Source organism: Pararhizobium sp. P1_E7 (assembly GCF_056405855.1).
Window position 1 is genome coordinate 1 of record NZ_JBFUBH010000004.1, and the last position, 55307, is coordinate 55307.

At 61.2% G+C, this 55307-nt stretch carries 62 protein-coding genes (1 of these 62 running past the window's edge); 28 read left to right on the forward strand and 34 right to left on the reverse strand.

The window, feature by feature from the left end:
* The 3 genes from AC1D17_RS05975 to AC1D17_RS05985 all read right to left on the reverse strand — a co-directional run.
* On the reverse strand, positions 1-437 hold a 437-nt coding region (locus AC1D17_RS05975; RefSeq protein WP_477564506.1), incomplete at its 3' end, for an LLM class flavin-dependent oxidoreductase.
* A 124-nt stretch (positions 438-561) separates the two neighbouring features.
* Entirely contained in the window at positions 562-1017 is a 456-nt protein-coding gene (locus tag AC1D17_RS05980; protein WP_477564507.1) for a cyclic nucleotide-binding domain-containing protein, read from the reverse strand.
* 51 nt (positions 1018-1068) lie between these two features.
* On the reverse strand, positions 1069-1752 hold the full coding sequence (locus AC1D17_RS05985) for a response regulator transcription factor (RefSeq protein ID WP_264219740.1): 684 nt from the start codon (positions 1750-1752) through the stop codon (positions 1069-1071).
* Positions 1753-1998: 246 nt separating this feature from the next.
* On the opposite strand from AC1D17_RS05985, the gene AC1D17_RS05990 reads away from it, so the two are divergent.
* Positions 1999-2550, forward strand: a complete 552-nt coding sequence (locus AC1D17_RS05990) for a L,D-transpeptidase family protein (RefSeq protein WP_477564508.1) — start codon at positions 1999-2001, stop codon at positions 2548-2550.
* A gap of 12 nt (positions 2551-2562) precedes the next feature.
* On the opposite strand, the gene AC1D17_RS05995 is transcribed toward AC1D17_RS05990, so the two are convergent.
* The 5 genes from AC1D17_RS05995 to AC1D17_RS06015 form a co-directional block, all read right to left on the reverse strand.
* A complete protein-coding gene (locus AC1D17_RS05995) occupies positions 2563-3075 on the reverse strand; it encodes a SixA phosphatase family protein (RefSeq protein ID WP_477564509.1) in 513 nt (170 codons plus the stop codon).
* A 110-nt stretch (positions 3076-3185) separates the two neighbouring features.
* Positions 3186-3998 carry a class I SAM-dependent methyltransferase gene (locus AC1D17_RS06000; RefSeq protein ID WP_477564510.1) on the reverse strand — a complete coding sequence of 271 codons (813 nt, stop codon included), beginning with the start codon at positions 3996-3998 and terminating at the stop codon, positions 3186-3188.
* 140 nt (positions 3999-4138) lie between these two features.
* Complete coding sequence (gene leuC / locus AC1D17_RS06005; protein ID WP_264219743.1) at positions 4139-5548, reverse strand: 3-isopropylmalate dehydratase large subunit; 1410 nt, start codon at positions 5546-5548, stop codon at positions 4139-4141.
* Positions 5549-5866: 318 nt separating this feature from the next.
* Positions 5867-6688, reverse strand: a complete 822-nt coding sequence (locus AC1D17_RS06010) for an amino acid ABC transporter permease (protein WP_477564511.1) — start codon at positions 6686-6688, stop codon at positions 5867-5869.
* 10 nt (positions 6689-6698) lie between these two features.
* Positions 6699-7496: a transporter substrate-binding domain-containing protein gene (locus AC1D17_RS06015; RefSeq protein WP_477564512.1), complete on the reverse strand. Its 798-nt coding sequence runs from the start codon at positions 7494-7496 to the stop codon at positions 6699-6701.
* 219 nt (positions 7497-7715) lie between these two features.
* On the opposite strand from AC1D17_RS06015, the gene AC1D17_RS06020 reads away from it, so the two are divergent.
* Positions 7716-8300 (forward strand): hypothetical protein, encoded by a 585-nt coding sequence (locus AC1D17_RS06020; protein WP_477564513.1) that lies wholly within the window; start codon positions 7716-7718, stop codon positions 8298-8300.
* On the opposite strand, the gene AC1D17_RS06025 is transcribed toward AC1D17_RS06020, so the two are convergent.
* Together AC1D17_RS06025 and rplS are read right to left on the reverse strand one after the other, a co-directional pair.
* Positions 8301-9125, reverse strand: coding sequence for a class I SAM-dependent methyltransferase (locus tag AC1D17_RS06025; RefSeq protein ID WP_477564514.1), 825 nt, complete (start codon positions 9123-9125; stop codon positions 8301-8303).
* Positions 9126-9216: 91 nt separating this feature from the next.
* Positions 9217-9759, reverse strand: coding sequence for a 50S ribosomal protein L19 (gene rplS / locus AC1D17_RS06030; RefSeq protein WP_264219747.1), 543 nt, complete (start codon positions 9757-9759; stop codon positions 9217-9219).
* Positions 9760-10166: 407 nt separating this feature from the next.
* Between rplS and AC1D17_RS06035 the strand changes: the two genes are divergently transcribed.
* Complete coding sequence (locus AC1D17_RS06035) at positions 10167-10913, forward strand: sulfite exporter TauE/SafE family protein (protein WP_477564515.1); 747 nt, start codon at positions 10167-10169, stop codon at positions 10911-10913.
* 104 nt (positions 10914-11017) lie between these two features.
* Here AC1D17_RS06035 and AC1D17_RS06040 read toward each other — a convergent pair whose 3' ends face one another.
* On the reverse strand, positions 11018-11467 hold the full coding sequence (locus tag AC1D17_RS06040; protein ID WP_477564516.1) for a MarR family winged helix-turn-helix transcriptional regulator: 450 nt from the start codon (positions 11465-11467) through the stop codon (positions 11018-11020).
* 153 nt (positions 11468-11620) lie between these two features.
* Here AC1D17_RS06040 and AC1D17_RS06045 point away from each other — a divergent pair, with 153 nt between their 5' ends.
* Positions 11621-12385, forward strand: a complete 765-nt coding sequence (locus tag AC1D17_RS06045; RefSeq protein WP_477564517.1) for an alpha/beta fold hydrolase — start codon at positions 11621-11623, stop codon at positions 12383-12385.
* Between the two features lie 202 nt (positions 12386-12587).
* Here the strand turns inward: AC1D17_RS06045 and AC1D17_RS06050 are convergent, their stop codons facing one another.
* The 7 genes from AC1D17_RS06050 to AC1D17_RS06080 all read right to left on the reverse strand — a co-directional run bounded on the left by AC1D17_RS06050 (position 12588) and on the right by AC1D17_RS06080 (position 18853).
* A complete protein-coding gene (locus AC1D17_RS06050) occupies positions 12588-14360 on the reverse strand; it encodes an adenylate/guanylate cyclase domain-containing protein (RefSeq protein ID WP_477564518.1) in 1773 nt (590 codons plus the stop codon).
* 124 nt (positions 14361-14484) lie between these two features.
* Positions 14485-15165: a tRNA (guanosine(37)-N1)-methyltransferase TrmD gene (gene trmD, locus AC1D17_RS06055; RefSeq protein WP_477564519.1), complete on the reverse strand. Its 681-nt coding sequence runs from the start codon at positions 15163-15165 to the stop codon at positions 14485-14487.
* 3 nt (positions 15166-15168) lie between these two features.
* The gene (gene rimM / locus AC1D17_RS06060; RefSeq protein ID WP_477564520.1) at positions 15169-15732 is read right to left on the reverse strand and encodes a ribosome maturation factor RimM; all 564 of its coding nucleotides are present in this window, start codon (positions 15730-15732) and stop codon (positions 15169-15171) included.
* Between the two features lie 151 nt (positions 15733-15883).
* Positions 15884-16246 (reverse strand): 30S ribosomal protein S16, encoded by a 363-nt coding sequence (gene rpsP, locus AC1D17_RS06065; protein ID WP_477564521.1) that lies wholly within the window; start codon positions 16244-16246, stop codon positions 15884-15886.
* Positions 16247-16309: 63 nt separating this feature from the next.
* Positions 16310-16612 (reverse strand): chorismate mutase, encoded by a 303-nt coding sequence (locus AC1D17_RS06070; RefSeq protein WP_264219755.1) that lies wholly within the window; start codon positions 16610-16612, stop codon positions 16310-16312.
* A 13-nt stretch (positions 16613-16625) separates the two neighbouring features.
* Positions 16626-18203: a signal recognition particle protein gene (ffh, locus tag AC1D17_RS06075; protein WP_477564522.1), complete on the reverse strand. Its 1578-nt coding sequence runs from the start codon at positions 18201-18203 to the stop codon at positions 16626-16628.
* Between the two features lie 320 nt (positions 18204-18523).
* A complete protein-coding gene (locus tag AC1D17_RS06080; protein WP_477564523.1) occupies positions 18524-18853 on the reverse strand; it encodes a nuclear transport factor 2 family protein in 330 nt (109 codons plus the stop codon).
* A 159-nt stretch (positions 18854-19012) separates the two neighbouring features.
* Between AC1D17_RS06080 and AC1D17_RS06085 the strand changes: the two genes are divergently transcribed.
* Positions 19013-20014, forward strand: coding sequence for an MBL fold metallo-hydrolase (locus AC1D17_RS06085; RefSeq protein ID WP_477564524.1), 1002 nt, complete (start codon positions 19013-19015; stop codon positions 20012-20014).
* A gap of 19 nt (positions 20015-20033) precedes the next feature.
* Here AC1D17_RS06085 and AC1D17_RS06090 read toward each other — a convergent pair whose 3' ends face one another.
* Positions 20034-20477, reverse strand: coding sequence for a hypothetical protein (locus AC1D17_RS06090; RefSeq protein WP_477564525.1), 444 nt, complete (start codon positions 20475-20477; stop codon positions 20034-20036).
* A gap of 79 nt (positions 20478-20556) precedes the next feature.
* Complete coding sequence (locus AC1D17_RS06095) at positions 20557-20973, reverse strand: GFA family protein (protein WP_477564526.1); 417 nt, start codon at positions 20971-20973, stop codon at positions 20557-20559.
* Positions 20974-21612: 639 nt separating this feature from the next.
* On the opposite strand from AC1D17_RS06095, the gene dapF reads away from it, so the two are divergent.
* The 5 genes from dapF (at position 21613) to AC1D17_RS06120 (ending at position 26887) form a co-directional block, all read left to right on the forward strand.
* Positions 21613-22524, forward strand: coding sequence for a diaminopimelate epimerase (gene dapF, locus AC1D17_RS06100; RefSeq protein WP_477564527.1), 912 nt, complete (start codon positions 21613-21615; stop codon positions 22522-22524).
* Complete coding sequence (mtaB, locus tag AC1D17_RS06105; RefSeq protein ID WP_477564528.1) at positions 22521-23786, forward strand: tRNA (N(6)-L-threonylcarbamoyladenosine(37)-C(2))-methylthiotransferase MtaB; 1266 nt, start codon at positions 22521-22523, stop codon at positions 23784-23786. Before dapF ends, mtaB begins: the two co-directional genes overlap by 4 nt.
* Positions 23787-23810: 24 nt before the next feature.
* Positions 23811-25454 (forward strand): signal recognition particle-docking protein FtsY, encoded by a 1644-nt coding sequence (gene ftsY / locus AC1D17_RS06110; protein ID WP_477564529.1) that lies wholly within the window; start codon positions 23811-23813, stop codon positions 25452-25454.
* Positions 25455-25664: 210 nt separating this feature from the next.
* The gene (locus AC1D17_RS06115) at positions 25665-26297 is read left to right on the forward strand and encodes a septation protein A (protein WP_477564530.1); all 633 of its coding nucleotides are present in this window, start codon (positions 25665-25667) and stop codon (positions 26295-26297) included.
* Positions 26294-26887, forward strand: a complete 594-nt coding sequence (locus AC1D17_RS06120) for a DUF2585 domain-containing protein (protein WP_477564531.1) — start codon at positions 26294-26296, stop codon at positions 26885-26887. Before AC1D17_RS06115 ends, AC1D17_RS06120 begins: the two co-directional genes overlap by 4 nt.
* Before the next feature lie 171 nt (positions 26888-27058).
* Here the strand turns inward: AC1D17_RS06120 and AC1D17_RS06125 are convergent, their stop codons facing one another.
* From AC1D17_RS06125 to ccmA, 5 genes are all read right to left on the reverse strand, one after another.
* Positions 27059-27670, reverse strand: coding sequence for a DsbE family thiol:disulfide interchange protein (locus tag AC1D17_RS06125; RefSeq protein ID WP_477564532.1), 612 nt, complete (start codon positions 27668-27670; stop codon positions 27059-27061).
* Positions 27667-27837 carry a heme exporter protein CcmD gene (gene ccmD, locus AC1D17_RS06130; protein WP_477564533.1) on the reverse strand — a complete coding sequence of 57 codons (171 nt, stop codon included), beginning with the start codon at positions 27835-27837 and terminating at the stop codon, positions 27667-27669. Before ccmD ends, AC1D17_RS06125 begins: the two co-directional genes overlap by 4 nt.
* Before the next feature lie 4 nt (positions 27838-27841).
* Positions 27842-28603 carry a heme ABC transporter permease gene (locus AC1D17_RS06135; RefSeq protein WP_477564534.1) on the reverse strand — a complete coding sequence of 254 codons (762 nt, stop codon included), beginning with the start codon at positions 28601-28603 and terminating at the stop codon, positions 27842-27844.
* Between the two features lie 161 nt (positions 28604-28764).
* Positions 28765-29424, reverse strand: coding sequence for a heme exporter protein CcmB (ccmB, locus tag AC1D17_RS06140; protein ID WP_477564535.1), 660 nt, complete (start codon positions 29422-29424; stop codon positions 28765-28767).
* A 217-nt stretch (positions 29425-29641) separates the two neighbouring features.
* Positions 29642-30283 carry a heme ABC exporter ATP-binding protein CcmA gene (gene ccmA, locus AC1D17_RS06145; protein WP_477564536.1) on the reverse strand — a complete coding sequence of 214 codons (642 nt, stop codon included), beginning with the start codon at positions 30281-30283 and terminating at the stop codon, positions 29642-29644.
* Positions 30284-30545: 262 nt separating this feature from the next.
* Between ccmA and acnA the strand changes: the two genes are divergently transcribed.
* The 3 genes from acnA to AC1D17_RS06160 all read left to right on the forward strand — a co-directional run bounded on the left by acnA (position 30546) and on the right by AC1D17_RS06160 (position 34980).
* Entirely contained in the window at positions 30546-33236 is a 2691-nt protein-coding gene (gene acnA, locus AC1D17_RS06150; protein ID WP_477564537.1) for an aconitate hydratase AcnA, read from the forward strand.
* A 246-nt stretch (positions 33237-33482) separates the two neighbouring features.
* Entirely contained in the window at positions 33483-34187 is a 705-nt protein-coding gene (locus AC1D17_RS06155) for a DUF1223 domain-containing protein (RefSeq protein ID WP_477564734.1), read from the forward strand.
* A 385-nt stretch (positions 34188-34572) separates the two neighbouring features.
* Entirely contained in the window at positions 34573-34980 is a 408-nt protein-coding gene (locus tag AC1D17_RS06160) for a DUF2794 domain-containing protein (RefSeq protein WP_477564538.1), read from the forward strand.
* A gap of 1 nt (position 34981) precedes the next feature.
* Here the strand turns inward: AC1D17_RS06160 and AC1D17_RS06165 are convergent, their stop codons facing one another.
* From AC1D17_RS06165 to AC1D17_RS06180, 4 genes are all read right to left on the reverse strand, one after another.
* Positions 34982-35539, reverse strand: coding sequence for an N-acetyltransferase family protein (locus tag AC1D17_RS06165; protein ID WP_477564539.1), 558 nt, complete (start codon positions 35537-35539; stop codon positions 34982-34984).
* Between the two features lie 136 nt (positions 35540-35675).
* Positions 35676-36419 carry a Bax inhibitor-1/YccA family protein gene (locus AC1D17_RS06170; RefSeq protein WP_477564540.1) on the reverse strand — a complete coding sequence of 248 codons (744 nt, stop codon included), beginning with the start codon at positions 36417-36419 and terminating at the stop codon, positions 35676-35678.
* A gap of 224 nt (positions 36420-36643) precedes the next feature.
* Positions 36644-39196: an ABC transporter permease gene (locus AC1D17_RS06175; RefSeq protein WP_477564541.1), complete on the reverse strand. Its 2553-nt coding sequence runs from the start codon at positions 39194-39196 to the stop codon at positions 36644-36646.
* Positions 39193-39918 carry an ABC transporter ATP-binding protein gene (locus AC1D17_RS06180; RefSeq protein WP_477564542.1) on the reverse strand — a complete coding sequence of 242 codons (726 nt, stop codon included), beginning with the start codon at positions 39916-39918 and terminating at the stop codon, positions 39193-39195. The genes AC1D17_RS06175 and AC1D17_RS06180 overlap by 4 nt, the downstream gene beginning before the upstream one ends.
* 72 nt (positions 39919-39990) lie before the next feature.
* Between AC1D17_RS06180 and AC1D17_RS06185 the strand changes: the two genes are divergently transcribed.
* A complete protein-coding gene (locus AC1D17_RS06185) occupies positions 39991-40632 on the forward strand; it encodes an arylesterase (RefSeq protein WP_477564543.1) in 642 nt (213 codons plus the stop codon).
* Between the two features lie 140 nt (positions 40633-40772).
* Complete coding sequence (thpR, locus tag AC1D17_RS06190) at positions 40773-41360, forward strand: RNA 2',3'-cyclic phosphodiesterase (protein ID WP_477564544.1); 588 nt, start codon at positions 40773-40775, stop codon at positions 41358-41360.
* Here the strand turns inward: thpR and AC1D17_RS06195 are convergent.
* Positions 41300-41761 (reverse strand): low molecular weight protein-tyrosine-phosphatase, encoded by a 462-nt coding sequence (locus tag AC1D17_RS06195; protein WP_477564545.1) that lies wholly within the window; start codon positions 41759-41761, stop codon positions 41300-41302. The two genes, thpR and AC1D17_RS06195, sit on opposite strands and share 61 nt — an antisense overlap.
* 136 nt (positions 41762-41897) lie before the next feature.
* Between AC1D17_RS06195 and AC1D17_RS06200 the strand changes: the two genes are divergently transcribed.
* Together AC1D17_RS06200 and AC1D17_RS06205 are read left to right on the forward strand one after the other, a co-directional pair.
* The gene (locus AC1D17_RS06200) at positions 41898-42215 is read left to right on the forward strand and encodes a 4a-hydroxytetrahydrobiopterin dehydratase (RefSeq protein ID WP_264219779.1); all 318 of its coding nucleotides are present in this window, start codon (positions 41898-41900) and stop codon (positions 42213-42215) included.
* 62 nt (positions 42216-42277) lie between these two features.
* Positions 42278-42655 (forward strand): YkvA family protein, encoded by a 378-nt coding sequence (locus AC1D17_RS06205; RefSeq protein ID WP_477564735.1) that lies wholly within the window; start codon positions 42278-42280, stop codon positions 42653-42655.
* Positions 42656-42661: 6 nt separating this feature from the next.
* Here AC1D17_RS06205 and AC1D17_RS06210 read toward each other — a convergent pair whose 3' ends face one another.
* Positions 42662-43234, reverse strand: a complete 573-nt coding sequence (locus AC1D17_RS06210; protein ID WP_477564546.1) for a sigma-70 family RNA polymerase sigma factor — start codon at positions 43232-43234, stop codon at positions 42662-42664.
* Between the two features lie 441 nt (positions 43235-43675).
* On the opposite strand from AC1D17_RS06210, the gene AC1D17_RS06215 reads away from it, so the two are divergent.
* The 5 genes from AC1D17_RS06215 (at position 43676) to AC1D17_RS06235 (ending at position 48545) form a co-directional block, all read left to right on the forward strand.
* Positions 43676-44179 carry an invasion associated locus B family protein gene (locus AC1D17_RS06215; protein ID WP_477564547.1) on the forward strand — a complete coding sequence of 168 codons (504 nt, stop codon included), beginning with the start codon at positions 43676-43678 and terminating at the stop codon, positions 44177-44179.
* Positions 44180-44509: 330 nt separating this feature from the next.
* Positions 44510-45682, forward strand: a complete 1173-nt coding sequence (gene rlmN / locus AC1D17_RS06220; RefSeq protein WP_477564736.1) for a dual-specificity RNA methyltransferase RlmN — start codon at positions 44510-44512, stop codon at positions 45680-45682.
* A 93-nt stretch (positions 45683-45775) separates the two neighbouring features.
* Positions 45776-46729, forward strand: coding sequence for an ABC transporter substrate-binding protein (locus AC1D17_RS06225; RefSeq protein WP_477564548.1), 954 nt, complete (start codon positions 45776-45778; stop codon positions 46727-46729).
* 146 nt (positions 46730-46875) lie between these two features.
* Positions 46876-47754 (forward strand): ABC transporter permease, encoded by an 879-nt coding sequence (locus AC1D17_RS06230; RefSeq protein WP_477564549.1) that lies wholly within the window; start codon positions 46876-46878, stop codon positions 47752-47754.
* A complete protein-coding gene (locus AC1D17_RS06235) occupies positions 47751-48545 on the forward strand; it encodes an ABC transporter ATP-binding protein (RefSeq protein WP_477564550.1) in 795 nt (264 codons plus the stop codon). Before AC1D17_RS06230 ends, AC1D17_RS06235 begins: the two co-directional genes overlap by 4 nt.
* A 7-nt stretch (positions 48546-48552) precedes the next feature.
* Here the strand turns inward: AC1D17_RS06235 and AC1D17_RS06240 are convergent, their stop codons facing one another.
* The gene (locus AC1D17_RS06240) at positions 48553-49194 is read right to left on the reverse strand and encodes a LysE family translocator (RefSeq protein WP_477564551.1); all 642 of its coding nucleotides are present in this window, start codon (positions 49192-49194) and stop codon (positions 48553-48555) included.
* A gap of 85 nt (positions 49195-49279) precedes the next feature.
* On the opposite strand from AC1D17_RS06240, the gene AC1D17_RS06245 reads away from it, so the two are divergent.
* From AC1D17_RS06245 to AC1D17_RS06255, 3 genes are all read left to right on the forward strand, one after another.
* Positions 49280-49528 carry a type II toxin-antitoxin system ParD family antitoxin gene (locus tag AC1D17_RS06245; protein WP_477564552.1) on the forward strand — a complete coding sequence of 83 codons (249 nt, stop codon included), beginning with the start codon at positions 49280-49282 and terminating at the stop codon, positions 49526-49528.
* Positions 49515-49814: a type II toxin-antitoxin system RelE/ParE family toxin gene (locus AC1D17_RS06250; protein ID WP_477564553.1), complete on the forward strand. Its 300-nt coding sequence runs from the start codon at positions 49515-49517 to the stop codon at positions 49812-49814. The genes AC1D17_RS06245 and AC1D17_RS06250 overlap by 14 nt, the downstream gene beginning before the upstream one ends.
* 144 nt (positions 49815-49958) lie before the next feature.
* Complete coding sequence (locus AC1D17_RS06255) at positions 49959-51176, forward strand: argininosuccinate synthase (protein WP_477564554.1); 1218 nt, start codon at positions 49959-49961, stop codon at positions 51174-51176.
* Between the two features lie 56 nt (positions 51177-51232).
* Here AC1D17_RS06255 and AC1D17_RS06260 read toward each other — a convergent pair whose 3' ends face one another.
* Both AC1D17_RS06260 and AC1D17_RS06265 read right to left on the reverse strand, forming a co-directional pair.
* On the reverse strand, positions 51233-52438 hold the full coding sequence (locus tag AC1D17_RS06260; protein ID WP_477564555.1) for a multidrug effflux MFS transporter: 1206 nt from the start codon (positions 52436-52438) through the stop codon (positions 51233-51235).
* An 8-nt stretch (positions 52439-52446) separates the two neighbouring features.
* Entirely contained in the window at positions 52447-52926 is a 480-nt protein-coding gene (locus AC1D17_RS06265) for a MarR family winged helix-turn-helix transcriptional regulator (RefSeq protein ID WP_477564556.1), read from the reverse strand.
* A 231-nt stretch (positions 52927-53157) separates the two neighbouring features.
* Here AC1D17_RS06265 and AC1D17_RS06270 point away from each other — a divergent pair, with 231 nt between their 5' ends.
* The 3 genes from AC1D17_RS06270 to AC1D17_RS06280 form a co-directional block, all read left to right on the forward strand.
* Positions 53158-53421: a hypothetical protein gene (locus AC1D17_RS06270; protein ID WP_477564557.1), complete on the forward strand. Its 264-nt coding sequence runs from the start codon at positions 53158-53160 to the stop codon at positions 53419-53421.
* A gap of 118 nt (positions 53422-53539) precedes the next feature.
* The gene (locus tag AC1D17_RS06275) at positions 53540-54181 is read left to right on the forward strand and encodes a LysE family translocator (protein ID WP_477564558.1); all 642 of its coding nucleotides are present in this window, start codon (positions 53540-53542) and stop codon (positions 54179-54181) included.
* 211 nt (positions 54182-54392) lie between these two features.
* On the forward strand, positions 54393-55307 hold the start of the coding sequence (locus AC1D17_RS06280; RefSeq protein WP_477564559.1) for a M3 family metallopeptidase. The gene runs 1146 nt beyond the window's last position; the window shows 915 of its 2061 coding nt (coding positions 1-915); its start codon is at positions 54393-54395; its stop codon lies off the right edge, out of view.

Consider the following 55307-nt stretch of genomic DNA (forward strand, 5'->3'; position numbering starts at 1 on the left):
TTACGGCCCATATCCGCATTACGGCCCATATCCGCATCGCTCAAGCCCTCCTGCGGCGCATATCCGAAATGGCGCCAGCCATCGATCACCTGTTCGGGCGAGCCGCGGCTGATGCCGAGCTGCAGGCGGCCGTTCGATATCAGGTCGGCGCTGCCGGCATCCTCGGCCATGTAGAGCGGGTTCTCGTAGCGCATGTCGATCACCGCCGTACCGATCTCGATCCTTTTGGTCCTGGCGCCGACGGCGGCCAGGAGAGGGAAAGGCGAGGCGAGCTGCCGGGCAAAATGATGGACGCGGAAATAGGCACCGTCGGCGCCGAGCTCCTCGGCGGCCACCGCCAGATCGATCGACTGCAGCAGCGTGTCTCCCGCCGAGCGGGTCTGCGATTGCGGCGAAGGGGTCCAATGCCCGAAGGAAAGGAAGCCGATTTTCTTCATGATGTTGCTACCCTGCTGATGACGATCTGTTGCTGCATAGATGGGAACGGAACGCAACGCAGGGAAGAGCGCGGACCGGCCGCAGAGCCCGCAACATCGAAACACATTGTCTCTTGGAAGGAAACTATCCGAATTTCGGCGCCAGCCTCTGCATGGCGCTGATCATCGCCTGCAGGTTTGCCTTGATCCGGCCTTCAACGACGACGGCGACTTCCGGATACTCCTCCAGCATGCGGCGGAAGAGCGGCCGGTTGATCCGGATGACTTCGCTGTCTTCCTCGGCCGTCGCGGTAAACTTGCGTTCGACGAAGGAGATCATCGCCAGTTCCGAGAGAAGCGTCCCGCGCCCGACGGTATCCACCACCTCGACGCTGCCGTCGACAAGGCCACGGGTCAGGCTGAACGAGCCGCTGGCAATGGCAAACGCGCAATCGGCCGGCGCGCCCTCTCGAAACAGCTGCTGGCCCCTGTTGAGCCGCCGCCGCTCGGCCCCGAATGCGATCAGCCGCAGCTTGTCGTCATCGATATCCGCAAACAGCGGCACGAGGGACAGAAGGGCGATATCGTCAGTCAGCGACAAAGGGATACCTCAAAGCGGGCATGACGCCGGATGGCATCGCGCCCCATGTCGTTAGGGAACTATCTTGTAGCCACCATTCTCTGTCACCAAAATCTCCGCATTGGAAGGGTCGCGTTCGATTTTCTGGCGCAGCCGGTAGACATGGGTCTCGAGCGTGTGGGTGGTCACACCGGAATTGTAACCCCAGACCTCTTCCAGAAGCACGTCGCGGGTGACCACCTTCTGGTCGGCGCGATAGAGATAGCGGATGATGGCGGCTTCCTTTTCGGTGAGCCGGATTTTCTGGCCGTTTTCCAGCGTCAAAAGCTTCTGGCCCGGCTTGAAGGTATAGGGACCGACGGTGAAGGTGGCGTCCTCGCTCTGTTCATGCTGGCGCAGCTGCGCCCGGATGCGGGCGAGAAGCACCGCGAAACGGAACGGCTTGGTGACATAGTCGTTGGCGCCGGCCTCAAGACCGAGGATCGTATCCGAATCGGTATCGTGGCCGGTCAGCATGATGATCGGCGGCTTGAAGCCGCCCTTGCGCAACAGCTTGACCGCCTCGCGGCCATCCATGTCGGGCAGGCCCACATCCATCACCAGAAGGGCGATCTGCTGGTTGCGGGCGGTATGGATGCCCTTGGCAGCCGTCGCTTCCTGAAGAATGGTGAATTCCTCATAGAGGGCAAGCTGTTCCACCAGCGTTTCACGCAGGTCGTTATCATCATCGACGAGAAGAATGGTGCGGGCCGACATGGTGTTCCCTCCTTGCTTCCGGTTTGAAACCACAGCGCCGCGCGTCATTCATGACGCGCAAAGGTCGCTGTAGCACTTTAAATCTGCTGCATAATTTTTCCTTAAACCGGAACCGATTTAAGGAATTATGCCGTGGCTCGGTCAATGCTTTTGGCAAGCAACGGAAGCCTTCACCCGTTTGTTACATATTGTGTAGTGCTATGGTTATGTTTCAGATCACGGACAACGCAAAAAACTGTGAGTAAAATGCGACTGACCCCCCGCAAATCCGCAAATCCGGCCAACATCATCACCGTCAGGCCGAAGCCCGGACACCGCACCAAAGCGCTCGTCACGTTTGCAGGACGCACCGAAGAGGCCGCCATCGGCCGTGGCGGCACCACCGCGCGCAAACGCGAGGGCGACGGCGCCACCCCGATTGCAGCCATGCGCCTGATCGGCGGCTACATCCGCCACGACCGCGTCACCCAGCCGCCAACGGCGCTGCCGCTCCGCTTCACCCCGAAAGATCTGCTGTGGTGCGACGAACCGCGCCACGCCCTCTACAATCGCCCCGTCCGCTCCCCGTTCACACCGAGCCACGAAAAGATGCGCCGCGACGACGGCCTCTACGACATCTGCCTGGTCATGGACTGGAACCTGCGCAGCCGGAAGCGGTATGGCGGCTCGGCGATCTTTTTTCACCTCGCCAAGCCCGGCTACACACCGACAGAGGGCTGCGTGGCAGTCAGCCTGCCGGCAATGAAAAGACTGCTGCGGTTCATGCGGCGGGGGACTGTGGTGAGGGTGATGCGATGAGGGCGGAGGGAATCAAGCCGGTCTGGGCGTGACGAACCGTTCGAGGTAGCCGCTTTTCGGCTCGATATCGGCCCAGGTCGCGACCGCCAAATCGATGACGGCGAGCCCTGCGGTCGGAAATTTGGCGCTGAGCCGCGCCATGGCGTCTGCCTCCCCATCGCCGCAGAGCAGCCCTGCCGTTTCCTCCATTTCCGGATTGTGGCCGACGAGAACGATTGTTTTCGCTTCGCCCCCCGCAGCGCGGATCGCGTCCAACAGCCGGCCGGGCGTGCTGTCGTAGAGGGACGCGACCTCACGCTCGGGGATAGCTGAGGAAAAGGCCCCGCGCGCCCGCGCCCAGGTTTCGCGCGTGCGCTTGGCCGGAGAAACAAGCGCGAGATCGGGAATGAGGCCCTCGCGCGCCATCAAAGCGCCCATGAACAGCGCGTCCTTGCGGCCACGCTCCGCAAGCGGCCGGTCGCGATCGGCGACGCCCTCAGGACGGGCGGACTTCGCGTGGCGAAGCAGCAGCAGGCGGCAGGTCATGTGGGCAATTTCCTTCCTGCAGTGGTTGCAGCAGCGCTTGGCGTCACTTTCGTTGTGGCGAACCGGATTGTAGAGCCCTTTTGTCCGGCGCCCGCAAAGTCCCTCACCAATTAGGGCAGTGCCGTCAGGATATGAGCGCGGATAGAGCCTTCGATGGCTCCGTCACCGAACCGCCGCCTCAAGGCTTGGGCGACAGTTTCGGTCACCTCCCGCAATTTTCCGGGAGCCCTCGCCTCGATCTCGGCTGCGAGCGGGTTGCCCTGACAATAGGCCGTCGCCGCATCAAGTGCGGACCCGGCACGGCTGACGCGCTCAATCGTCTCGGTCTGCACCGACGAGAAACCGGCCGCCCGCACATCCGCCGTGATCGCCGAAAGGTCGTGATATCCGTGCGGCGTCCGCTCCATGAAGCGTGGCGGATCGTCCGGAAACATATCCGCCAGCGCTCGCGTGACAGTCGTGACGAACGCGTTGTTCTCGATGGCATCCCAGACATTGAACAAATAGCGCCCGGTGGGCTTCAGAACGCGCCGGGCTTCGCGGTAGCCGGTGATCTTGTCGGGAAAAAACATCACGCCGAACTGACAACAGACGACGTCGAAAACGTGGTTTGCGAAAGGCAGCGCCAGCCCGTCCGCCTGCTTCCAGGTGACACGGTCGTCCGCACTTTGTTTGGCTATCGCCATGTCGAGCATCGGCTGGTTGAGATCCGTTGCGGTGATCCGCGCTTCGGCGCCGAGCCGGGACGCCATGGCGCGGGTCAACACGCCCGTGCCGGCGGCGATCTCGAGCACGGCGCGCGGCGCAGACATCGCAATGCGCTCCACCATCTCCCGCGCATAGGGTTCAAAGAGCATCGGCACGAAAAGTTTCTCGTAGATCGCCGGCATGCCGCCGACAAAGATCTTGTCCGTACCGGTCATGTGAAACTCCCAAATCGCGAGGCCGCGAGTTGAATATACACGCCCAAACAAAAAGGCGGAAGCACCGCTTCCGCCTTAGCTGGATCTGAGATCCGGTCGAAGGACACCCCGAGCCTAAGCCACGAGGTGCAGCTTAAAGTCTACTTCCAATCGCGGATATCGACGAAATGGCCCGATACCGCTGCTGCAGCTGCCATGGCTGGCGAGACCAGATGGGTGCGGCCCTTGAAGCCCTGGCGGCCTTCGAAGTTGCGGTTGGAGGTCGAGGCGCAACGTTCACCCGGCTTCAGGCGGTCGTCGTTCATCGCCAGGCACATCGAGCAGCCCGGCTCGCGCCAGTCGAAGCCCGCCGCCTTGAAGATCACGTCGAGGCCTTCGGCTTCGGCCTGTTCCTTGACGAGGCCGGAGCCCGGAACGATCATTGCCGAAACCGTCGGGGCAACCGTCTTGCCTTCGACGACCTTGGCGACTTCACGCAGGTCCTCGATGCGGCCGTTGGTGCAGGAGCCGATGAAGACCCGGTCGATATTGATATCGGTGATCTTCGTGCCCGGCTTCAGGCCCATATAGTCGAGCGCGCGCCACTTGGAGCTGCGCTTATTCTCGTCCTGGATTTCGTCCGGATTGGGAACGATGCCCTGAACGGAAATGACGTCTTCGGGCGACGAACCCCAGGATACGATTGGCGGCAGGTCGGCGGCGTTGAGGACGACGACGCGGTCATAATGCGCGCCTTCGTCGGTCTGCAGCGTCTTCCAGTAGGCGATTGCCTGTTCCAGCTCTTCGCCCTTCGGCGCGCGCGGCTTGCCCTTGATATATTCGAAGGTCTTTTCATCCGGCGCGATCAGGCCGGCGCGGGCGCCGCCTTCGATCGTCATGTTGCAGACGGTCATGCGGCCTTCCATCGACAGCGCGCGGATGGCTTCGCCGGCAAACTCGATAACATGGCCGGTGCCGCCGGCCGTGCCGATTTCGCCGATGATGGCAAGGATGATGTCCTTGGCAGTGACGTGATCGGGCAGAACGCCGTCGACCCGCACCAGCATGTTCTTGGCCTTCTTCTGGATCAGCGTCTGGGTGGCGAGCACATGCTCGACCTCGGACGTGCCGATACCGTGCGCAAGCGCGCCGAAAGCACCGTGCGTCGAGGTGTGGCTGTCGCCGCAGACGATGGTCATGCCCGGCAGGGTAAAGCCCTGCTCAGGACCGACGATATGGACGATGCCCTGGCGCTTGTCGCTGGCCGAATAATATTCGACACCGAAATCGGCAGCGTTCTGGGCCAGCGCTTCCACCTGGATACGGCTTTCCTCGTTCTTGATGCCGAGATGGCGATCGGGCGAAGTCGGCACGTTGTGATCGACGACGGCAAGGGTCTTTTGCGGAGCCCGGACCTGACGGTTCGTCATGCGAAGGCCTTCGAACGCCTGCGGGCTCGTCACTTCGTGAACGAGATGGCGGTCGATGTAGAGAAGACAGGTTCCGTCGTCCTGCTGATCGACCAGATGGTCGTCCCAGATTTTATCGTAGAGAGTACGCGGTGCGCTCATGGCTGTGCATCCATTGTAGAGAAGAAGGTCAGGAAAAAGTCCGGCAAAAAGGCGCCAGTGGCCCGGTCGGGATCAGCTCCCGACGATCAGATAAGTCGGCTGCTGAGGGCGCCGGAAACGCACGCAAAAAACCGTGCCGGCAGACGCTTGTGGTCCTGCAGCACGACGATTTTCTGCTCGAAACATCCGAATTTGGATTCCATGGGCGGGGATATATCAATTTTTTGACGGTTCGGCAATTGTCGAGATCGAGCAGGTGGAATGGTGGCGTTCCGCGACCTCCCCCTTCTCCCCGGCGTTGAGGAGAGGAACAAGCATTCAGTTCGTTTCCCTCTGCCCCCGCCGCAGTCTCTGCTCGAGCCGCCTCAAGCCCAGAGACAGCCCGACGGTCAGGATCAGATAGATATACGCCACGATCGAATAGGTCTCGAAAAACCGGAACGAGCCGGAGGCGTAAATCTTGCCCGCCTGGGTGATATCGGCGACGCCGAGCACCGAGACCAGGGAACTATCCTTCACCATCGCCACGAAATCGTTGCCGAGCGGCGGCAGGATGACGCGGATCGCCTGCGGAAAGACGACGAGCCGGAAGCGCTGGGCGCGCGACAGGCCGAGCGCCTTGGCCGCCTCGATCTGCCCCTTGTCGACGGAAAGGATGCCGGCGCGAAACACCTCGGCGATGAAGGCGGAATAGCCGATCGAGAGCGCAATGATCGCCCGCCACATCAAGGACAGGTCGCGCACCACCATCGGCTCCATAACGTCAGCCGAAATCAGCGGCGACAGGAGGAAATTGATCAGCACCACCAGCCCCGGGGCGCCGGCAAAGGCGATGTAGAACAACAGAACCAGGATCGGAATGCCTCGGATCACCTCGGTGTAGAACCGGGCGATCTGGCGCAGCGCTACGCGATCCGACAGCGCCATCAGCGCAATGCCAAGCCCCAGGGCGGTGGCGAAGAAAAAGCCGGTCAGCGTGACGAAAATGGTGATGCCGATACCGGCCGAAACGATGGTGAAGACCTGGCGGTAAACACCGTTGGAGATGATCACCGCAGCCAGCGCCACGGCGGTCACGGCAAGGGCGACCAGCCACCAGGGATAGTCGCCCTTCTGGGAATTGTCGTGCGCAGGCGTCATCGGCTGGCGATCATTCGCCCATCTTGTAATCGACGAACCATTTCTGGTTCAGCTTGTCGAGCGTGCCATCCGCCTTCAGCACGGCAATGGCAGCATTGACCGGGGCGACCAGATCCGAGCCCTTCTTGAAGATGAAGCCGAAATCCTCGGTGCCGAGCGGCCCGCCGACCACCTTCAGGCCACCGGCCGACGCATCGACATACCCCTTCGCGGCAACGCTGTCGGTCAGGACGACGTCGACATCGCCAGCCTTGAGCGCCTGTACCGTCGCACCGAATGTCTCGAACAGTTTTACACGCGGGTTCTGCTCGTTGCCGTCGAGCATTTCGTAGACGGCGGTGTAGAACGGCGAAGTTCCTGGCTGGGCGCCGACCAGCCCGTCGGCAAAGGCACCAAACGTCTTGGCGTCGGTGAAGCGGCTCTCGTCGCTGCGCACCAGCATGAACTGCTGAGAGCGCATGTAGGGGTCGGAGAAATCCACCTTGGCCTTGCGCTCGTCCTTGATGGTGATGCCGGTCATGCCGATATCGTACTGGCCGTCGGAAACGGACTGGATCATCGCATCCCAGGATGTGTTCTGGATTTCCAGCTTGAGGTTCAGCCGCTTGGCGATTTCCTCCATCGCGTCATATTCCCAGCCGATCGCCTTGCCGCTCTTCGGATCGACGAACTGCAGCGGCGGATAGGCATTCTCGGTGACGACCACGACCGTGCGTCCGGCCAGATTCGGCAGATCGGCGGCGGCAGCGCTGAAAGGGGCAAGAACAAGGGCGGTCAGGCCGGCGAGAATGGTGCGGCGGGAAAACATCGGTGGCTCCTGAATTGTGGCGACCGGAACCTGTCACAGAAGCGAAGGCGCTGGCAAGGGCGACCACGGCCGCTGCGGCGCAAATTCAGGAAAGACGACACTTTGCAGGAGGTTTTTCAGCAAAATAGTTTCAGCTTCCATCTCCGTTTAAATCTGGAGTAATTTCATACGGTGATGAAACGACAAAAATGACATATGAGTCGCACGCGGGAAGTGTAAATGCAGGTCTACGTCTTCTTGATCAACCGCCTCTATCTCCCTTTTTTTCTTATCGCGATAACGCCCTTAGCATCCTATATGCTGGGCTTCGTGTTTCCTGTTTCCGCGATACCGTCCTCGGTGAGAGCCCTTCTGTTCGCAAGGCTCGATTGCGATATAGCATTCATCGAAACGCATCTGGCTATTGAACCAATGCTTTATGCGACGGCGTATTTTTCGGGAATGGTAGCGCTGCTCCTTTCAATCCCCTTGACCTTCGCCTTGCTATTTGTTCCCTGGAGCGCGTTTTCCGGAACGAAAGTTCATGACCAACCGGTGCCCTCCCATGCAAACCTGAGGATCTTGCTCCTCCTCGTCATAGCAATCGCAATTTTCGTGTCCTTATCGATATTGCCAGAAAGCTCGGCAACGGCACCGAATTGTTCATGGTTCAAGGAGCTTGCGACCGCAAAGCAAGCGGAACGACAGTTTTTTAAAACGCTGGGACTGATCGGTTTCTTGCAGGCTTCACTTTATATGTGGTTTTGGATGGGTATCATGTTGTGCAGAAAAATAGGCGCCGATCGCGTTGCGGGACATAGCTGATCACCCCGCCTTCGTCGCCCCGATCGAAAACGACAGCGGAATGCGCGGCAGGCCCGGCGCCTGCTCGAACTGGTCCTCGCCGGTTTCGATCATGCCCGGATAATGGCGCCAGGTCAGGATTTCGTGCTCGTTGAGGAAATCGAGCCTCATCCCGGCCTTCACCAGCGCGTTGACGGTATGGCTGAGCGGGTGCAGCCATTCGTACATGCGCTGGTGGGTCAGCGGCCGTTGGTCACCGGTATAGGTATGGGTTTCCTCAAACAAGAGCGGCACATCGACGGGCGTGCGCCAGCCATGGGTGAGCGACAGGCGGCCGTCCCCGGCGCCTTCGTATTGATACATCTGCGGATGCCCGTCGAGCAGGTAGAGCCGGCCGCCGGGACGCAGCAGGCTGGCAACGACCCCGGCCCACTTAAAAATATCCGGCAGCCAGTGAATGGCGCCCCAGGTGACGAAGACGATGTCATAGGTGCGATGATTGAGAGCAACTGCCGCATCATAGACCGAGGCCTCGACAAAGGCCGCCTCGGTTCCGGCTCTGGCCGCGAAATCCCGTGCTGCGGCGATGGCGACAGGCGAGAAATCGAGCCCGGTCACCGAGCGCGCACCCAGATGCTTGAGGCTCAGCGTATCCAACCCGATATGGCATTGCAGGTGGACGATATCCTTGTCTGCGATATCGCCGATTTCGCCGGCCTCCAGCGCATGCAGCGACGAGCCGCCGGCAAGCACGCGACCGATCCGGTAGCTGCCTGTCGTGTCGGTAGCGTGCAGCGCCGCCCGGTCGTCCCAGTTCAACCGGTTGGTCTTGAGATAGTCGTCCATTCCTGCCTCCCCCCGAAGAATTCTTGCCCCAAAGAAAAAGGCGGCCCGAAGACCGCCTTGCTCACGTTCAATAATCCCGAAGGATTGAAACTTATTCTGCTGCCGGCTCGGCTGCTGCTGCAGCGGCTGCTTCTTCAGCGGCCTTGGCTGCTGCGGCTTCGGCTGCTGCCTTTTCGGCGGCCAGAGCCTGTGCTGCTGCGACCTTTTCAGCTTCCAGACGTGCCTTTTCTTCGGCAACGGCGGCGCGCTCGGCGTCGTTCAGCTTGCGGGCGCGAACGCCGGTGTCTTCAACGATACGAGCCGACTTGCCGCGACGATCGCGCAGGTAGTAGAGCTTGGCGCGACGGACCTTACCGCGGCGAACGATCTCGACGCCTTCGACCATCGGCGAATAGACCGGGAATACGCGCTCGACGCCTTCGCCGTAGGAAATCTTGCGGACCGTGAAGCTTTCGTTGATGCCACCGCCGGAACGGGCAATGCAAACGCCTTCATAGGCCTGGATACGGGTACGGGTGCCTTCCGTGACGCGAACGTTGACGCGGACGGTGTCGCCTGCCGAAAATTCCGGAAGCGTGCGCTTGGCGGCAATCTTGGCGGCCTGTTCGGCTTCCAGCTGCTGGATAATGTTCATGGGTCTAACCTTCTCAAGTTCTTCTGCAACAGCCAGAGCGCTCGATGGAACCTGTTGGACCTGGCCTCGGATGAGGCGCCTCAAGGTTTTGCTTCTCGGAAAGAAACAGGAGCGAATTCACCATTCTTTGTTTTCGGCTGACGGGATTTTTCCCGAACCGGTCGGGCGAATACATCAAAGCGCAGCGTTTGTCATCCCCAGAGGGCAAAAATTCTCCCTGCCGCAAGCCTGCACAGGTTGATTTCCGCGTCTTGCAGCCGGTTGACCTGCAGGCTACTGCATAATTCCTTCAATCGGAATCGATTCAAGGAAGAATTATGCAGCAGATTTAAAGTGCTACAGCGAGCCTTTGCGCGTCCTCAATGACGCCAGCGCTGTGGACCGGATTCTACCGCTGGAGGAGCGTCATGTCCATATCCACTGCCATCATGCTGTTTGTCGCAGGTTTCCTGTCGGGCGCCGTCAATGCGGTCGCCGGGGGCGGGACCTTCCTGACCTTCGGCGCCATGACGCTGGCCGGCCTGCCGCCGATCGTCGCCAACGCCACCTCCTCCATCGTCCAGTTCCCGGGCTACGTCACCTCGGCACTTGCCTATCGCAGAGAAATCCGGGCGGATCGCCGCGAGGCGGCGATGCTCGCCATCCTCTCCATCGTCGGTGGACTGGCCGGCGCGTTGATCCTTCTCTCCTTGTCGAACCCTTCCTTCCGCGCGATGGTTCCCTGGCTGCTGATCGCCGCCACCGCGATCTTCGCGCTCGGACCGCTGTTTCGTCCAAACCCGTCGGAGAGCGGTACGCCCGTCGGTCCGCTCGGGCTCATCGGCCAGTTCGTTACCGCCGTCTATGGCGGTTTCTTCGGCGCCGGCATGGGCATCATGATGCTTGCGGTGCTCGGCCTTTCCACCGGCGGCGACTATCACCGCGTCAATGCGCTGAAGAATTTCCTCGCCATGGTCATCGCCGCCGTCGCCATCGTCGTCTTTGCCGGCGGCAATGTCGTCGGCTGGCTCCATGCCGCCTTCATGATCCCCGGCGGCGCACTCGGCGGCTATGCCGGCGTCTGGCTTGCCCGTCGCGTACCGCAGGCGCTGATCCGCAGCCTGGTCGTCGCGGTCGGCCTGTTGCTGGCGGTCTATTATTTCGTCACGGGCTAGAGAGAAGGCAGGCCCGATCAGGCCGGTTTCACCCTCAACCCTTTGATCAAGCTGCCAAACCCCTGCACCGGCTCACTGCCGTATGAAAGCCCTCCACCGGAAGATCAGCGCTCATTGCCCGTGCGGACCAGACCGTCCCTCAGCGATTGAACCTTCTCGTTCAGATCGATCATCTGGGGGATGGTAAATCCGGAGCGGCGCAGCAGCGCATCGGTGAGACATCCGGTCTTGGGCTGCAGCTCGCTACCCTTCGGGGTCAGGAACACCTCGACAAGACGCTCGTCCGCCGTGCTTCGCCGCCGCGACAGGAAGCCGGCGGCCTCGAGCCGCTTCACCGCCGGCGTAATCGTGCTCGGTTCGAGCCCGAGCCGGTCGGCAATGGCGGATATGCTCAAACCATCGCGTTCCCAAAGGGCGCTGAGCGCGAGGTACTGGGTATAGGTCACACCGAGATCGTCGAGCATCGGCTTGTAGGCGCGGTTGATCGCAATCGCGGCGGAATAGATCGAAAAGCACAATTGGCTGTCAAGCGGCAGGGTCGGGGCGTCRGTCACATCTGGTCTCCAAAATTTTCTGTAAGCGTTTTCAGCACATTATCACAAAAATCATTATTGCGATAATTAAAATATGGACAAACAGAAAGCGAAGTCGTACAAGATAATTATCGCGATAATCATTATCGCGATATAAACAAAGGAGTTACGCACATGCTCAAGAATGCCCTGCTTGCCGCCGCCGCCTCCGTCGTTCTGGCCGCCACCGGCACCACCATCGCCTCGGCACAGGATAACGCTGCCGTCAAGAACATCGTCCTCGTCCACGGCGGCTTCGTCGATGGCGCCGGCTGGAAGGGCGTCTACGATATCCTGAAGAAGGACGGCTACAATGTCAGCATCGTCCAGAACCCCACCACCTCGCTTGCCGATGACGTTGCCGTCACCAGGCGCGCCATCGACCAGCTGGACGGCCCGGTGGTGCTCGTCGGTCATTCCTATGGTGGCGTTGTCATCAGTGAAGCCGGCACCAATGAGAAGGTCAAGTCGGTCGTCTATATCGCCGCTTTTGCGCCCGACAAGGGCGAGTCGGTCTCCTCGCTGATCGCCAATCCGCCGGAAGGTGCATCGGTTCCGCCGATCCTGCCCCCGGTCGATGGTTTCCTGTTCCTCGACAAGACGAAATTCGCCGCAGCCTTCGCCGCTGACGTCGAACCCGAAACTGCCGCCTTCATGGCCGACTCCCAGGTTCCGTGGGGCGTGGAAGCCCTGACCGGTGCCGTGACCGAACCGGCCTGGAAGGTAAAACCGAGCTTCTACCTGGTCGCGTCTGACGACCACATGATCCCTCCGGCCGCACAGCGGCTGATGGCAAAGCGCGCCGGCGCCACCGTGACGGAAGTCCAAGGCAGCCACGCGATCTATGTATCAAACCCGAAGGCTGTCGCCGACCTGATCGAGCAGGCAGCAACACACTGAGCGGCGCATTCCAAATTTTCGTAGAGGACAATGGCTGGGGGATGGCCCGTCCCCCAGCCAAAATGCTTGACATGCCGAGTGCCGAAAACCGGCCGCAGTCACGGTTGGTGCGCTATAAAACAACGAAATCGGTCATCGCGCCCGCTTGAAGCATTCTGGCATTTCAGCGAAAGGCGTCATCGATCGCTTCGAGCCGAAGACGTCAGAATGTCAGTCCCGCCTTGCGGAGTCCTTCAACGCGGCGTTCAAAGTCCTCGGGGTTCCGGAAAGGGAGGACGCGGCGGCGGCGTTCGACGGAGAAGTCGGGATTTATTTCAAGCGCGCGCTTCCAGGCCTGTTCGCTCTCCTTCGGCTGGCCGAGGTGGCCATAACACGACGCAAGCAGTGCATAGGCAGTCTCCGATTGAGGGTTTCGTGCGAGCCGCTGCTCAATTGCGGCGATCGTTTGGGCGTACTCGCCAAGGGAAAAGCGCGCATCGGCGAGAAATTGCAGCAGGACCTCTGGGTAGAGCGGGTCCAGCCGCATCGAAACATCAAGCGTCTCAAGGGCGGCTGCCGGATCTCCGGAGAATATCTGAACGTGCGCCTTGGCCATCAGCAGTTCCACGGAGTTGGGCGATAGCGCGAGGCCACGTTGAACTTCCGTCCACGCACGGTCGAGCGCTCGCGCCCACATGCAGGCCACGCCGAGCGCGAAATGACCGTTGGGATGGTTTTCATCCATTCTCACCGCCTGCTCTGCGAGTTCCAGCCCCATCTGCAGCGAATGCTCAGGATCAGCACTCCAGGCGTTGACGTAGTCGAGCACATGGGTGAAGGCGACGAGTGCGTGGGCCGCGACATATCCCGGATCGAGAGCGATGGCGGCGGTTGCGAGCTTGCGCCCCTCGGCATTTCCGATCCGGGTGTGCACATAGGCGCGCTCCCGGCCCCGCAGCAACAATTCATACGCCTCGACATTGACCGCGCGTGCCCGCGCCAACTGCTCCTGGTCGCCGATCGTAAGCTTGAGCTTGAGCGCGGCAACGATCTCTTGTGTGAGTTCGTCCTGAACCGCGAAAATGTCGGTGAGGTCGCGATCGAAACGACTGGCCCACACGTGCCCGCCGCTGCTTGCGTCGATCAGTTGCGCGGTCACCCGGACCCGGTTGCCCGCCTTGCGTACACTTCCCTCAAGCACATAGCGAACGCCAAGCGCTCTGGCCACCTCAGGCACGGACACCGCCCCCTTCTTGTAGACAAAGGACGAGTTGCGAGCGATTACGTGCAGTTCGGACAGCCTTGAGAGATCCGTAATGATGTCTTCGCTTATGCCGTCGGAGAAATATTCCTGTTCCGCATCTCCGCTCATGTTGTTGAACGCAAGCACGGCGATGGAGGGCTTGTCAGGAACGGCAAGCGGCGGCGAAGCGCGTGCCTCTGCCGGCATTGCCGGGGTCGCCCGTGGATCGAGGCCGACCTGAAGCGAATAGACCCGGATCGGCTCTGCAATGTTCTTCAGCTGAGTTGCGCCCAGATCTGTCGATGGGAAATCAAGCCTTGCTTTTACCTGCCGGTAGGCGTCTTCCGAAATACAGATCGAACCCGGCTTGGCGATACCTTCCAGTCGCGCGGCGATGTTGACGCCATCTCCCATGAGGTCGCCGTCGCTCTCCTCGACAACGTCACCCAGATGAATACCGATGCGGAACTCTATGCGGCGATCCTCCGGGACGCCGGCATTGCGTTCGATCATCGCGCTCTGAACCTCGATCGCGCACCGAACGGCATCAACGACGCTGCGGAACTCGATGAGGCTTCCATCGCCGGTGCGCTTGACGACACGGCCATTGTACACGGCGATCGTCGGGTCGATCAGATCACTGCGCAAGGCCCGCAATCGCGCCAGGATGCGATCCTCGTCGCAACCAGCGAGGCGGCTGTAGCCAACCACATCCGCAACCAGGATCGCCGCAATTTTCCTTGTCTCGTTCATGCGCCAGCTMCTCGTCGCTCAAATTAGCACAGAGTGGCTGTCAACGCTTCCCAATCTCGATTTGGTGGTAGCTGTTCCCGAGAAGCGCGCAAACATGAGCGGCTTTGGGATAACCGGCAGGGGCCTATTTCCGCAGCAGATCCGGGCGCCGTTCCGCCGTCAGCCGGCGCGCCTCCGCCTCGCGCCACTTGGCGATATCGCCGTGATGGCCGGACGTCAGCACTGCAGGAATCTCCTGCCCTTCGAATACTTGCGGCCGCGTATAGTGCGGATGCTCCAGAAGCCCGCCTTCGAAACTTTCATGCACACCGGAGAGATCGTTGCCCATCACGCCGGGCAGGATGCGCACGATGGCGTCGAGCAGGATCAGCGCCGCCGGTTCGCCGCCCGACAGGATGTAGTCGCCGATCGAAACCTCTTCGAGATTGCGCCCGTCGATCACCCTCTGGTCGACCCCTTCGAACCGCCCGCAGACGATGATGGCGCCGGGACCGCTGGCGAGTTCCCGCACCCGTTCCTGCGTCAACGGTTTGCCGCGCGGGCTCATCAAAAGCCGGGGCCGGTCGTCGCCATCCGAGGCGTGATCGATGGCTTTTGCCAGAATATCGGCCCGAAGCACCATGCCCGCGCCGCCACCGGCCGGCGTGTCGTCGACGGTGCGGTGTTTGTCTTCGGCAAAGTCACGGATCTGAAGGGTATCAAGTGACCACTGGCCACGCTCCAGCGCCTTGCCGGACAAGGAATGACCGAGATGCCCCGGAAACATGTCCGGGTAGAGCGTCAGGATGGTGGCGCGGAAGGGCAAGATTTACTTCGCCTTCGGCTTGAATTGCTTGGTTGGATCCTCGTCCTTGTCGTCGGTGAGACCGGCTGCGAGCGCATCGACCAGCATGGTCCCGGCTTCAAGGTCGATTTCCAGGACCGACCATTCGGTAAAGGGGATCAGGACCGGCCGCTTGCCGGGGCCCTTCAGCTCCAGAAGATCGCCCGCGCCAAAATCGAACACGCCGGTGACTGTGCCATAGCTCTTACCGTCGGCATCCAGCGCTTCGAGGCCCTCGAGATCGGCATAGAAGAACTCGTCCTCGTCGAGATCGTCATCCGGCAGGTTGTCGCGCTCGACATAGAGTTCCAACCCGTTCAGCGCTTCGGCAGCGTTGCGATCGTTGACGCCGCGAAACCGCACGACGACGACATTCTTCGCCTCGCGCACTTCCAGCACCTCGAACGAACGGCCGTCCTCGGAATGAAGGTGGCCATAATCGCCGATCGCGGTCGGCTCCTCGGCAAACGACTTGACGCGCACTTCGCCGCGCAAGCCCTGAGCGCCGCCGATCGTTCCCATCAGCACAGGATTTTTGAGTTTGCTCATTGCCGGGTCACTCTCCAGATTATGCCACTCGCATAAACGAAAACGGGCGGCATGAAAACGCCGCCCGCTTCAAAAATAGGCTATCGCCAGGCTTATACCAAGGATCGCCGATAGGGACCCATAGGATGGTTCCTACCGGCGATCCTTGGTATTATTCGGCAGCAGCGGCAGCTGCGTCTTCAGCCTTCTGCTTGGCTTCGGCGATGCGCTCGACAGCCTTCTTGCCCGGCAGGCCCTTGGTCGGGTTGTTGCGGGTTTCGCGGGTTGCAACGCCGGCTTCGTTGAGGAAGCGCAGAACGCGGTCGGTCGGCAGCGCGCCGTTCGACAGCCAATGCTGGATGCGCTCGATGTTCAGCTCAACGCGCTTTGCGTCGTCCTTCTTGAGCATCGGGTTCCACGAACCGACCTTTTCCAGGAAACGGCCGTCGCGCGGCGAACGCACGTCAGCGATAACGATCTGGTAGAACGGGCGCTTCTTGGAACCACCGCGGGCGAGACGAATTTTCAGTGCCATGTCATGTACTCCTTGAGATATTCAACCGCCTGCGGCGGCCTTTTTGTGTATTTTTAAAGCTGTTCAATCCTTGAGATCGGCAGCGATTGCTTCATGATGCCGGATGACTTCGTGGATGATGAAGTTCAGGAACTTCTCCGCGAAATCCGGATCCAGATTGGCATCCCGCGCCAGGTGGCGAAGGCGTTCGATCTGGTATTCCTCGCGCGCCGGGTCCGCCGGCGGCAAATTGTATTTGGCCTTCAGCACGCCCACTGCCTTGGTGCAGCGAAACCGTTCGGCCAGCATGTGCACGAGCGCCGCGTCGATATTGTCGATCGATTGGCGATAGCTCGAGAGTTCCTGTTTGACTGCCGGATCAATCATACCTGTCCAGTCCTCACTTCTTCTTGGGCAAGCCGGGAAGCCCCGGGAAACCGCCACCAAGACCGGGCAGCTTCAAGCCGCTACCGCCCAAACCGGGCAGGCCGCCTCCGCCCATGCCGGGCATGCCGCCCTTGCCGAGGCCCGCGGCCTCCGCCTGCTTCTGCAGGGCTTCGAGCTGCTTGGGGTCCATCTTCGACAGGTCGGGCATGCCGCCCATACCGCCGCCCATGCCGCCAAGGCCCATCTTGCCGGCCAGGCCGCCCATCATCTGCTTCATCATGCCGCCCTTGCCCTTGCCGCCCATCATTTTCATCATGTCGGCCATGGAACGGTGCATTTTCAGAAGCTTGTTGATTTCGGCCGCATCCGTGCCGGAACCGGCAGCGATGCGCTTCTTGCGGGAGTGCTTGAGCAGATCCGGATTGGCGCGCTCCGCCTTGGTCATCGAGGAGATGATGGCGAGCTGGCGGCCGAACATTTTGTCATCGAGACCGGCGGCGGCCATCTTGTCCTTCATGCCGGACATGCCGGGCATAAGCCCCATGATGCCGCCCATGCCGCCCATCTTCTGCATCTGGCCGAGCTGGTCGGCGAGATCGTTGAGATCGAACTTGCCGGTCTTCATCTTGGCGGCCATCGCCGCTGCCTTCTCGGCATCGATGTTTTCGGCAGCCTTCTCGACCAGCGAGACGATGTCGCCCATGCCGAGGATACGGTCGGCGACACGGCGCGGGTGGAACTCTTCCAGCTCCGACATCTTTTCGCCGACGCCGATCAGCTTGATCGGCTTGCCGGTGACCGCACGCATCGAAAGGGCTGCACCGCCGCGGCCATCGCCGTCCATGCGGGTCAGAACAAGGCCGGTGATGCCGACGCGCTCGTCGAAATTGCGGGCGAGATTGACGGCATCCTGACCGGTCAGCGCATCGGCGACCAGAAGGATTTCGTGCGGGTTCGAGCGGCGCTTGATTTCGGCCATCTCGAGCATCAGCGGCTCGTCGATATGGGTACGGCCTGCGGTGTCGAGGATGACGATGTCATGGCCGCCGAGCTTGGCAGCCTGCACGGCGCGCGCGGCGATATCGGTCGGCGACTGGCCGGCAATGATCGGCAGCGTATCGACGCTCGTCTGGGCGCCGAGCTGGCGCAACTGCTCCTGCGCTGCCGGACGGCGCGTGTCGAGCGACGCCATCAGGACCTTCTTCTTGTCCCTCGACTTCAAACGAAGGGCGATCTTGCCCGTCGTCGTCGTCTTGCCCGAACCCTGCAGACCGACCATCATGATGACGACTGGTGCCGGCGCGTTGAGATCGATCGGCACGCCTTCCGAACCCAGCATGTTGATAAGTTCGTCATGGACGATCTTGACGACCATCTGGCCGGGCTTGATCGACTTCAGGATTTCGGCGCCGACGGCCTTTTCGCGCACCTTGTCGGTAAACGACCGCACGACTTCGAGCGCGACGTCGGCTTCCAGGAGCGCACGGCGAACCTCGCGCAGGGCAGCCGCTACATCGGCTTCCGACAGCGCGCCACGGCCGGTCAATCCATTCAGGATTGACCCAAGGCGGTCCTGGAGACTTTCAAACATCGCTTCATCCTTGTCGTTTCGAGCGCTTGTTTGCGCATGGACCTTTCTTTCTTGGCTTCGCCTCGAAAGGGACATGCGCGGACGTCCGAAACGTTGTGCTTTTCCTTGACGAAAACAAGACGCAAAGCCAAAAAGCACCCGAGGGCGCAACGCGCTGTCGGGTGTTGACCTCCGGGATCGCTTTATACCTTTGACGGGTCCCGGTCGGTGGCTACAAGTCTTCGTTCTTGTCGCAGATTGCGGGCGGTAAACACGATATGGGCGGGAAAGTCAAGGCGAGGCGGCAATTTCACCGCTCCGCCCGCCCATCCGCAGGCCTTTCAGGCATCGCGGCCGAAATAGACGTCCACGGAAGCGATGCGGTCGCCATGGAACCGGATGACCTCGACGTTGCGAAATGCGCTGCCGTCCTGCTTATCGGCCCGGTAGCGCACCAGCGCTTCATTGTCTTCCAGCGAAATGCGTTCGATGTGAATGGCACGGAAGACAGGCGGCTGCGGCCAGCAACGCTCGAAATAGGCCGCCTTGTCGATATGATCGTCGCGAGGACTGGAAAAGGTGAAATCCTCCGTGAGCATGTCGGAGACCTCGTCCTTGCGGTTGGCCAGATAGGCTGCGAAGAGCCCGCGAACGCTTGCTTCCCTGTCCATGTCACCCTCCCATAGCTGACTGTATTTCGGAATTTAGTTATAGCCCAAACACCGTTCCGGCGCCAGAAATCGGCGAGCGATCGCCGGATTGAAGGGGTGAACGCAGACCCCCATGTTAAGGATGCCCATGTTAAGGAGCCAAACAATGAAAGAACCGCAGTGAGCCAGACCAGAAACCCCTATTATACCGGGCCTATCTCCGACCATTTCGACGGCACCGTCTTCTTTAATCCCGAAGGCGAAGCACCGCTCGGCTTTCGCGAGCTGATGCGCTGGCAGTTCGCCGGCGGCCGTGCCCGTTGGCCAAAAGCTGCGGCAAGCCCTTTCCCGCAGGCTTTGCCCGATGATCACGTCGATGGTGACGGCCTGCGCGTCACCATGGTCGGCCATGCCACGCTGCTGATCCAGGTCGCCGGCCTCAATATCCTCACCGACCCTGTCTGGTCGCCGCGCACCAGCCCGTTCTCCTTCGCCGGGCCGAAGCGCGTGGTGGCGCCCGGCATTGCCTTTCACGACCTGCCGCCGATCGATGTCGTGCTCGTCACTCACAATCACTACGACCATCTTGATCTCGCCACCCTGAAGCGGCTGCATGAGGAACACGGCCCCCACATCATCACCCCGCTCGGCAATGATACGATCATCCACCGCGTCCTTCCCGACGCAAAAATTTCCGATATGGACTGGGGCGAGCAGGCCTCCTTCTGGGACGGCGTCACCATCGACTGCGAGCCCTGCCACCACTGGTCGGCGCGCAGCGCCCGCGACCGCCGCATGGCGCTGTGGGCCGCCTTCGTGATCTCGACACCGGCCGGAAAGATCTACCATATCGGCGACACCGGATTTCATGACGGCATCAACTACAAGGCCGCAGCAGAAAAACACGGCGCCTTCCGCCTCGCCAACCTGCCGATCGGCGCCTACGAGCCGCGCTGGTTCATGAAGGCCCAGCACCAGAACCCGCAGGAAGCCGTCGAGGGCATGCAGCTCTGCAACGCTTCCTATGCCGCAGGCCATCATTTCGGCACGGTGCAGCTGACAGACGAGGGGATGGAGGAGCCGGTTCGGACGCTGGAGGTTGCCTTGAAGGATAGGAAAGTGCCGCCGGAGCGATTTCGGGCTTTGCGGGCAGGCGAAGTGTTTGACGTGCCCTTAGCGTAGGACGTACGCGGCTTGCGACCTATTCCCGAGAAGCAAGACACGGATCAAGGACCGCATGCTTCTTGTCTTGAACCTCCAGCGCACCGGCCAAAACCACGTGGTCGCCAACCTTCATGCCATTGTCCGAATAGGTGACGCACATGACGCGAATGCCGGTGTCCGGACAGACCGCGAGATACCAGAGAACGGTGTCGGTGTGGACGAGGGACAATGGTCCGGAAATCCAGAGGTCCACGCGATCGCGCGATGGCTGGAAACCATCCAGTGTCCGTCTGATCGTGTCGCAGGTCGCGACGTCTCGCGGCGTGCCTTCCGGACCAGCAAGGCCCGGCCGCCCCGGATAAGGCTCGTCCTGCGAATAGGCAACGCCACCCGACAGGCTGAGAGCCGCAACAAAGGCAGCGGCCGCTCGCCACCTCCCGGCCGTTCGCCTCTGCACCGGCCGCCATTGTAGATACCCCATCACTGATTCTCCTCCCGGACATCGCCGCACGCGCGTGTCTTAAGAAAGCAAAATGGCGAGATTATTCCGGTCTGAAGACTCACCCCTCAGGAAATTCCCGATACTGCGGCAGATCGTCGGTGATCTCGTGCCACGGCGCCTTTGAGCCGACGAAGATATGCGCCGCCGGCCGGATCGACGGCGCATCCACCAGCGTCCCCATGGGGACATGCGCATAGGCGCCGTCCCGCACCACCGAATAGACCAGCGACCCGCAGGTGCCGCAATGCACGTCATGTGTCTCATCGGGATTGCCGTAGATCAACCTCGCTTCCGCGCCCTTGACGAGCTGAAACCGCTCGCGCCTGATCCCGGCAATCGGCTTGAAGGCCGATCCCGTGGTGCGCCGGCAGTTGGAACAATGGCAGTTCATCGCGTATTCGAAAGTATCCTCGACGGCATATTCGACAGTGCCGCACAGGCACTTACCGATCAGGCGGAGCGGGGTTTCAGGCATCTCAAGTCTCCGAAACGTCATTGGCGACAGTCAAAATGACCGGTGCCCGCCAAGACTGCAACGCCTCGAACCTGCGCCTGCCAGTGCAACCGCCAACATTTTTTCATCCCCGTTCATCCCCGCCCCCAAAACCTGTGCCATCATCATTCCCGTCCTGTCGTCGGCTAGACCGCTAGGCGTAGCGGTGAGACGGGGCCGGTGCCGGGTGAGGGACAGACGTAAGCCTTTGCCCGGTGGATGGTCTCTCGTCTGAAACAGGGCGGGGCGTGCCTGTGAGGCACACATGGGGAGCGGCGACTGGGCTTGCGATCAGCAAATCCTTTCGTGGCGCGGCGGCGAATACCGTCAGCGCCACCCCGACCAACAAGGGTGCCGCCATCCCCGCAGAGAAACCGGAGTTGCCCATCGACCACCACTGAACGGGGCGCTGGAAGGCGCCATATAAACTAACTTAGTCACGGCACTTTCCAGCGCCCCGGCCAAGTCAGTGAATGCAAGCAAACCCACGGCGGATTTTCCGGCCGTGGCTAGAGGCATTGAAGCCGCCGCCACCTCCCCCTCGAGGGCAGGGTAACGCCCCACTGGTAATTTCAACCCATTTCCGCCATATACACCCCGATAAACGATGGAATGAACGTCATGAACCCTACGGTCGACTTTGCGAGGATGAACGGGCTTGGCAACAAGATCCTGGTCGTTGACATGCGCGGCCGCAGGGACAGGGTGACGCCGCAGGCTGCGATCGCGCTCAATGCCGATCCGGCGACGCAATTCGACCAGATCATGGCCATCCATGATCCCAAGGCCGACGGCACCGACGCCTTTATCGACATTCTCAATTCCGATGGCTCGAAGGCGCAGGCCTGCGGCAACGGCACGCGCTGCGTCGTTCAGGCGCTGGCCGCAGAGACTGGCAAGAAGGCCTTCACCTTCCAGACCGTCGCCGGCATCCTGAATGCGCAGGAACATGCGGATGGAACGATTTCCGTCGATATGGGCACGCCGGTTTTCGCGTGGGACAAGATCCCGCTGTCGGAAGAATTCTACGACACCAGCCGCATCGAGCTGCAGATCGGCCCGATCGACGATCCGATCCTGCATTCGCCCTCCGTCATGTCGATGGGCAATCCGCATGCGATCTTCTGGGTCGACCGCGACGTCATGTCGTTCGATCTCGAACGCTTCGGCCCGCTGCTCGAAAAGCACCCGATGTTTCCCGAGCGCGCCAATATCACCCTTGCCCAGGTCACCTCGCCCTCGTCGCTGACCACCCGCACCTGGGAACGCGGCGCCGGCCTGACGCTTGCCTGCGGCTCCGCCGCCTGTTCCGCCGCCGTCTCGGCTGCCCGCACGGGCCGTACCGGCCGCAATGTGACGATCACGGTCGCCAGCGCCACCCCGCCCGGCATCCTCACCATCGAATGGCGCGAGCGCGACGATCATGTCGTCATGACCGGCCCCGCCGAATGGGAATGGTCCGGGGCCGTCGATCCCGCAACCGGCCTCTGGTCGCGTGAGGAAGAGCCGGAAACGGGAAGCGCCGCACTTTGAGCGGCGTCGATGTCATAACCTTCGGCTGCCGTCTCAACACCTATGAATCCGAAGTGATGCGGGCTGAGGCCGAGAAGGCGGGGCTGAACAACGCCATCCTGGTCAACACCTGCGCCGTCACCGGCGAGGCCGTGCGCCAGGCCCGCCAGGCGATCCGCCGTGCCCGCCGCGAAAACCCGCATGCCCGCATCATCGTCACCGGCTGTGCCGCCCAAACGGAAAAGCAGACCTTTGCCGGCATGGCGGAAGTCGATGCCGTGCTCGGCAACGAAGAAAAGCTGAAAAGCGCCTCCTACCGGTCATTGCCGGATTTCGGCGTTTCGGCCGAAGAAAAACTGCGCGTCAACGACATCATGAGCGTGCGCGAGACGGCGCCGCAGATGGTCAAGCTGATCGAGGGCCATGTCCGCGCCTTCATCCAGGTGCAGAACGGCTGCGACCACCGCTGCACCTTCTGCATCATCCCCTATGGCCGCGGCAATTCCCGCTCGGTGCCGATGGGCGCCGTCGTCGATCAGGCGCGAAAACTGGCCGGTAGCGGTTACCGCGAGATCGTGCTCACCGGCGTCGATGCGACCAGCTACGGCAGCGATCTGCCCGGCACGCCGACGCTCGGGTTGCTCGCCAAGACGCTCCTGAAGCAAGTCCCGGAAATCCTGCGCCTGCGCCTCTCCTCCATCGATAGCATCGAGGCGGACCGTCACCTGATCGACCTGATCGCCGGCGAACCGCGCTTCATGCCGCACCTGCACCTGTCGCTGCAGCATGGAGACGACATGATCCTGAAGCGGATGAAGCGCCGCCATTCCCGCGCCGATGCCTTGGCGTTCATTAAGGATGTGCGCCGCCTGCGGCCGGAAACAAGTTTTGGCGCCGATATGATCGCCGGCTTTCCGACCGAGACCGAAGAGATGTTTGCAAATGCGATGAGGCTTGCCGAAGAGGCCAATATCGCCCATCTGCACGTCTTTCCCTATTCGCCGCGTGAGGGAACGCCCGCCGCCCGGATGCCGCAGCTCGACCGTGCGCTGGTGAAGGAACGGGCCGCCCGGCTGCGTGCCACTGGACTTCAGCTGCATCAGGCCCATCTTGACAGCATGATCGGAACGCAGCAAAGCCTGCTCGTCGAGAACAATGGCTTGGCGCATACGGAAAATTTCACGCTTGTCGCCGTCCCCGGGCTTAAGCCGCGCGCTATCGTGCAGGCTGTCATCACCGGCCACAACGGCAAGCATCTCGACATGCAATTGACGGCCGCTTGAGCGGCCTGAGTTTACGGAATTCAAATGGCGCTCAGCTTTCTGAAAAAGGTCTTCACCTTCGGCAAGGACAAGCCGGCGGAAGCCGAGCCTGCCGGCACGCCGGCAGCCGACGCCGTGATGGATCAGGCGGAATCGACGTTCAGCCCCGAGGAAACCCGGACGATCGAAGCCGGGCTGGAGCCGCAATCCGGCACCGAGGATTTGCCGGTCGCTGACGATGCTGTCCTGCCCGAAGAAATGGACACTGCCGGGGAGCCGTCTGCTGATACCCTCGATGCACCTGAGACCGAGGATGAGACGGTTACCTCCGCCGAAGAAGTGGACGTTACACCGGCAATTCTCCCTGCTGTCGAAGAGATCGGCGATATCGGCCTGATCCCGCTGTCGCTGCTCGAGGCGGAAGCCGAAGCGACTGAGATCGAGGAAAGCTCGACACCCCCCTCTGTCCAGGAGCCTGTCCTCGGGCTTGCCGAAGGCAAGACCCGGGGAGGACATCTCCCCCACAAGGGGGGAGATCAGACGGAGCCTTACGCTCCTTCACCGCAAACTACTGCAATTGATGAACCGCAGGACATTTCCGCGAGTCCAATCTCCCCCCCTGTGGGGGAGATGTCGGCGCAGCCGACAGAGGGGGGTGACGAACTCTCGGCAAATGCGGACGTTGAAGAAGCGCCCGCAGCCCCCACCCTCCCCAAGGGCTTCGCCACCGGCCGCATCACCGAGCCTGCCCCGGAAGCGCCAAAGCAGAAACTCACCTGGTTCCAGCGCCTGCGCCAGGGTCTTGCCCGCACGTCGTCGCAGCTGACCGGCCAGATCACCGCCCTCTTCACCAAGCGCAAGCTCGACGACGAGACGCTGCAGGACCTCGAAGATCTGTTGATCCAGGCCGATCTCGGCGTCGAAACGGCGCTGCGCGTCACCGATACGCTGGCCTCCGAACGCTACGGCAAGGACGTGACCGGCGAAGACGTCTCCCGCATCATGGCCGCCGAAATCACCAAGGTGCTTTCGCCGGTTGCCAAGCCGCTGCAACTCGATCTGTCCCACAAGCCGCATGTCATTCTCGTGGTTGGCGTCAACGGCACCGGCAAGACCACCACCATCGGCAAGCTGGCGGCCAAGCTGTCCGGCGCCGGCCTCAAGGTCATGCTCGCCGCCGGCGACACATTCCGGGCCGCAGCCATCGAACAGCTGAAAATCTGGGCCGAGCGCACCAAGTCCGACATCGTCTCCTCGAAACTCGGCGCCGACGCCGCAGGCCTTGCCTATGAGGCATTCGAACAGGCGCGGCTGAAGAAAAGCGACGTGCTGATCATCGATACCGCCGGCCGCCTGCAGAACCGCACGGAACTGATGGCGGAGCTGGAAAAGATCGTCCGCGTGCTCGGCAAGCTCGATCCCGATGCGCCGCATACGGTGCTGCAGACGCTCGATGCCACGACCGGCCAGAACGCATTGAACCAGGTGGAAATCTTCCGCAATGTCGCTGGCGTCAACGGCCTGATCATGACCAAGCTCGACGGCACGGCACGCGGCGGCATCCTCGTCGCCATTTCCGCCAAGCACAAGCTCCCCGTCTATTTCATCGGCGTCGGCGAAGGCGTGGACGATCTCGAACCGTTCGAGGCGAAGGACTTCGCCGAAGCCATTGCCGGAATTCCCCATTGACCCGGATATCATTTTGCCTTTTTGCTGATGTTATAGGACGACCCAGAACGCCGTCGTCTCGGGCCTGACCCGAGAATCCAGACGCAGGAATGCCGGGCTGCGCCGCGGATAGATCGGGTCAAGCCCGAGGATGACGACAAGAAAAACGACCCCCGCATACCGGGCAAGCAATACTATCGCTCCATCGAGCAGGCACTTAAGGACGACATCATGTCATCGATCGAGGCGGTCAAGCCGCGCAAGGAAATCAGCCCGCTTCTGAAAATGGTGCTGGAACTCGGGCCGCTGGTGGTCTTCTTCTTCGCCAATTCGCGCGGCGAGTGGCTGGCCCAGAAATTCCCGGCATTGACCGAACTCGGCGGGCCGATTTTCATCGCCACCGGCCTGTTCATGGCCGCGACCGCGATTGCGCTCAGCGTTTCCTGGCTGTTGACCCGCACCCTGCCGATGATGCCGCTGATCTCCGGCGTCGTCGTCTTCATCTTCGGCGCGCTGACGCTCTATCTGCAGAACGATACCTTCATCAAGATGAAGCCGACCATCGTCAACACGCTGTTCGGCGCCATCCTGCTCGGCGGCCTGCTGTTTGGAAAATCGCTGCTCGGCTATGTCTTCCATTCCGCCTTCAAGCTCGACGAGGCCGGCTGGCGCAAGCTGACCATCCGCTGGGGCGTGTTCTTCGTCTTTCTCGCCATACTCAACGAAGTGGTCTGGCGTAATTTCTCGACCGACTTCTGGGTCGCCTTCAAGGTCTGGGGCACGATGCCGATCACAATCCTGTTCACCCTGTCGCAGATGCCGATCATCATGAAGCATTCGCTGGAACAGGAAACGCAGAAGTGACAACCCTGGCACCGGCCGAAAACCGTTCGCCGCACGCCGCCACCTTCTGGCTTGCCGCCTGCGCTGCCGTTCTCATCGCGCAAATCATCATCGAATACTGGATGGGCCGCACGCCGATCTGCGAATGCGGCACTATCAAGCTGTTCGAGCCGAACGCCAACGGCCCGGGCAATTCGCAGCATCTGGCCGACTGGTATACCCCCTCGCATATCATCCACGGCTTCCTGTTCTACGGGCTTGCCCATCTGACCCTACGCGGAAAGCCGCTGGCGGCAAAACTGCTGCTGGCGCTGGTGATCGAATCCGGCTGGGAAATCCTCGAAAACTCCCCGATCATTATCGACCGCTACCGCGCGGCCACCATCTCGCTCGATTATTACGGCGACAGCATCCTGAACTCGGCGATGGACACGGTCTTCATGGCGCTCGGCTTCTTCTTCGCCCGCCGCGCCCCGGTTGCCCTGACAGTCGCCATCGCCATCATCTTCGAGATTTTCACCGGCTGGCTGATCCGCGATAACCTGACCTTGAACGTGCTGATGCTGGTCTATCCGCTGGATGCGGTAAAGGCTTGGCAGAGCGCGATTTGACGTTGCCTTCGAGGACTGAGGCCCGACAGCACTCGCACGTCATCCTCGGTCTTGTGTCATCCTCGGCCCTGAGCCGAGGATCCATGCTCAGCCATTCGGGTTCGACGCCTTTGGCGAATGGATGCTCGGGTCAAGCCCGAGCATGACAGAGCCTAAAGGGCAAAGCCTCACTTAGGACTTCCCAGCCACAGCCTTCTCGATTGCCGGATAGAGCCCGTCCTTCAGGCTGCGTTCGTCAAACGGGCCGACCCGCTTGTAGACGATCGTTCCCGAGGCGTCGACGAGATAGGATTCCGGGATGCCGTAGACGCCCCAGTCGATCGCTGCCTTGCCGCGCGGATCGACGCCGACGGCGGCGAAGGGATTGCCGAGTTCGCCTAGGAACCGCAGCGCATTGTCGGTCTGGTCCTTGTAGTTGATACCGACCACCGTCAGCCGCGGGTCCTTGGCAAGCTCAAGGATGATCGGGTTCTCCTCGCGGCACGGCACACACCAGGATGCCCAGACATTGACCAGGGTCAGCTTGCCCTTGATCGCTGCATCGGTGAGCGCGGGCATCGGGGCACCGTTGAATGTTGCGCCTTCGAGCGGCGGCATATCCAGTGACGGTGCCTTGGTGCCGATCAGTGCGGAGGGGATTTCGCTGATATCCCGGCCGGAATCGAGCTGGCTCCAGAAGATGACGGCGAGTCCCGCGAAAATCACGAGCGGCAGCGCCGCAAGGAGGATGCGTATCTTGCCCGGCCGGTTGTTTTCCGGCGTGGCGGGGGTCTCGATGCTCATCGTGCTTCTCCGGCCTGCACGGAGCGGCGGCGGATACCGGCCTCGTCCAGCGCCTGCAATTCGCGGCGCCGTGCCCGTCCGTCGGTCCACACCCACAGGACGAGGGCAAGCACGGTGACAACGGCAATGCCGTAGCTGGCGGCGACATAGGCGGTGTGAGGCATCATCGTCTCAGACCTCCCGGCCGGCGCTGCGCGCCGCCTGACGGCGCATCGAGGTCACCCGGCGGCGCCAGATTTCGTTGCGCATGGCGGCGATATGCAAGGTGAAAAACAGCATGGTGAAGGCCACCGCCATCACCAGAAGCGGCGCTAAAAACTCCGGATCGATCGCCGAGCCGCCGAGCCGAAGCACGCTTGCCGGCTGGTGCAGCGTGTTCCACCATTCGACCGAGAACTTGATGATCGGAATGTTGACGAAACCGACGAGGATCAGCACGGCCGAAACCTTGGCGGCCTTGCCAGGCTCGTCCATAGCGCGGTTGAGGGCAATCAGCCCGAGATACATCAGGAACAGCACGAAGACCGAGGTCAGCCGCGCATCCCAGACCCACCAGGTGCCCCACATCGGCTTGCCCCAGAGCGAACCGGTGACCAGCGCCAGAAAGGTGAAGGCGGCACCGATCGGCGCCGCAGAGCGGGCGGCAACGTCGGCGAGCGGATGGCGCCAGACCAGGGTGCCGAGCGCCGACATCGCCATCACCGTATAGCACATCATCGACAGCCAGGCGGCGGGCACATGCACATACATGATACGTACCGTCTCGCCCTGCTGGTAATCGCCTTCGGTGGTAAAGGAAAGATAAAGCCCAACGGCAAACAAAAGCACCGTCAATCCGGCAATCCACGGCAGGACACGTCCGGCCAAGGCCAGGAACCGGGTGGGGTTGGCAAGGTCGCTGAATTTTCGAATGGCCAGACTGTTTTCGCTCATGATGGTTCTTTAACGCGCAACGCGCTTCTCTTCAATCGAGGGGCGGCAATCACATTTGCGTCAGAGCGACGCGCGTTTAACAGCCGCGCAAAAGTGATTTTATCGTTCTGCGCGCAAGCGTCCATCCACCTTCGCGTGATTAAGCTTCAACACGCAATGCCCTAATCAGACGCAGACCGCAGCGCCAAGGCGGCCGCCAAGGGGCCGATGACGGCAAAGAACAGCGTGATGGCAATCAATATCAGGAGAGGCGGCAAGAATGGGGCCGGATCCTGAACGGCAGCATAGGCGGCACTGACGCCGAAGATCAGCACCGGGATCGCCAGCGGCAGGACGAGGATCGAGACCAAAAGCCCGCCGCGCGGCAGCGTCACCGCGACAGCAGCACCGCTCGCGCCGATGAAGGTAATGGCCGGTGTCCCCACCAGAAGTGTCAGCATCGTCGCGCCGATGGCAATCTCGCTCATGTTCATGAACAGCCCGAGCAGCGGCGCGGCGATCACCAATGGCAGCCCGGTCGCCGCCCAGTGCGCCAGGCATTTCACCAGCACCGTCAGCACCAGCGGCATCTCCTGCATCAGCATCAGGTCCAGCGATCCGTCCTCTCGCTCTGCCTGGAAAAGCCGGTCAAGGCCAAGCAGCGAGGCGAGCAGCGCGCCGATCCACAGGATCGCCGGGCCGATCCGCGACAGGAGATTGAGATCGGGACCGACGGCAAAGGGCACGACGGCAACGACCGTCATGAAGAACAACACGCCAATCAGGGCGCCGCCACCGGCGCGCATCGCGAGTTTGAGGTCCCGGAGGAAGAGGGCGATCATGATACGCGAGCCCCTTGTCGTGACCGTGGGTACGAGAGAGACCCCAACCCAACCCATCCCCACAAGGGGGAGGGACTAACCCGAGGCGCCGATGCTGCCGAACAACAACGAACACCGCTTGCAGGAGCCCATGAATTTCGGCGAAGGGCAACCGCGCCGAAGCCCCGCCCCCTTGTGGGGAGAGGTTGGGGAGGGGTCTTCGTCAAGCACAGCATGTTCACACCACGTCCCCCACACCGGCAAATCCCGTCATCCGCAATTCCTGTGCGGCTACCCCCAGCGGCTGATGCGTCGCCGCAATGGCGATACCGCCGGCACTCAGATGCCGCTCCACCAGACCCGCAAACAACCGGTCCGCCGCCGCATCCAGCGCCGCCGTCGGCTCATCGAGGATCCAGACCGGCCGATAGGCGACGAGCAGCTTGGCCATCGCCATTCGCCGCTGCTGCCCGGCCGAGAGATAGCCGAAGGGAAGGTGCGAAACTCCACCAAGGCCGAGGGCCTCCGTGGCCTGCGCGATGCCGATACCGGAGCCACCCACCGAATCACCCATGAAGGATTTCCAGAAGGACAGATTTTCCTGAACGGTCAGCTCGCGCTTCATCGCATTGCGGTGGCCCAGATAGTGGCAGAGCTCGCGCGGATGGCCGATGTCCGGTACCCCGCCCTCAAGCCGGACCTTGCCGGATTCTGCCGCCAGAAGCCCCGCCAGAACCCGCAGCAGCGTCGACTTGCCCGACCCGTTCGGCCCCGTGACGATCAAGGCTTGCCCGGCCTTAAGAACGAACGAAATATCGTGGAAAATCAGGTCCTCGCCGCGTTTTGCACTGAGGTCCTCGACGGCGAGGCTGATCGGCATTCACATTCCTTTTACGACGTTCACCGCAGTGCAAAAAAATTGTCTCAAATTGAGGACGGATGGTCTGGCACGTTCCGGAGAAATTATCTATAACCGCCCCAACACGCCAGCGGTCGGCGTGAATTTCATCCTAGCGCCGAACATGGAATGATTTCCAAGTACGGACAGCGGAAATGGCCGTACCCGCATCCCATATCGCGCTTAAAATGCGTTCGGGCGTTCGTGCGTCAGGTTTTGGCGATCTAACGGAACGGGGTATCCAGTGTCCAAATCCCTAGACAGTTTCAATTGTCGGTCGACGCTCTCGGTCAATGGCGTAGACTATGTCTATTACAGCCTGCCGAAGGCAGAAGAAAACGGCCTCGCCGGCGTCTCGAAGCTTCCCTATTCGATGAAGGTTCTGCTTGAGAACCTGCTGCGCTTCGAAGACGGCCGATCGGTCACCAAGGAGAACATCCTGGCCGTCGCCGCGTGGCTTGATAATAAGGGCCGCGAAGAAAACGAGATCGCCTACCGCCCGGCCCGCGTGCTGATGCAGGACTTCACCGGCGTTCCCGCCGTCGTTGACCTCGCCGCGATGCGCGACGCGATGGTCTCGCTGGGCGGCGATCCGGAGAAGATCAACCCGCTCGTCCCCGTCGACCTCGTTATCGACCATTCGGTCATCGTCGACGAATTCGGCACGCCGACTGCCTTTGCCCGCAACGTCGAGCTCGAATACGAGCGCAACGGCGAGCGCTACCGGTTCCTGAAATGGGGCCAGCAGGCATTCAAGAATTTTCGCGTGGTCCCGCCCGGGACCGGTATCTGTCACCAGGTCAATCTCGAATATCTCGGCCAGACCGTCTGGACCAAGGAAGAAGACGGCGAGATCACCGCCTATCCGGACACCTGCGTCGGCACCGACAGCCACACGACCATGATCAATGGTCTGGGCGTTCTCGGCTGGKGCGTCGGCGGCATCGAGGCGGAAGCGGCCATGCTCGGCCAGCCCGTCTCCATGCTCCTGCCTGAAGTCATCGGCTTCAAGCTGACCGGCAAGCTGAAGGAAGGCGTCACCGCAACCGACCTCGTGCTGATGGTCGTGCAGATGCTGCGCAAGAAGGGCGTCGTTTCCAAGTTCGTCGAATTCTTCGGGTCCGGCCTCGACAACATGACGCTGGCCGACCGCGCGACGATCGGCAATATGGGCCCGGAATATGGCGCGACCTGCGGCTTCTTCCCGGTTGATTCGGAAACCATCAACTACCTCACCATGTCCGGCCGCGAAGAACAGCGCATTGCGCTTGTCGAAGCCTATTCCAAGGCTCAAGGCATGTGGCGCGACAATGACGGTGCCGACCTCGTCTTCACCGATACCCTCGAACTCGACCTCGGCGCTGTCGTTCCTGCCATGGCCGGCCCGAAGCGTCCGGAAGGCCGTATCCCGCTCGAAAACATCGCTTCCGGTTTCGCCACCTCGCTGGACGGCGAATACAAGAAGCCGGGCCAGCTCGACATGCGCTTCCCGGTCGAAGGCACGGATTACGACATCGGTCACGGCGACGTGGCGATTGCCGCCATCACGTCGTGCACCAACACGTCCAACCCCTCGGTTCTGATCGCTGCCGGCCTTCTCGCCCGCAACGCCGTTGCCAAGGGCCTGAAGTCGGCGCCCTGGGTCAAGACCTCGCTCGCACCTGGAAGCCAGGTCGTCGGCGAATATCTTGCCAAGTCCGGCCTGCAGGCATCGCTCGATGCGCTGGGCTTCAACCTTGTCGGCTTCGGCTGCACGACCTGCATCGGCAATTCCGGCCCGCTGCCGGGGCCGATCTCGAAGACGATCAACGAGAAGGGCCTGATCATGTCCGGCGTTCTCTCGGGCAACCGTAACTTCGAAGGCCGTATCTCGCCGGACGTTCAGGCGAACTACCTCGCTTCGCCGCCGCTGGTCGTCGCCTACGCGCTGGCCGGTACGGTCCAGAAGGACCTGACCACCGAGCCGCTCGGTATCGGCAGCGATGGCAACCCGGTATTCCTCAAGGACATCTGGCCGACCTCGCAGGAAATCCAGGAATTCATCCTGAAATACGTGACCCGCGCACTCTACGCATCGAAATATGCAGATGTGTTCAAGGGCGACGTCAACTGGCAGGCGGTTCAGGTTCCGGCCGGCCAGACCTATGCCTGGGACGACAATTCGACCTATGTCCAGAACCCGCCCTACTTCGTCGGCATGGGCAAGACCGGTTCGGGCATCTCCGACATCAAGGGCGCCCGCGTCCTTGGCCTGTTCGGCGACAAGATCACCACCGACCACATCTCGCCGGCCGGCTCGATCAAGGCAGCATCGCCTGCCGGGGCCTACCTCATCGGCCATGGCGTCGGCGTTGCCGACTTCAACCAGTACGGCACACGCCGCGGCAACCATGAAGTGATGATGCGCGGCACCTTTGCCAATATCCGCATCCGCAACCACATGATGGGACCGAACGGCAAGGAGGGCGGCTACACGATCCACTATCCTTCCAAGGAAGAGATGTCGATCTACGACGCTGCCATGCAGTACAAGGCCGAAGGCGTGCCGTTGGTCATCTTCGCCGGTGTCGAATACGGCAATGGCTCGTCACGCGACTGGGCGGCCAAGGGCACCAACCTGCTTGGCGTCAAGGCCGTGATCGCCCAGTCCTTCGAGCGTATCCATCGCTCCAACCTCGTCGGCATGGGCATCGTGCCCTTCGTCTTCGAGGAAGGCACGACCTGGGAATCGCTCGGCCTGAAGGGCGACGAGTCCGTCACGATCGACAATCTCGCCAACGTCCAGCCGCGTGAAAAGCGCGTCGCCAAGATCACCTATGCCGACGGCACGGTGAAGGACGTTCCGCTGATCTGCCGCATCGATACGCTCGATGAGGTGACCTACATGAACAATGGCGGCATCCTGCAGACGGTCTTGCGCGACCTCGCTGCGTGATGCATCCGTGATGCCGAGATGAATGAAGCCGGGGCTTTCACGAGCCCCGGCTTTTTTGTGATCGCCGGTGCCATAAATCTCACTCCAACGTGATTTTCTGTTGAAAGGGGAGCAGCGTATGAAAGACGCAGATAAAGGCTGCACACCGGTACAATCTCGTTGAAATGCCAAAACACTTGAAATGGAAGCTCGATGTCTGGATCATCCACCGTTCGCCGCATCACGCTCGCCTGCGGCCTTGGCCTTATGGCGATGCCAGCCGTGGCGGGGGACGCGGTGACACCGGCAGGCGTCGTGGAACTGTTCACCAGCCAGGGCTGTTCGTCCTGTCCGCCGGCGGATGCGGCGTTGAAAACGCTGATCGACAGCGGCAAGGTCGTCGCACTGTCCTATCACGTCGATTACTGGAACTATCTCGGCTGGGCTGACACGCTGGCCTCGAAGGACAACACCGCCCGGCAATATGCCTACGCCAGAATGTTTGGCCGCAGCGGTGTCTACACGCCGCAGGCGGTGCTCAACGGCCGCGACCATATCAACGGCGCCGATCTCAACGGAATCAACAATCGTCTTTCGGCGATGAATTCTGCGGGAAAGGGCCTTGACGTTCCGGTCTCCGCCAGCGTCCGCAAGGACGAGATCGACATCCAGATCGGTGCCGGCAGCGGCAAGGCCAATGTCGTCGTCGCCTATTTCAATCGCCAGCAGATTGTCGCCGTCAAGAAGGGCGAAAACAGCGGCAAGACGATTTCCTATTGGCATTCCGTCCGCGATGTCCAGACGATCGGCATGTGGGATGGCAAGCCTGCCAGTTTCGTTCTGCCCGCCTCCATCCTCAACGAGGGAGAAAACGGCGGCTGCGCCGTGCTGCTGCAGAAGATGAAGGACAGCGAAACGCCCGGCGCCATCCTGGGCGCTACGACTGTGATGGCGGACAATACCGCCAATTGAATAACTGGTTCGGCCCGGCAGCATCGAGGGGCTGGGGCTGAGGGTTCGAAGATGCCGGACCGAACCGTCCACGCTTCGCAGGCACATGCAGTACCCGACCCGCATGGTGTCTGGAGCAGCCGCGCCCGATGGGCGCTTTGGCCAGCCGCTCCGAGCTGCACCCCGTTCAGGGCAGAAACCTTCAAACGGACATGCAGGCCGCACACGCGGGAGGACTCCCCCAGTGCCGACGGGCGCGAGTTTCGTCGCCAATTGGGGCACCGATTGGGCTGAAATGCGGCACACCCGAAAAAAGTCTCCCTTCGTCCGATCCGCCTTGCGGCTTGCATTTCAGCGAAGCTCAGGCAAACTGTAACCGTCCTGTCACAATAAAGCCGGGGTAGAAATGACCGATGAGCCGGATTTTCAGCGAGGCGAAACCCGTTCGGAAAGGCAGCAAACGTCAGATGTGGTTGTGAACCTGCACGAATACCGCAGCAACAACCAGGACTTACTCCCGATCACCTTCCACCGCCGGGAACTCGACATGATCCTGCGGATTTACGGTCGCATGGTCGGCGAGGGCGAGTGGCGCGACTATGCAATGGACCATCTGCGCGACAGGGCGGTCTTCTCGGTGTTCAAGCGCTCGGGCGAGATGCCACTTTTCCGGATCGAGAAAAATCCAAAACTGGCAGCGAAACAAGGGGCCTTTAGCGTCGCCAATACGCACGGCATGATCCTGAAACGTGGCCATGACCTGCAGCAGGTGCTGAAAGTCTTCGACAAGATGCTGAAGGTCATCAAGACCTGAATCAGGTGCGATACAGCGTATCGGGATAGACGCCGGGTTCGGGATCGGTGGTCAGACCGTCGCCGAGCGGCAATTGCATGATGATCGTATCCAGCCAGCGGCCGTGCTTGAAACCGGTTCCCTTCATCAATCCGCCATGCGCGAAACCTGCTGCGCGATGGACCGCGACGGATGCCGGATGCGCGCCGCCGATGACGGCGACCATCTGGCGGAAACCGAGCTGCGTACAGCGGCTGATCAGGTCGGCAAGCAGCGCCTTGCCCACGCCCTGGCCGCGCGCTTCCGGCGCCAGATAGATCGAATCCTCGACCAGGAACCGGTAGGCCGGGCGGGTCCGGAACGCCGAGGCATAGGCGTAACCGAGCAGCACCCCATCGGCATCGACGGCTGCGATATAGGGATAACCGTTGCCGGTGATGACAGAAAAGCGCGACGCCATTTCGGCCTCGTCGGGTGGGGTCATTTCATAGGAGGCGACGCCGTTCAGCACGGATTCCCGATAGATCGCGGCGATGGCCGGGAGGTCGGATAAGGTGGCGTCGCGCAGGATGAAAGCCATCGGGAAAGCCTGAGTGAAAAAGAAGACCACCAGTCCTCTGTCATATCGCAGCGGCACGAGCAAGCGGATGCCGCCCGCGGAGCCAGGGCACAAAAAAGGCGGCCGAAGCCGCCTTTCCAGATGTTGCCAGTTCGAACTAATCGCGATTTCCGAGGAACCGGAGCAGGAACAGGAACAGGTTGATGAAGTCGAGATACAGGGTCAGGGCGCCCATGATGGCCTTGCGGCCAGCAACGTCGGCACTATCCGCTTCAAAGTACATTTCCTTGATCTTCTGCGTATCCCAGGCGGTGAGGCCTGCGAAGATCAGAACGCCGATGGCCGAGATCGCAAAATCAAGCGCCGACGAGGCGAGGAAGATGTTGACGATCGAGGCGATGATCAGGCCGAACAGACCCATCATCAGGAACGAGCCCATGCCCGACAGGCTACGCTTGGTGGTGTATCCGTAGAGCGACAGGGCGCCGAACGAAGCGGCCGTGACGAAGAACGTCTGGGTGATGCTCTGGCCGGTATAGATCAGGAAGATCGACGACAGCGACAGGCCCATCAGACCGGCGTAGACCCAGAAGGCCGTCTGCGCGGCGGAGACGCTCATCGAGTTGATACGGAAGCTCATGTAGAACACCAGAGCCAGCGGGGCGAGCATCACGACCCACTTCAGCGGGCTCACATAGATCGCCTGACCGAAGGCGGTCAGCTGTCCGTCAGCGAATGCGAATTGGAAGGCGGCAAAGGCGGCAATACCAGTGATTGCCAGGCCAAGGGCCATAAGGTTGTACACCTTGAGCATATAGGTGCGCAGACCTTCGTCGATTACGGCCCCCGCCTGCGCACCAGTCTGCGCCGTCCGGGTTTGGTAGTTTCTAAGATCAGCCATTGTTTCCTCTATATAAGCCCCGGTTTAGTTTACGGTGTCGGGTCATAAGGGCGCATCATTTCAAGATGCCAGCCACTCGGCCCAGGCGCCGCTGCGGGGCTCCAGCATGCCTGTGCTAAATATGATGTCGAAATACGACTTGCACAAGACCGCAAGGGGCCTGAATCACTCGAAAAGCCGCTTTCGGCGGCTTTCCGGCGCTAGCGTTAACGGTTAACTGCCCCTCAGAGTTCCCGCAGGACGGGTGCAGCCTTCTGCCCGAGCACCCGCCAGGTGCCTGCCAGGCCGAAACCGACCGTGACGACGAGGGCGACAGCCATGGTGATCAGCGCCACATCCGGCAGGAAGGACGACGGCAAGCTCATGATCTTGCTGACCACGAACCATGCCGCGACGCCACCGGCGAACAGGGCAAAGATCGCCGTTGACAGCCCGAGTATCGCATATTCGTAGCAGAAGGCGCGGATCAGCGTCGAGCGCGTCGCCCCCAGCGTCTTCAGGACGACGGCATCATGCGTCCGTGCCCGGTTGCCGGCGGCAAGCGCCCCGGCCAGCACCAGGACGGAGGCGACCAGCGCGACGGCAGCGGCAGCGCGAATGGCCGTCGCCAGCTGTCCGACCAGCACGTTGATGATGTCGAGTGCGTCCTTGACGCGGACACTGGTGATCGTCGGATAGGCATTGGTCACCGCCTTCAAGGTGGCTGCTTCCTCCTTGGCCGTAGCACCCGGATCGATCACCGTTGCAAGCCAGGCATGCGGCGCGCCGGCAAAGGTGTTCGGCGAGAACACCATGACGAAGTTGATCGACAGCGATTCCCACTCCACCTTGCGGAAATTGGCGATCCGGGCCGTGAGATTGCGGCCGAGCACGTTGACGGTGACGGTATCGCCGATCTTCAGGCCGAGTTCACCGGCTTCTTCAGCGGAAAACGATACCAGCGGCTCGCCGGTATAGTCCGGCGCCCACCAGTCGCCTTGGGTCAGCGACGAATTTTCCGGCCGGTTCTTGGCGTAGGTGATGCCCCGGTCGCCGCGCAGGACCCATTGCCCGGCCGGCGGTACGTTCATTTTCGTCACATCCTCACCGTTGAAGGCGAGGATACGCCCGCGCAGCATCGGCACTTCGATGACCTTGCCCTTTGGAAGGCTCTTTTGCAGCAAGGAACGGAAGCCTTCGACCTCGGCGCTTTGGATATCGACGAAGAAGAAGTTCGGCGCGCGTTCCGGAAGATTGCCGGTCAGTTCGCGGCGCAGATTGCCGTCGATCAGTGCCAGCGTCACCAGCAGTGCCAGGCCAAGGCCGAGCGACAGCACCACCGACGGCGTCAGCGCACCGGGGCGGTGGATATTGCCGATGGCAAGCCTGAGCGCCGGCGAGCTGACGCGCGGCGCCCGGCGGGCGAGCATGGCGACCAGAACGGCGACGCCGCGCAGCACGACGAATGAAAAGGCGATGGCACCAAGGAACGTCAGCGAGATCGTCCTGTCATAGGCCGTGACGATCGCAAGGCCTGCAAGAGCTCCGAGGCAAAGGGCGGCGGCCAGGAGATAGGGCCAGGACGGCAGGCGTGCCCGCTCGAACCCCTGTTCGCGAAACAGCGCCGTCGCCGGCACTTCGCGGGCATGGCCGAGCGGCAGGATGGCAAAGGCGAGCGATGTCAAAAGGCCGAACACGGCGGCAAGACCGAGCGCGCCGGGATAGAGCTGGAACGCCGTCGAAATTGGCAAGACGCCGGCGAGGAATTGCGCCGCGACAAAGGGAATGAGCGCGCCCAGCACCAGGCCGATGCCGATACCGATCAGGGCGATCAGCAGGATCTGGATGAGATAGATAGTGGTGACCATCGAGGCGGGCGCACCGACGCATTTGAACGTGGCGATAACGCCGCGCTTGGAATCGAGATAGGCACGCACCGCATTGGCGACGCCGACGCCGCCGACGATCAGCGCCGTCAGCCCGACAAGGGTGAGGAACTGGGAAAAGCGGGTGATATTGGCCGTCAGCGCCGGAGCGGCATTCTGGCTGGTGCGAACAGACCAGCCTGCCTGCGGAAATTTTTCCTCCGCCTGCCTGCGCAAAGCCGGTACGCTGGAGGCATCCGCGACCTTCACCTTGTAGGTATGCTCGACCAGGCTCCCCGGCTGCACAAGACCGGAAGCATCAAGCGCCTGTTTTGAGATCAGCAGGCGCGGTGCAAAACCAAACCCGTCCGACAGGGCATCCGGTTCACGCACGATGGTGCCCGCGATGCGAATACGGGCGGTCCCGAGCAGGATTTCATCGCCGGTCTTGATCCCAAGACGCTCAAGCAAAAGCGGCGCCGCCAGCACATCGTAGGCACCGTTGTTTTCTGAAAGCATATCGCCCAGCGGTGCCGCCGGTTCGCTCTCGAACGTGCCATAGAGCGGATAGGCTGCGTCAACGGCCTTCAGTTCGACCAGCGCCTGGTTGGAGCCATCCGGCAGCCGGGCCATCGAGCGCAGACCGGATGAGACCGCGACCGTGCCGAGGCTGCCGATGAATTTTTTTTCCTCGTCGGTCGCGACGCGGTTGTTGAGTTCGAAGCGGATATCGCCGGCGAGCAGTTCGCGGCCCTGGCTGGCGATGGAGCCGGTGATCGATTGCGACAGCGAGTTGACCCCGGCAATGGCTGCCGTTCCAAGCGCCACGCAGGCAAGGAAGATATAGAACCCCCTCAGGCCGCCGCGCATTTCGCGAAGCGCAAGGCGGAAAGCCAGTCCGGGACGAAGCCCGCCGAAAGCAGCGGCCCTCATGCCGACGCAGCCTTGGACAGCGGTGCGGAAACCGGCTGCTCATGACTGGCGCCGGAAACGATCTCGCCGGATCGCACCCGCACCTGGCGCGAGCAGCGGGCGGCAAGCGATGCATCATGGGTGACCAGAACCAGCGTCATGTCGCGCTCGGCCTGTTTGGAGAAAATCAGATCAGCCACTTGGCTGCCGGTTTCGGCATCGAGATTGCCGGTCGGTTCGTCAGCGATCAGTAGCTTCGGCGACGGTGCAAGCGCCCGGGCAATGGCGACACGCTGCTGCTCGCCGCCGGACAACTGGCCGGGATAATGCGACAGCCGCTCGCCGAGACCGACGGAGACAAGCTCCTGCCGGGCGATCTCGAAAGCGTTGCGGATATTGGCAAGCTCAAGCGGCACGGCGACATTTTCCAGCGCCGTCATGTTCGGGATCAGATGGAAAGACTGGAAGACGATACCGATATTGCGGCCGCGAAACTCCGCCACCCGGTCTTCACTCAAACCATGCAAGGGCGTGCCGTCGATGACGATCTCGCCGCTATCGAGGCGTTCCAGCCCGGCCAGAACCATCAGCAGCGTGGATTTACCGGATCCGGACGGACCGACGATGCCGACGGATTCGCCGGCATCGATCGACAGGTGCATTCCCTTGAGAACATGAACGGACGCAGCGGCCTGGCCGAGGGTCAGATCCGCATTTTTCAGTTCGATCATGGTTTTTGCCAAGGGAAACTGTCCTATATGTATAGTATGAAGCTTGCCGGAACGGCTGACTTTTACCGATTTAAGGGCGCGTTCATGCGAATAAAAGGTTTCTGTACATTTTTGTTGGCGATCACGGCGATTGTGATCATGCCGGCGATCGGCCGCGCAGAGCCGCTCAACCTCGTTGGTTTTGGCGACAGCCTGATGGCCGGCTATCAGTTGCCGGCAGAAGACGCCTTTCCGGCCCGGCTGGAAAAGGCCTTGCGCGCCAAGGGTCACGACGTGGCGATCAGCAATGCCGGCGTCTCTGGCGACACGACATCCGGCGGTCTGGCGCGGATCGACTGGTCGGTACCGGATGGCACCAGGGGCGTCATCCTTGAACTCGGCGCCAACGATGCCTTGCGCGGCATCGCGCCGGAGGAAAGCCGCAAGAACCTTGCCGCCATGATCGAGAAGCTGAAATCACGCGGTATCCCGGTGCTCTTGGTCGGTATGATGGCGCCGCCGAACATGGGCGCCGACTATGCGGCGCGGTTCAATCCGATCTATCCGGAGCTCGCCAGGACCTATGGCGCAGAACTCTATCCATTCTTTCTCGACGGCGTCGTCGAAGATGCCAAACTGAAGATCGACGACGGCATGCATCCGAACGGCGATGGCATCGGCGTCATGGTGGGCCGCTTCCTGCCATCAGCCGAACGGTTCCTTCAATCCCTCACAACGGGAGGTTGACGCCAACCAAACAAGAACTATTTCCTTGTTCAGCACCTGTTAATCCCGTTGGATAAATATTGCAGGTGCGAAATTGTAATTGCTTCCAGATGGCAAGCATGATTCGCTGGGTTATCTTCAAGAGATTCGGGGAGCTCGTTATGCCGAGACTTTTCACCGCCCTCGAGATACCGCGTAATGCCGCGATGAGCCTTTCATTGTTGCGTGGTGGTCTTCCCGGTGCCCGTTGGATCGATGTGGAGAATTACCACATCACCCTTCGCTTCATCGGTGACGTCGACAATCGTACCGCCGACGAGATCGTGGATCGGCTGGACCGCATCGAACGCCCGGAATTCCAGCTGCAGCTGACCGGCACCGGCGCTTTCGGATCAAAAAAACCGCATTCCGTCTGGGCCGGCGTCAGCAACCCGCCGGAACTCTATGCCCTTCAGGCCGAAATCGAACGTATCTGCCAGCGGCTGGGCCTACCCGCCGATCCCCGCAAATTTGCCCCTCATGTGACGCTCGCACGGTTGCGCTCTTCACGGGTCGAGGATGTTGTCGGCTATCTTTCGGGCCGCGGCGGCTTCTACACCAACCCGTTCACCGTCTCGCGCTTCGTGCTCCTGTCGTCGCGCGATTCGGTCGGCGGCGGCCCTTATGTCACCGAAGAGGCCTTCCCGCTCTATGAGCGCGCTTCGAGCCTGCCGATGAGCGACGTGCATCCCTCGAAAAGCATGTTGTAGACGGTTTCGAAGCCTTCCGGCCCCTCGTAATAGGGGTCGGGGACATCGCGCGCAGTACCCAGCGTATAGTCGAGAAACAGATGCAGCTTGTGCTGTGTCTCAAGCGGTGCCAACCCGCGCAGACTGGCGAGATTGCTGCGGTCCATAGCGAAGATCAGATCGAACGCCTCGAAATCGCCGGCATCGACCTTGCGCCCGCGTTGGCCGGCAATGTCGATCCCATGTTTCAGCGCAACGGCGATCGAGCGGTGATCCGGCGGATCGCCGATATGCCAGCCGCCCGTGCCAGCCGAATCGACGTCCACCGGACCATCCCCCGCAACGTGACGCAAAATGCCCTCGGCCAAGGGCGAACGGCAGATATTGCCGAGACAGACGAAGAGAATTCTGACAGGTTTCATATTATCCAACGGGCCTGCCCCAGCGATGCGCGTCAGACATGACGCTCGGCGCTGTAGGAAAAGGTTGAACCTATCCCTAGCTGCCGCGTTGCGAAACCGGAAAATGCCGCCGTCGAAGAAGCTGGAGGAAACTGCCATGAAACAGGAAAAACTCACTGCTGAAGCAATCGCCGAGAACCTGCACAAGATGGAGGGCTGGGTGCTTGCGGAAGACGGGATGTCGATCTGGAAAGCCTTTCGGTTCAAGAGCTTCGTCGAGGCCTTCGCGTTCATGACCGAAAGTGCGTTGGCGGCAGAAAAATTCGGCCATCACCCCGAATGGTTCAATGTCTACAACAAGGTCGACGTGACGCTGACCACCCATGATTCCCAAGGGCTTACCGAGCTGGACTTCAAGCTTGCCGCGAGGATGGACCGGGCGGCGGCCGGGCGGATGCCGGACCATATGAAGTGAGGCCATTTGAAATGGCTGCAGCGCTCACCATATGATTTTCCATGACGGATGGGACAGACAAGATGGATGACATCAAGATCGGCGAGATTTTGCTGCCTGGCGAGGAAAGCGAGCAGGAAGCGAAAGCCCGCAAGGTGCAGCGCCGTTTCTGGCCGACCCTGAAACGGGCAATGCGGCAGGTGCCGTTCAGCCGCGACGTTGTTGCCGCCTATTATTGCGCGATGGACCCGGCGACGCCGATGCGCACGCGCGGCATCCTGCTCGGCGCGCTCGCCTATTTCGTCATGCCGTTCGATTTCATTCCCGACGTTTTGGCCATGGTCGGCTTCTCCGACGACATCGCCGTGCTGACCGCAGCCTTTGCGGCGATCAGCGGCCAGATCAAGGAAAAGCACTACATCAAGGCGGACGAGGCCTTGCAGGACAAGCTCTCCGACTGAGCCACGTCAATGGGCGCTATCGATGCCACCCTCTTCGAGCAGGGCCCGCAATTTGCCGAACGCAAGGCGGATGCGCGACTTGACCGTTCCCAGCGGAAGACCGGTCGCTGCCGAAATCTCCGAGTGCGACTGGCCGAAGAAGAATGCCATCTGGATGAGAGTCACCTGCTCCGGCGGCAACTTCGCCAGCGCAATCCGGACGATCTGCGCGCGATCTTCAGTTTCGATCAGGTCATCCGGCGTGGGAGGCGCCGCCGGCAGGAGCAACGGCTCGTGTGCATCAAGCGCACCACCATGCTGCCGCCGCGCCACATCGATACGCCGGTTGCGGGCGATGCGGAAAAGCCATGTCGAAAGCGAGGACTTTTCCGGATTGTAGAGATGCGCCTTCTGCCAGAGAACGACCATCACATCCTGCACGACCTCTTCCGCCTCGGCGGCATCGGCGTTCTGCCGCATCAGGAAGGATTTCAGCCGCGGCGCGAAGAAGTCGAAGAGCTCGCAAAAGGCGATCTGGTCACGATTGCGGGCGACGGCCACGGCAAGGGCTGCGAAATGCTGTCTGACTTCAACATTCATTCCGCTTTTGATGGCCTCCCGCACTGATTTTCAGAGTATTTCACAAGAGGTACCGCGCTTTTGGCAAAGGTCAAATTCTTGCCTGATTCTTTGTGACATAAAACGAACGCCGGGCACGCGTCGGATGATTGGGCATTTGCCCGGCAAGTGAAGCGTGCAGGGCAGCGGAATTCGGCATTTTCCCGCCGGTACCGTTCTCTGGGTTTTCGCACACCATGGATCAAGGCAAGCTTGCACAGTTCGGGCGCTTAACTGCTGGCCTGAAACTTGAGCCGAGTTTGCGTCGTACTCTGTTCCATATTAAAGCGGATAGGACGGCAAGTTCAGAGAATGTTGACGGTTTGGTAACCTGAATTAAGTCAAAATAAATCAAATCGTGACCAAGCGTTGCCCGGCTTATGCTGATCGGGTTTTGGGCGCTCAAGAAACCGGCAGGACAAGATGTTTGTAAGAAAGCTTAACCTCGCACTCGCACTCGTGCTGGCATTCGCCGGCGTTGCTTCGGCCCAGTCGCCGACCCGCATTCAGCAGTTCAATGCCTGGGGTGCCTATTCCTATCAGGCCGGCGCCGGCAAGGTTTGCTACGTGCTGTCGGTCCCGAAGGAAAAGAGCCCGGCCAACGTCGATCACGGCGACATCTTCTTCCTCGTGTCGCAGCGCCCCGGTCAGAACATTTCCTATGAACCTCAGGCGATGATGGGCTATCCGCTTCAGGAAAATTCCAAGGTCACGGTCACCATCGATACCAAGAATTTCGTGATGTTCACCAAGGGCAACTCCGCCTGGGTGGAGAATGCCGCCGAAGAGCCGGCGCTGGTGGCCGCGATGAAGACCGGCAAGGCAATGTCGGTTGCTGCAAAATCCCGCAAGGGCACGCCGACGGCCTATTCCTACTCGCTGTCGGGCATTTCGGCCGCGCTGAAGCAGATCGAAACCTGCAAGTAAGCCGTATTCAGCTCCGTTATTGTTTTGAAAGGCCGGTTCATCCGGCCTTTCAGCATTGAGCCCTTCGTCTTTTTGCAGATCTGCCCTGTAGCGCCGGAGGGTGACGTGGGGCGAAAACCGTGCTAAAGGCCCGCTCAACGATAGCTGCGCGGATCGTTGACGATCCCAAGATGCGGCAACCGAACTCTGATCTCAGCATTTTACGCAACCGGCTGCAGGCAAAAACGCTTGAACGGGCCTTGCGTATCGCGAACGTGGGAAATGGCGAGAATGGCCGCGACTGAAGCACTCAATCTGGACCATCCGGTCAAGGCACCGGTCCGTCCCGCCATGGCAGCCGAAAAGCCGACACTGATCGGCCTTTCGCGCGAAGACATGGGCAAGGCGCTGGCTGAAATCGGCGTCCCGGTCAAGCAGGTCAAGATGCGCTCCAGCCAGCTCTGGCACTGGCTCTATGTCCGCGGCGTCTCCGATTTCGACCACATGACCAATGTGTCGAAGGACATGCGCGAGCTGCTAAAGCAGCATTTCACCATCGCCCGTCCGGAAATCGTCGAGGAACAGATCTCCACCGACGGCACCCGCAAATGGCTCTTGCGCTTTCCGCCGCGCGGTGCTGGCCGTCCCGTCGAGATCGAGACCGTCTATATTCCCGAGGAAGGCCGCGGCACGCTTTGCGTTTCCAGCCAGGTCGGCTGCACGCTCACGTGCTCCTTCTGTCATACCGGCACCCAGAAGCTGGTGCGCAACCTGACGGCCGAGGAAATCCTCTCGCAGCTTTTGCTCGCGCGCGATCGCCTCGGCGATTTCCCCGACCGCGACACGCCGGCCGGCGCAATCGTCCCCAATGAGGGCCGCAAGGTCACCAATATGGTGATGATGGGCATGGGTGAGCCGCTTTACAATTTCGACAACGTCAAGACGGCACTTTTGATCGCCACCGACGGTGACGGCCTGTCTCTGTCGAAGCGCCGCGTGACGCTGTCGACCTCCGGCATCGTTCCGGAAATCTTCCGCACCGGCGAGGAAATCGGTGTCATGCTGGCGATCTCGCTGCATGCGGTTAAGGACGATCTGCGCGACATGCTTGTGCCGATCAACAAGAAATATCCGCTGAAGGACCTGCTGGATGCCTGCCGCAAGTATCCCGGCCTGTCGAATGCCCGCCGCATCACCTTCGAATATGTCATGCTCGAAGGCGTCAACGACACACTGGAAGATGCCAAGGAACTGGTACGCCTGCTGAAGGGCATTCCGGCCAAGATCAACCTGATCCCCTTCAACCCCTGGCCGGGCACGAACTACCAGTGTTCGAAATGGGAAAAGATCGAAAAATTCGCCGATTTCATCAATGCAGCCGGTTATGCCTCGCCGATCCGCACGCCGCGCGGCCGCGACATTCTCGCCGCCTGCGGCCAGCTGAAATCGGACTCCGAGCGCATGCGCAAGGTCGATCGCATGGCCTTGGAAGCGATGATGATCGCCAATCACGGCGAGGATTGATCAGCAATTTTGATGGATGCCGGTCTCCAATTCGATTGATTTAAGCGTCCAGCCTTCCTAAGACTGCCGGAAAATCAGTCTTGGAGGACACCCATGCGTTCACTTCTCATTGCTCTGGCGGCAACCGTCGCTCTCACCCTGCCCGCTCGGGCGGAAGACGTGACGGTTGCGGTCACCGCGATCGTCGAACACCCGGCGCTTGATGCGGTGCGTGACGGCGTCAAGGAAGCACTGGCCGCTGCCGGCTACAAGGAAGGCGAAAACCTCAAGTTCCTCTACGAATCCGCGCAAGGCAATCCGGCAACAGCAGCCCAGATCGCCCGCCAGTTCGCCGGCGAAGCGCCAAGCGTGATTGTGCCGATCTCGACACCGTCGGCCCAGGCCGTGGTGTCCTCGACGCGCGACATTCCGGTGGTCTTCACCGCCGTTTCCGATCCGCTCGGCGCCCAGCTTGTCAAGAACATGGACAAGCCCGGCGGCAACGTCACCGGCCTTTCAGACCTGTCGCCTGTTGCCGAACATGTCGCGCTGATCAAGGAAATCCTGCCGAACGTGAAGTCGATCGGCTACCTCTACAATTCCGGTGAGGCGAATTCCGTGTCGCTGCTCGCCGTCCTGAAGACCGAAGCCGAAAAGGCCGGCCTGACGGTTGTCGAATCCGCCGCCACCAAGTCTGCCGAAGTCCAGGGCGCGGCCCGCGCCCTCGTCGGACGTGCCGATGCCATTTACATCCCGACCGACAACACGATCATCTCCGCACTCGAAGGCGCTGTCGCCGTTGCCGAGGAAGCCAAGCTGCCGCTGTTCACCGCCGACACGGACTCCGTTTCGCGCGGCGCCATTGCTGCTCTCGGCTTCAATTACCACGATGTCGGCAAGCAGACCGGCGACATCGTCGTTCGCATCCTGAAGGGTGAAAACCCCGGCGATATCGCTGTCAAGGTTGCCGCCGGCACCGACCTCGTCATCAACAAGGGTGCAGCCGCCAAGATGGGTGTAACCTTCCCGGAAAGCGTGACCGCCCGCGCCACCCGCGTCATCGAATAAGCGCGAAGCGCCTTCAACGGCATAATCCGGTTGATTTTGAACCGCCCTCGCATCATACGGGGGCGGTTCATCTGTAAAACAAGCTCCCTTTTTCCGGCAAAGCAGCCCGGAGGGGTTTGAAGACTTTAAGAAGAGGACCGATCGCGGTGAGCCAAATTGCCTTCTGGGGCGCAGTCGAGCTTGGGCTCGTCTATGCCTTTGTCGCCCTCGGCGTGTTCCTTGCCTTCCGCGTCCTCGATTTTCCGGACCTGACCGTTGACGGCTCGTTTCCGCTCGGTGCTGCGGTGACTGCCGTGCTGATCATCGCGGGCGTCAATCCTTGGCTTGCTTCAGGCGTCGCCATGGTCGCTGGAGCCGCAGCCGGCATCGTCACCGCCATCCTCAATGTCCGCTTCCGCATCCTCAACCTTCTGGCCTCGATCCTGACGATGATCGCGCTGTTCTCGGTCAATCTGCGGGTCATGGGCAAGCCGAACGTCGCGCTGATCAACGCCGACACGATGCTGTCGCCCTTCTACGGCCTGGGCCTGCGGGACTTTTACGTGCGGCCGCTGTTCGTCGGGCTTCTGGTCCTCGTCGCGATTATCGCCGTCTGGCGCTTCCTTGAAAGCGACGCCGGTCTTGCGATGCGGGCAACGGGCGCCAATGCGCGCATGGCGAGAGCGCAAGGGGTCGATACCAGCCGCCAGATCTATCTCGGAATGGCCCTGTCCAACGCGCTGGTCGCATTTGGCGGCGCGCTGTTTGCCCAGACCAACGGTTTTGCCGACGTGACCTCGGGTGTCGGGACCATTGTCGTTGGTCTCGCCGCGGTCATCATCGGCGAAACCCTGCTCGGTGCCCGCGGCATCCTGATTGCGCTTGTTGGATGTGTGCTCGGCTCGATCCTCTACCGCATCGCCATCCAGCTGGCGCTATCGACCGACATGCTCGGCCTGCAGGCCTCCGACCTCAACCTGGTCACCGCAGCCCTTGTCACGGTCGCGCTCGTTCTTCCCCGCCTGCGCCGCGGAGGTGCCGCATGATCAAGCTCGACAACATCCAGGTCATCTTCGGCAAGGGAACGCCGCTGCAGAAGCAGGCGCTGAACGGCGTCAGCCTGACCATCGAGGAAGGCACTTTCGTCACCGTCATCGGCTCCAATGGCGCCGGCAAATCGACCGTGCTCGGCGTGCTCGCCGGCGACGTCCTGCCGAGTGCCGGTCAGGTGACGATCGGCAATACCGACGTCACCCGCAAAGGCACCGCCGCCCGCGCCGGTCTTGTTGCCCGCGTCTTTCAGGACCCGCTGGCCGGAAGCTGCGGCGCTCTGTCGATCGAGGAAAACCTGGCGCTTGCCGCCCGTCGCGGCGAAAGCCGCGGCCTGACGCCGGCGCTGGGAACCAAACGACGCGAACATTTTCGCGAACGCATTGCCGAGCTTAATCTTGGCCTTGAAAACCGCATGAGAGATCGCATGGACCTGCTTTCGGGCGGTCAGCGTCAGGCAGTCTCGCTGGTCATGGCAACGCTTGCAGGCTCCGAAGTGCTGCTGCTCGACGAGCATACGGCAGCGCTCGATCCCGGCATGGCCGAATTCATCATGAATCTGACCCAGAAGATCGTTTCCGAACGCAAGCTGACGGCGCTGATGGTCACCCATTCGATGCGCCAGGCGCTCGATTTCGGTCACCGCACCATCATGCTGCATGCCGGCGAAGTGGTGCTCGACGTCTCCGGCGACAGCCGCAAGACGCTGCAGGTGGAAGACCTCATCGCCATGTTCCGCAAGATTCGCGGCCAGACGCTGGATGATGACGCATTGCTGATCGGATAGCGGCCGATCAGCGCGTCTGCGTGAACAGGATTTTTACCGMGAAGACCGAGAAGACGCCAGCAAACGTGTAATCGATACCGCGCATCACGGTCTTCTTGCGCTGCAGCCAGGCCGACAGCCAGTCGGCCGTCAGGATGACCAGCACGTTGACCGGCATCGCGGCGGCAATGAAGAAGAAGCCCAGGAACAACAGCTTCTGTGTCACGGCCGGATCGTTGGCGGTGACGAACTGCGGCAGGAAGGTCATGAAGAATATGATGACCTTCGGATTGAGCAGGTTGACCCAGAGCCCGGTGGAAATATTGGCCAGCGCTGAAGCGCCGGTATCATCGACCTTCTTGACGGTCAGCGTCGAGCCGTAACGGATTGCCTGCACGGCCAGCCAGAACAGATAGGCGGCACCGCCGGTCTTCAGCATCATGAAGGCCGTCGGCGAAGCGGTGATCAGCGCCGAGATACCGAAAGCGACCAGCAGCGTGTGGACGACGCAGCCAAGGCTCGTTCCGACCACGATGAAGAAGGCGGCGGCCTTACCTTGTGACAGCGCCCGGCTGATCGACAACGTCATGTCCGGCCCCGGCGTCGCTGCCAGAAGCAGCGTTGCTGCGGTGAAAGCCAGAAGGGTCGGCAGGCTCGGCAGGAAATCCATGGTCGGGTCTTTCGGCGGGATGGAATTCTTGTCTGGATATCACAGCCCATGCTAGATTGCAGCTACGCAATCGGCAGGAATTTCCATGGCAAAGAACGCACAGATTGTTTTGGACGACGAACTCGGCGCCTTCATTGACCGGCAGGTTCGCGAAGGGAACTATGCCTCCGCGAACGACGTTGTAGAGGCCGGGCTACGCCTTCTGCGCGATGACGATGCAAAGCTTGAAGCGCTCAAGGCTGCCTTGATCGAGGGCGAAGAATCGGGCGAACCCGTCGAGTTAGACTTCGACGACTTCCTGAAACAAATGCACGCCAAGTATGCCTCTAGGTAGTGGCTACAGACTTCTGCCTGCCGCGCGGATGGACCTGGAAAATATCTGGCGCTACACTTTCGAAACGTGGTCTTTGCAACAGGCCGATGATTACCAGCGCCTACTGGTGAGTGCTTTCTCCGCATTGGCTAACGGCCGTAAAAACGGCCGGGATTTGCAAGCAATCAGGCCTGGTTATTTTTCCCTTGCCTGCAATTCACATTGCATCTTCTATCGCAAGGGTGCGACCGGAATCCTCATCATCCGTGTCCTGCACCAGCGAATGGACCCGACGCGGCACCTCTGAAAGCAGTTGTGCGTCATTTCCCGGCGTGACGAGGCTTGCACGCCCCGGCAATCTCGCTAAAAGTGCCGCAGAATTTTTCTTGGGCGCGATCCCGCATTTCCTCGGACAAGCCCGCGTTTTCTCTGACAAGACGGACAGACAAACATGGCAAAGCAAGTGAAAAAGGTCGTTCTCGCCTATTCCGGCGGTCTCGACACGTCGATCATCCTGAAGTGGCTGCAGACCGAACTCGGCGCTGAAGTCGTCACCTTCACCGCCGATCTCGGCCAGGGCGAAGAGCTCGAACCGGCCCGCAAGAAGGCCGAGATGATGGGCATCAAGGAAATCTACATCAAGGACGTCCGCGAGGAGTTCGTGAAGGATTTTGTTTTCCCGATGTTCCGCGCCAATGCCGTCTATGAAGGCGTCTACCTGCTCGGCACCTCGATTGCCCGTCCGCTGATCTCCAAGCACCTGATCGACATCGCCCGCGAAACCGGCGCCGACGCGATTGCCCACGGCGCCACCGGCAAGGGCAATGACCAGGTCCGCTTCGAGCTTTCGGCCTATGCGCTGAACCCCGACATCAAGATCATCGCCCCATGGCGCGACTGGTCATTCAAGAGCCGCACCGATCTGCTCGCCTTTGCCGAACAGCACCAGATTCCGGTTGCCAAGGACAAGAAGGGCGAGGCACCGTTCTCCGTCGACGCCAACCTTTTGCACTCCTCCTCCGAGGGCAAGGTTCTTGAAGACCCGGCTGTCGAAGCACCAAACTACGTCTACATGCGCACCATCTCGCCGGAAGAGGCTCCGGATGTGGCGACCACCGTCAAGATCGGCTTCCGCAAGGGTGACGCCGTTTCGATCGACGGCAAGGAAATGAGCCCGGCCACGATCCTGACCGCGCTCAACGCGCTCGGCCGCGACAACGGCATCGGCCGCCTCGATCTCGTTGAAAACCGCTTCGTCGGCATGAAGTCGCGCGGCGTCTACGAGACCCCCGGCGGAACGATCCTGCTTGCCGCCCACCGCGCCATCGAATCGATCACGCTCGACCGGGGTGCAGCCCACCTCAAGGACGACATCATGCCGCGCTACGCCGAGCTGATCTATTACGGCTTCTGGTTCTCGCCGGAGCGCGAAATGCTGCAGGCGCTGATCGACAAGAGCCAGGAGCATGTCGAAGGCGAAGTGACGCTGAAGCTCTACAAGGGCAATGTCATGGTCACCGGCCGCGAAAGCGAAAAGTCGCTCTACTCCGACAAGCTGGTGACCTTCGAGGACGACCAGGGCGCCTATGACCAGAAGGACGCCGCCGGCTTCATCAAGCTCAATGCGCTGCGCCTGCGCACGCTGGCTGCCCGCAATCGCGACAAGTAAGATCGAACGGTCCCCGATCCAGAAGCCCGCTTCCGCAAGGAGGCGGGCTTCTTCGTTTACTGATCCGGGGTTTTGCCGATCTCCAGCACCCGCCGCCATGTCGAATGCAGAAACCAGAGATAGCTGATGACCGAGGCAAACAGCATCGCCGGAATGATCATGCCGAAGGCGATGAAGGGCGTGCCGAGGAGTGCTGCCGCAAGGCCGCCGAGAAAACCGGCCGCCATCTGGATGAACCCCATCATCGCCGATGCCGAACCGGCGATATGCGGAAAGGATTGCAGCGCCGCCGTGGTCATATGCGGTGTCAGGAAGGCGATGCCGAAGCTGGAGAAGGCAACCGGCAGCATCACCGAAAGGTAGCTCGGCTCTACCAAATGGACGGAGAGTGCGATCAAAAGCCCGCCAATGGCGCAAAGGGCCAGCCCGACGCGAACGGAGCCTTCGCCGCCGAGTCTTGCCGCCGTCAACCTGAGGCAGACCGAGCCAGAAAAATAGGACCCGCTCTGCATCAACATGCCGATCCCGAAAGCGGTCGGCGTCATGCCGACCTTGTCGATCAGGATGAAGGACAGCATGGTCGATTGCGCATAGAGCGCGCCGACCGAGCCGCCAAGCACGATGGTAGCGGCGACGAAACGCGGATCGCGGATGAGCTCGCCATAGGCCGACAGAAGTGGACCCGGCCGGGCGCGATGACGATCAGGCACCGTGGTCTCCCGCATGAAAATGATGACGGCGGCGATGGCAAGAAACCCGAAGCCGATCAAAAGAAAGAAGATCGCCTGCCAGCCGAACGCCGCCAGCGCCAGCCCGCCGAGCGTCGGCGCCATCGCCGGGCCGATCGCCAGCATGATGCCGATCAGGTTCATGATCCGCGAAGCCTCGGCCCCGGTGAACTGGTCGCGCACGATGGCGCGCGCCACCGTGATGCCGACGGAGGCGCCGATCCCCTGGATCAGCCGGCCGGCAAGCAGCCATTCGACCGAGGGCGCGAAGGCGCAGATCAGGCTGCCGAGAAGATTGATGCTGACGAACGCAAGCGTTGCCGTCTTGCGGCCGAACGCATCCGACATCGGCCCGGCGATCAGCTGCGCGATAGAGAAGCCGCCAAAATAGACCGACAGGGTGAGCTTGATCATCGATTCGGTGGTGGCGAAAGCCTGAACCAGCTCGGGCATCGCCGGCGTGTAGATCGACATGGAGATCGGCCCGAGGGTCGCCAGCAGCGCACCGAGCATGCTGGTACGCCGTTCGCTCATCCGCAGGCTCATTCCGAGACACCCTTCTTGTCAGGGGAACCGCAGCGGTCCAGCTGGTGCAGATTTTCGCGCAGACTCTTGAGGCTTGCCCTGAGCGCCTCACGGCCTTCGGCATCCAGTCCGGCCGTCACCTGATCCATCAGGCCGCGCACTTCCTTGCGAATGTTGAGCAGAAGCGGGTCTGCCTTTTCGGTCACCACCACGTTCTTTGCCCGCCGGTCACAGGGATCGGGTATGCGCTCGACAAGCCCAAGCCCCTGGAGACGGTCGAGATAGGTCGACAGCGTCATCGGCTCGATGCCCATTCTTACCGCGATGTCGGCCTGCTTGATCCCTTCGGTCGCCGCCACCTGGATCAGCGCCCGCGCCTCGCCCGGCGTCACGCCCAGGCCCGATGCGCTAATGCAACGGTCGAATGCACCGCGCAGCAATCGCGACACATCTGTCAGCAACATGCCGATCGTATCGGTTTCAAGTCTGACAGGCATCGCAACTCACTTTATAAAAATTATAAGCTTTACTTATCAAATCGAACCCGACTCGACAAGTGAGCAGCTTGGCCCGGCCGACCGCATCAAGATACCGATCACAAAAAGATCACTTTGACGCACGCGCGATGACAACTGCGTGCCTCGCGGAGGCGTGATTTGAACGTGTCCGGAAGGCGGGTTCACAGTCTGCTGCGGGGCAATCGGCCCCGGCTCACTGGGAGAGATAACATGTTCAAGACAATTTTCGCCGCCACAGCCATGGTTGCCAGCCTGTCGGCTCCGGCCTTAGCTGCCGGCATGATGGCCTGCGATGACGCGTCGATCATGAAGACCGAGGAAATGGCCAAGGGCATGACCGATCCGATGAAGAAAGACGCGATGATGATGGCCATGAAGGAAGTCGACAGCGCCAAGATGGCGATGAAGGACGGCAAAACCGACGAGTGTTCGATGCATCTCGACAACGCCATGAAGGCGACCGAAGCCAAGTAAGCTGCGCGCCTGTCATGCGGGCTGGGCCTCGCCTGGTCCTGCCCGCAACCTGCCCCACCGCATCTTGACGGAATCATCGCCGCAAGGTCGAATGGATCTTCACGCGCGAGGAGATTCCATGACGCAGACCCTGCTTTTCGGCGCCTTCCTGGCCGCCCTCCTTTACGTCCTCATTCCCGGCCCTGCCTTTCTCGCTCTTCTCGGCATCGGTGCCGGGCAAGGCCGCAAGGCGGGTGCGCTGTTCATGGGCGGACATCTGGCCGGTGACCTGCTCTGGTCGACACTGGCCCTGGTGGCGATTGTCGGGGCAAAAACCATCGGCAGCACGGTCTTCGATATTCTCGGCCTTCTTTGCGGCTTCTATCTCGCCTGGATCGGCTGGAGCGCGCTGCGGGCCAAGCCGAACGGCGAGAACCGGCCTTTGTTGGCCATCAAGCGGCCGTATCGGCGTGGCCTCGTCTTCGGCCTGACCAATCCGAAGGGCTATCCGGTGGCACTGGCGACGTTTACAGCATTGCTCGCCGGCTCATCCAATGCTCTTGATTTTCATGCGCTGCCGGCGCTGCTCGCCGTTTCCTTCCTCGGGTTCCTTGTCGCCGATATCATACTCATCGGCATCATCGGCGCCTCGGTCGTGCGGCGCTTCTACCGCCGCCATGAACTGGCCATCGTGCGTCTATCCGGCGTGCTGTTCATGGGCTTTGCGGTGCAGGCCGTCTGGCATGCGGCACCCGGACTATTGGGAATGCGCAAACCTTGACCGGCGGCCCGCAAGCGCCCACCTGACAATCTTGATATTTCCACAATCGCTGCCGACAAGAGGACGCAGCCGCCACGACTGCATAGTTCCTTAAATCGGAATCGCTCCAAGGAAAATTATGCAGCAAATTTAAGTGCTACGGCGACCTTTGCGCGTCATTCAGGACGCGCGGCGCTGTAGCGAAACATACCGGAATACGAAAGGACTGCCCATGACGTCGAACCCCGCGCTGAACCCTGCCATTACAGACTGGAACGGCCCGGATGGGCTGCCGCGCTTCGAAGCGGTCAGCGACAGCGATTTTGCAGCGTCGTTCGAGGCGGCGCTTGCCGGACACGAAACCGAAATCGACGCCATTGCCGCCAATCCGGACGCTGCGACCTTCGAAAACACCATCATCGCCCTCGAGACCGCCGGCGACGCGCTGTCGCGGGTCTCGTCACTGTTCTGGAACCGGGCCGGCGCCCACACCAACGACGCCATCCAGGCGCTGGAGCGGGATATCTCACCGAAGATGTCGCGGCACTACTCGAAGATCGGCATGAACGCCGCCCTCTTTGCGCGGATCGATACACTCTGGGAAAAACGCAACAGCCTGGGCCTTGATCTCGAGCAGACGCGCGTGCTGGAGCGCCATTGGAAGGGTTTCGTCAAATCCGGCGCCAAGCTGCCGAAACCGGAACAGGAAACCTTGGCCGGGATCAACGAAAAGCTCGCGGGGCTGAGCACCCAATTCGGCCAGAACGTCCTTGCCGACGAAAAGGGATGGTCGCTTATTCTCACCGATGGGCCGGAGCTCGACGGGCTGCCGGATTTTCTCAAGGACGCCATGGCGTCGGCGGCCCGCGAACGCGGCGAAGACGGCAAATATGCCGTGACGCTGTCGCGCTCGATCATCGAGCCTTTTCTGACGTTTTCCGAGCGCCGCGATCTGCGCGAACAGGCTTTCAAGGCCTGGGTTGCCCGCGGCGAAAATCCGGGCGAGACCGACAATCGCGGCATCATCCGCGAGACGCTGGCGCTGCGCAGCGAGGTCGCCAAACTGCTCGGCTATGGCAACTTCGCCGAGTTGAAGCTCGACAACACCATGGCAAAGACCCCGGCCGCGGTGAACGATCTCTTGCGC

Bases quoted from the DNA above. Each gene is read 5' to 3' on its own strand.
- AC1D17_RS05985 (WP_264219740.1), bottom strand. From the start codon at position 1,752: ATGTCGGCCCGCACCATTCTTCTCGTCGATGATGATAACGACCTGCGT.
- AC1D17_RS05990 (WP_477564508.1), top strand. From the start codon at position 1,999: ATGCGACTGACCCCCCGCAAATCCGCAAATCCGGCCAACATCATCACC.
- AC1D17_RS05995 (WP_477564509.1), bottom strand. From the start codon at position 3,075: ATGACCTGCCGCCTGCTGCTGCTTCGCCACGCGAAGTCCGCCCGTCCT.
- AC1D17_RS06000 (WP_477564510.1), bottom strand. From the start codon at position 3,998: ATGACCGGTACGGACAAGATCTTTGTCGGCGGCATGCCGGCGATCTAC.
- leuC (WP_264219743.1), bottom strand. From the start codon at position 5,548: ATGAGCGCACCGCGTACTCTCTACGATAAAATCTGGGACGACCATCTG.
- AC1D17_RS06010 (WP_477564511.1), bottom strand. From the start codon at position 6,688: ATGACGCCTGCGCACGACAATTCCCAGAAGGGCGACTATCCCTGGTGG.
- AC1D17_RS06015 (WP_477564512.1), bottom strand. From the start codon at position 7,496: ATGTTTTCCCGCCGCACCATTCTCGCCGGCCTGACCGCCCTTGTTCTT.
- AC1D17_RS06020 (WP_477564513.1), top strand. From the start codon at position 7,716: ATGCAGGTCTACGTCTTCTTGATCAACCGCCTCTATCTCCCTTTTTTT.
- AC1D17_RS06025 (WP_477564514.1), bottom strand. From the start codon at position 9,125: ATGGACGACTATCTCAAGACCAACCGGTTGAACTGGGACGACCGGGCG.
- rplS (WP_264219747.1), bottom strand. From the start codon at position 9,759: ATGAACATTATCCAGCAGCTGGAAGCCGAACAGGCCGCCAAGATTGCC.
- AC1D17_RS06035 (WP_477564515.1), top strand. From the start codon at position 10,167: ATGTCCATATCCACTGCCATCATGCTGTTTGTCGCAGGTTTCCTGTCG.
- AC1D17_RS06045 (WP_477564517.1), top strand. From the start codon at position 11,621: ATGCTCAAGAATGCCCTGCTTGCCGCCGCCGCCTCCGTCGTTCTGGCC.
- AC1D17_RS06050 (WP_477564518.1), bottom strand. From the start codon at position 14,360: ATGAACGAGACAAGGAAAATTGCGGCGATCCTGGTTGCGGATGTGGTT.
- rimM (WP_477564520.1), bottom strand. From the start codon at position 15,732: ATGAGCAAACTCAAAAATCCTGTGCTGATGGGAACGATCGGCGGCGCT.
- rpsP (WP_477564521.1), bottom strand. From the start codon at position 16,246: ATGGCACTGAAAATTCGTCTCGCCCGCGGTGGTTCCAAGAAGCGCCCG.
- AC1D17_RS06070 (WP_264219755.1), bottom strand. From the start codon at position 16,612: ATGATTGATCCGGCAGTCAAACAGGAACTCTCGAGCTATCGCCAATCG.
- ffh (WP_477564522.1), bottom strand. From the start codon at position 18,203: ATGTTTGAAAGTCTCCAGGACCGCCTTGGGTCAATCCTGAATGGATTG.
- AC1D17_RS06080 (WP_477564523.1), bottom strand. From the start codon at position 18,853: ATGGACAGGGAAGCAAGCGTTCGCGGGCTCTTCGCAGCCTATCTGGCC.
- AC1D17_RS06090 (WP_477564525.1), bottom strand. From the start codon at position 20,477: ATGGGGTATCTACAATGGCGGCCGGTGCAGAGGCGAACGGCCGGGAGG.
- AC1D17_RS06095 (WP_477564526.1), bottom strand. From the start codon at position 20,973: ATGCCTGAAACCCCGCTCCGCCTGATCGGTAAGTGCCTGTGCGGCACT.
- dapF (WP_477564527.1), top strand. From the start codon at position 21,613: ATGAACCCTACGGTCGACTTTGCGAGGATGAACGGGCTTGGCAACAAG.
- ftsY (WP_477564529.1), top strand. From the start codon at position 23,811: ATGGCGCTCAGCTTTCTGAAAAAGGTCTTCACCTTCGGCAAGGACAAG.
- AC1D17_RS06115 (WP_477564530.1), top strand. From the start codon at position 25,665: ATGTCATCGATCGAGGCGGTCAAGCCGCGCAAGGAAATCAGCCCGCTT.
- AC1D17_RS06125 (WP_477564532.1), bottom strand. From the start codon at position 27,670: ATGAGCATCGAGACCCCCGCCACGCCGGAAAACAACCGGCCGGGCAAG.
- ccmD (WP_477564533.1), bottom strand. From the start codon at position 27,837: ATGATGCCTCACACCGCCTATGTCGCCGCCAGCTACGGCATTGCCGTT.
- AC1D17_RS06135 (WP_477564534.1), bottom strand. From the start codon at position 28,603: ATGAGCGAAAACAGTCTGGCCATTCGAAAATTCAGCGACCTTGCCAAC.
- ccmB (WP_477564535.1), bottom strand. From the start codon at position 29,424: ATGATCGCCCTCTTCCTCCGGGACCTCAAACTCGCGATGCGCGCCGGT.
- ccmA (WP_477564536.1), bottom strand. From the start codon at position 30,283: ATGCCGATCAGCCTCGCCGTCGAGGACCTCAGTGCAAAACGCGGCGAG.
- AC1D17_RS06155 (WP_477564734.1), top strand. From the start codon at position 33,483: ATGGCGATGCCAGCCGTGGCGGGGGACGCGGTGACACCGGCAGGCGTC.
- AC1D17_RS06160 (WP_477564538.1), top strand. From the start codon at position 34,573: ATGACCGATGAGCCGGATTTTCAGCGAGGCGAAACCCGTTCGGAAAGG.
- AC1D17_RS06165 (WP_477564539.1), bottom strand. From the start codon at position 35,539: ATGGCTTTCATCCTGCGCGACGCCACCTTATCCGACCTCCCGGCCATC.
- AC1D17_RS06170 (WP_477564540.1), bottom strand. From the start codon at position 36,419: ATGGCTGATCTTAGAAACTACCAAACCCGGACGGCGCAGACTGGTGCG.
- AC1D17_RS06175 (WP_477564541.1), bottom strand. From the start codon at position 39,196: ATGAGGGCCGCTGCTTTCGGCGGGCTTCGTCCCGGACTGGCTTTCCGC.
- AC1D17_RS06185 (WP_477564543.1), top strand. From the start codon at position 39,991: ATGCGAATAAAAGGTTTCTGTACATTTTTGTTGGCGATCACGGCGATT.
- thpR (WP_477564544.1), top strand. From the start codon at position 40,773: ATGCCGAGACTTTTCACCGCCCTCGAGATACCGCGTAATGCCGCGATG.
- AC1D17_RS06195 (WP_477564545.1), bottom strand. From the start codon at position 41,761: ATGAAACCTGTCAGAATTCTCTTCGTCTGTCTCGGCAATATCTGCCGT.
- AC1D17_RS06200 (WP_264219779.1), top strand. From the start codon at position 41,898: ATGAAACAGGAAAAACTCACTGCTGAAGCAATCGCCGAGAACCTGCAC.
- AC1D17_RS06205 (WP_477564735.1), top strand. From the start codon at position 42,278: ATGGATGACATCAAGATCGGCGAGATTTTGCTGCCTGGCGAGGAAAGC.
- AC1D17_RS06210 (WP_477564546.1), bottom strand. From the start codon at position 43,234: ATGAATGTTGAAGTCAGACAGCATTTCGCAGCCCTTGCCGTGGCCGTC.
- AC1D17_RS06215 (WP_477564547.1), top strand. From the start codon at position 43,676: ATGTTTGTAAGAAAGCTTAACCTCGCACTCGCACTCGTGCTGGCATTC.
- rlmN (WP_477564736.1), top strand. From the start codon at position 44,510: ATGGCAGCCGAAAAGCCGACACTGATCGGCCTTTCGCGCGAAGACATG.
- AC1D17_RS06225 (WP_477564548.1), top strand. From the start codon at position 45,776: ATGCGTTCACTTCTCATTGCTCTGGCGGCAACCGTCGCTCTCACCCTG.
- AC1D17_RS06235 (WP_477564550.1), top strand. From the start codon at position 47,751: ATGATCAAGCTCGACAACATCCAGGTCATCTTCGGCAAGGGAACGCCG.
- AC1D17_RS06245 (WP_477564552.1), top strand. From the start codon at position 49,280: ATGGCAAAGAACGCACAGATTGTTTTGGACGACGAACTCGGCGCCTTC.
- AC1D17_RS06250 (WP_477564553.1), top strand. From the start codon at position 49,515: ATGCCTCTAGGTAGTGGCTACAGACTTCTGCCTGCCGCGCGGATGGAC.
- AC1D17_RS06255 (WP_477564554.1), top strand. From the start codon at position 49,959: ATGGCAAAGCAAGTGAAAAAGGTCGTTCTCGCCTATTCCGGCGGTCTC.
- AC1D17_RS06260 (WP_477564555.1), bottom strand. From the start codon at position 52,438: ATGAGCGAACGGCGTACCAGCATGCTCGGTGCGCTGCTGGCGACCCTC.
- AC1D17_RS06265 (WP_477564556.1), bottom strand. From the start codon at position 52,926: ATGCCTGTCAGACTTGAAACCGATACGATCGGCATGTTGCTGACAGAT.
- AC1D17_RS06270 (WP_477564557.1), top strand. From the start codon at position 53,158: ATGTTCAAGACAATTTTCGCCGCCACAGCCATGGTTGCCAGCCTGTCG.
- AC1D17_RS06275 (WP_477564558.1), top strand. From the start codon at position 53,540: ATGACGCAGACCCTGCTTTTCGGCGCCTTCCTGGCCGCCCTCCTTTAC.